This window comes from Anaerolineales bacterium (assembly GCA_037382465.1).
Lineage (GTDB): Bacteria > Chloroflexota > Anaerolineae > Anaerolineales > E44-bin32 > WVZH01.
On record JARRPX010000012.1, the window covers coordinates 3,382 to 44,512 of the forward strand.

The following is a 41,131-nucleotide window of genomic DNA, read 5'->3' on the forward strand; positions in this document are numbered from 1 at the left end:
TGCCCAAGACGCTGCTGGCGCTGATCGCCGGGACCGTCACGGGCACCGCATTTCTGGGCATCCTGTATATCTGGTTGGGAGTCTGGCCGGGAAGGTTTCTGTGGGCGGTATGGCTGCTCTTCGGCCTTGTGGCGTTGTTCTGGATCGCACTGGCCCTGGCAGTCGGATTGCGCGCCCGCAGCTACATGCCCGGGGCGATTGGAGCCGTGTTGGGCGCGCTGATCGTGTTTTTCGTCAGCGGGGGTCTGAATCTATGGCGCTGGAATGCCCACAACGTCAATTGGTTCTCGTGGCTCTTTCCCTACATCTACGCCGTCGATCCCCTGCGGGACATGATCCTTTTCAATGCCTGGCCTGTCGATTGGAACTCGGCGCTGTCGATCACGGGCGCATTTGCTGTAGTTTCATTGGCAGCAGGCTGGAGCTTCAGCGCGCACAGAATTCGACGATTGGGATGAATATAAATCCCCCGATTCCAGTTTCAATCTTTGTCAACAAGTCCAGCACGGATCAGGAATTCGAGGATTTCATTCGCCGCAAGCTCGTGACCAGCCACGTTCCAATGCCCATCGGCCGGGAAATAGAGCATTTCGCCCGCAAGCGCTCTTTCGCGAAACGCGGGCAATAAATCCACGAAGTAGATGCCCCGCACATCACAGAAATCCGCCAGTCTTTGTGCGACGTTATTGAGTTGCGTCACATCCACGTCCGGCATTACGTCTTCTAGATATGGCCAATAAACGTGTTCACGATTGGGGATAAAGACCACCACCAGACTGGCCTCGTGCCTGGAAGCAAGATCGGCAGCATCCTCGAGTGCAGCTTCGGTCAACTCCCAACCGCGCTGCACCTGCGGATCTTCCGGATCGGTCATTTGCCAAGCATAGGTGCCATAACGCAAATACATTCCGTCTTCGTCATACTCCCCGGAACCGGAATCTGGTAGCAGGAACAGCTCGGGATTGACCAAGGCAGCAAAGAATTGGAAGCTGCGTAAACTGAAGGGGAATGGCAGCTCAGCATTCTTGGACACACCTTCAGGCGTCCACTCGAGGTAATTGGATGCACCGGAGAGCCGAAAATCTTGTGCAGCGGTGCTTTCGGGCAGATCATTGCCGAAGAAAGTCCAGATCCAGACGTGTGTCTCCAGCGGAATGGCGTACCGGCGAATGGCGGAAGGATAGACGTATGAATTCCACCCCGCCCAACCGAGGTTTGCCACGCGCAGGCCGCTTTGCGTTTCCAAACGCTTGGGCCAGCTTTCCTCCATGGCAACCCCAAAACCGAAGGTGAAGGAATCTCCGATTGCAGCGATATCATAACTGCCCGTGAAAGCTTCATCTCGCAATCCGTCCGCATTGGTCTGCACACGAAAACTAAATTCGGGATGCCCCGTGATCAACGTATCCTGGTTGGGTTTCAGGTGCAGCAGCAGCTCGGAATCCGGCTCCCAAATAGATTCCAATTTTTCGATCAAGGAGAATCGGTTGGGCACCGGCAGAATACGCAGCGCGATTTCGAGGCATATCAACGCAAGTAGGATACCAAAGAGAATCAGCAGAAAACGGGATAGCACATATCGCAGGAGTTTACGGGTGGAGTTTCCGGACTTCATACTCTCAGCTTTTTACGCTCACTTCTTGCGGACGATGCAATCTTCAATGTAGAGACTGTCGATCCCAGACCGTTGGAAGGTGTTGAGGGCATCCTCTGGAGATGCCACGATCGGTTCTCCGCGCAGGTTGAAGGATGTGTTCAGCAGAACGGGTACTCCGGTCTCCTCGGCGAAGCGTTCGACCAAACGGTAGTAGCGCGGGTTCCATTCCATGCGAATCGTCTGCAGCCGGCCTGAGCCGCCTGCGTGAGTCACAGCGGGAATAGCCGCTCGTTTCTCTTCGATCACAGGAAAGACCATGAGCATGTAGCGCAAAGGATAGTGCCGTTTTGGCTCCGTCAGACCCTCATAGAATTCAGCGGCGCGTTCTTCGAGCACCACCGGCGCGAAGGGCCGGAATGGTTCCCGGAATTTGATCTTGGTATTAACGATCTCCTTCATATCCGCACGACGCGGATCGGCCAATATGGAACGGTTTCCCAATGCGCGCGGTCCCCACTCAAAGCGGCCCTGATAGATACTGATCACCTTTCCTGCCATCAAATCCTGTAACATCGCCGCGATCATCGCTTCCTCATCATTCACCCGTTCGAATCGAACAGAAGCGTTTTCCAGGCGATCATGTACATCATCCGGGGAGTAGCCCTTGCCCCAATAACTGTGCTCCTGCACAAATTTCCGCCTCTTTCCCAATAAAACATGGTAGACGTATAAGGCTGCGCCCAGCGCGCCACCCGAATCGCCGGCCGCAGGTTGTATCCAAACCTCCTCGAAAGGCGTCTCTCGGAGCAGACGGCCGTTCGCCACGCTGTTCAATGCCACACCTCCGGCCATGCACAGTCGTTTTGATCCGGTACGCTCGTGAAGGTTTCGGGCAATACTGAGCAGTGTTTCCTCGGTCACGTGCTGAATGCTGGCGGCGATGTCCGCATAATACTGGTTTTTTCGCGCGACCTCCTCGTCCCAATCCGGATGATCGCGTTTCGGATGCGTTGTCGGTGTGAAGAAGACGGAATCGTGCACCCGTGGCGTGCCAAACAGCCGTTCGAAGCGGTTGTTGAAAGTGCGCGAAGAGGAATGATGGTAGCTGAAATAATCCATGTTGAGACGAAAACCACCATCAACTGAGACCTCGAGCAGCTTGTAGATGTCCTCCACCCGGTTTGCGCGCCCGTAGGGCGCCATGCCCATTACTTTATATTCTCCGTTATTAACCCGAAAACCGAGGAATGCGGTGAAAGCCGAATATAAGAGGCCGAGTGAATGTGGAAAGCGAGTTTCAGAAAACAGTGTGATTTCATTGCAGCCTTTGCCATCCCAGCAAGCGCGGCCTTTGCCTACGCTTGTCGTGGTCCATTCACCAACGCCATCGACGGTAAGGATGGCTGCCTCTTCGTAAGGAGAAGCAAAGAAGGCACTTGCGGCATGGGAAAGATGGTGCTCGACGAAAAGCACCTTCTCTTCGGGAATACCGAGGAATTTCGCCAGCGCCCCCTTGATCCACAGTTTTTCATCGAACCAGGCGATCATCGCTTCGCCAAAAGTCTTCCAAGAATTGGGGAATGTGCCCAGGCAGGACATCAGAATACGTTCGAATTTAAGCAGCGGTTTCTCGTAGAAAACTACGTAGTCCAGGTCGCGGCCGCTGATCCCCGCCTGCCGCAAACAAAATTCGATCGCAGAAACGGGAAACCCATAATCATGCTTGCGGCGGCTGAAACGCTCCTCCTCGGCCGCAGCGACGAGGTTACCTTCTTTCAACAAGGCAGCGGCAGAATCATGATAGAAGCAGGATACGCCGAGAATGATCATCAAAATTGCCGTTGGGCTTCTTCCATGTCTGCCTGGAGTGATTCACGCTGGATCCAATAAGATGCGGGAGATGATTCGCGTATATGCAGTGGATCGCTGAAAAGACGCAGGATGAAACCCCAGGGAGTTATCACGAAGAAGTAGAAAAGAATCAGAAGCATGCGTCCCTGATAATTTCCCATTCTGGCCGAAAAGGACTTCCAGCCTTGCCAGGCCAAACGCCACCATACGCCAGTATGATCCGTCATGGATCGCGTTTTCTCCATCGGCTGCGATCCAAGGCGAATGCGCGTCATACAGCCAGCCAGTATCACGACAGCAGGAAGCCAGACGAGCAGCGCCAGACTTTTTCCCAAAGCTGGATACGTTATGAGTCCGAAGAAACAGAGCAGGACCAGGGTGCCGAAATCTACCAGGCCCGGCGCGGCGACTCGCCCCGATCCGGCGAAGATTGCCGCTCCGCTGGAATAGGCCATCATGATCAGAATCAAGAACAAGACGATACTCAAAATGTCCATTTAGCGTCTCAAAAGAACAGCGGCGGTTAGGTTAGAAAAGAGTGTAGATGAAGGGCGCAATCGCCGATCCCTGGGCGAACACCAGCATCACCACCACCAGAATCAAGATGACCACCATGGGGATCAACCACCAGCGTTTTCGCTTCCATAGAAAGGTAAGCAATTCTCCGATGATTCCCATGCGGGAAAGTAGACTGCTGCGAGGTTGTTCACTCATTCGCCCCTCCAAACATTGATGCCCACTATAGCACAGTGCGGATTTCGCAGCGAACTCGACCCGTCATGAAAAAAAGAGCCGCCCAGGAGGGCGGCTCCATAGTGCCGGACCACGTAGACAGCATCGAAAGTCATTCCGCAGCGGTCACGAACACCACATCTGCCGGCATGCCGGGTTTGAGCGAATTGCTCGAATCTTCTACCGACAAATCAACCGCGTAAACCGTTGTCTGGCGGTCTTCCTGGGTTTGCACGTTGCGCGGGGTGTACTCCGCCTGGTTTGCGATGCGTATCACGACCGCCTGGAAAGTCTGGTCGGGGAACGAATCCACGCTCACTTCGGCCTCGTCACCGATGTCGATCTGCCCGTAGCGATCCTCCGGCAGATAAACGGTGATGGTCAGACGGTCCAGCTGCCCGATGGTCATAAGCGTCATTCCCGGTACGGCCACCTCTCCGGGCTCGACGCTGCGCGTCATCACCACGCCCGACACCGCGGACTCGACGGTCAGTTTCTCGAGCTGCACTTCGAGCAAATCCAGGGCCGCCTGGGTTTGCGCCTCGGCCGTTCCGGCTTGTTCCACCGCAGCTTGCGCCTGGTTTACGGCGGCCTGCGCCACGGTCAAATTCGCTTCGGCCTGTTTGACTCCGGCCTGCGCAGCCTGCACGCGCAGCGATTCACGTCCCACCAGAAGCTGATCGCGTTGGTCCAATGCGGTCTCGTAGCGTTCGATCGCCACAGCCAGATGGGCGCGTGCTTCGAGCACGTCCTTGGCCTCTTCCTCACTCAGCAGCGAATCGTAATCGTCCTGCGCCGCCTCCAGCTCGTCCTTCGCTTTGTCGTAGATATCGTCGATGAAATCGTCCATGTAGCTTCGATCCAACGAGGCAACCCGCCGTTCCCAGAGTTCCCGGGCCACTTCAAACGCAGCCTGCGCATCCAACAATCGCTCTTGCGCGGCGGTCAACTTATCGGACCCCGTTGCCTTAATAACGGCCTCGTAATTGGTCCGTTCCTCCTCCAGCATTTTACTCGCCGCATCGATCTCGGCTTCAGCGCCGGCGAGGTACTCCGATTGCTCGAAATACCAGGCGGGCAGATCGAAGCTGTAGGGAAAGACCTCCGCCCAGGCCTGCGTGCGAGTGGGGGAATCCTGGGCTCGAGCGGCCGCCAGTTCCATTTCATACTGCAAGTTGGCCAATTCCACGCCCGCTTGCGCGGCTGATAACCCGGCTTTGGCCGAATCGAGCATGCTTTGCGCCGCACTCCGGCTGGCCAGTGCGGATTTGTGGGCCGCCTCGGCCTGTGCGATCTGTTGGGTCAAAGCTTCACCGTCCATGCGGAAGAGCGCCTCGCCCGCCTGGACGGAATCGCCTTCCTCCACGAACACTTCGACCACTCGCCCCGCCAGTTCCGGCGCCACGACCACCTCGACGGCTTCGACCACTCCGGAAGCACGAAGCTGATTCGATCCGCCGCCGGAACATGCACTCAGCACTCCGCCCAACAGGATGATACCGATCATTAGCCAATGGATTCGTTTTTCACGCATGTAAACCTCCTGCTTTCAAACTCGACGGAGATGGATCTCCGATCGAGCCAACTTTTCCATCAACGCATACTGGCGATAAATACGTCTTCCAGCGAGGGCTCGACGACCGTGATCGTGCCCGGGTCGATGCTTGCCCCGCGCAGTTCCTTCCGGATGGCCTTCTCACTCGCCTGCACGTCGGCTACCGTCACGTGGAGCAGTGATCCGTATAATTCCACACTTTCCAGCGCCAACTTGCCGGATTCCTGTGCCGCACGCAGTACCTTGACCGCTCGTTCGGCGTCCGCAGGCGCGATCTCCAGAACCTGGCCGCGCATCATGCTTTCCTTGATCGATCTCGGCGAGCCGCGTGCGATGATCTTGCCGCGCTGGAGGAAAGCCAGACGGTGGCAGTGTTCCGCCTCATCCATGTAATGGGTGGTGACGAAGACCGTCACGCCCTGGACGATCAAATCGTAGAGCAAATCCCAAAACGCCCGCCGCGATACCGGATCGACGCCGGCCGTCGGTTCATCCAGGAAGACCAGTTCGGGACGGTGAAGGATCGCCGCGCTCAGCGCCAAACGCTGGCGCCAGCCGCCGGAAAGTTCGCGCGTTTTCGAGTGCTCGTGCTCCTCCAGCCCGGCCATCTTCAGGGCTGTCTGGATGCGCTCTTCCAATTCCGCATTGGAAAGCCCGTAGACCTTGCCGTAGAAAGTGAGATTGTGGCGCACGGTGAGATCGTTGTACAGGCTGAAACGCTGGGACATGTAACCCACCCGGCTCCGAATGCGTTCCGGGTGCTCGAGCACCGGCACCCCCAGCACCTGCACCGTGCCCTGGGTGGGCTTCAACAAACCGAGCATCATACGAATCGTGGTCGTTTTTCCCGAGCCATTGGGGCCTAGGAATCCGAAGATTTCCCCACGATGCACCTCGAAATCGATCCCATCGACTGCGGTGAAATCACCGAACTGTTTGGTCAAGTCCCGGGCGATGATCGCCCTGTTGTTGTCCTTCGTATTCATCTCGATCAACTCAATGCACGCCGTACGTAGCGCAGCGAAACGGTTCCAATGACCACGCCTAACAATAGAAGCGCAATCAGGTTGGGCCACAATACTTGCAGATTGGCACCCTTGAGCATGATGCCGCGCACAATCGCCAACCAGTGTTGGGCAGGAATGAATTGAGCGACGCCCTGCAGGAACTTGGGCATCGACTCGACCGGTGCGGCGTAGCCCGTAAACATGAAGTCGACCATTCCTATGATCATCACCAGCAGGAAAGCCTGATGTTGGCTGCGCGAAAATACTGAAATCGCCAAGCCCTTGGCCAATTCGACGAACAAGTAACCCAGGGCAAGGAATAACAATAACGGCAGCGAGCCGCGGATCGGCACCTTGAAGACAAAATGCACCATGTTGAGCATCAAGACGAAATCGAAAAAGCCGATCAGAATGACCGGAATGGATTTGCCGATGATGATCTCCAACGAAGTGAACGGCATCACCAGCAGTTGTTCAAGCGTGCCCAGTTCTCGTTCGCGCGAGAAGGACAGGGCAGCGAAGAGCAGCACCGTAAACTCCAGCATCAAAGCCAACTCTGCCGGCGTGGTGTAATAGGCTTCGTTGAACGATTCGTTGTACCAGGTGCGCACGCTGAAATCGAATCCGGCGAATTCCTCCGCATCGATCCCCAGGCGCTTGACGGCAATCTCCTGCCCCATCTCGCGTGCAAGCCCTTCCACAGCGCGCAACGCCGCCGTGGCCGGCGTGCTTTCGGCGCCGTTGAGCAGCACCGCCAGGATGGGAATCTGGTTGGCGGAAGCCATCTTCTCCGAGAAATCGGGTGGGATGATCACGGCGGCGTAAATATTGCCTTGCACCATGGCTTCACGGATGGGCGCCTCATCATAGACCAGCGCATCCAGGGTGAACGTACCGGTGTTCTCCAGGGCCGTAATCACCCGACGGCTTGCCGCTGACTGGTCTTCGTCTAAAACCATCAAAGGCAAATTGGTCATCGGGCGCGATGTCGCCCATCCCACGAGGGTCAATTCCATTACGCCGCCAATCAACATAAACGCCGGCATCCACCAATCGTAGCGCAGGTGATAGAACTCTTTGACCGCCAATGCCCAAATTCGACGAAACATGCTTACCTCGTTAACCCAGTTTCTTGCGGAAAAACAACGCTGCGACGGCCGAGAAGGCTACGCCCAATCCGAACAACATGACCGCATACGGCCAGAGGACATCGAGTCCCACGCCTGGCAAGAAGATGCCGCGGGTAATGATGGCGAAGTGCGTTCCCGGCAACACCAGAGATTCCATGCGCATCACCTCCGGCAGGGCGGCGATGGGAAAGAAAATGCCGGTCAGGAAAAACGCCGGGAAGAAAATCACCAGGAAGGAAAGCGCCAACGCCGCTGCCTGGGTGCGGATAAAAACGCCGATAATTGTGCCCATACTCAGAATGGCGAAAAGGAAGATCGCCGACAACAGGAAAAAGAGCAGGTAATTGCCGTGAAAGGGGATTCGAAAGACGAGGAAGGCAATGGCTGGAATGAGAATCACGTTCACCAACCCCACGAGAACGTAGGGCAGCATCTTCCCCAGGATCAATTCGGATCTACCGACGGGCGTGGCGATGAGTTGCTCCAACGTACCGTGTTCGCGCTCGCGCGCCAAAGTCAACGCCACCGACATCGCGGGAAGCCCCAAAACGAGGGAGATCAAACCGGGAACCACGTCGTTTTTCGATTTCAACCCCGGGTTGAACCAGGTGCGCACACGCAAATCCAGCATCTGCAGCGAGCCGCTCGGCGCGCCCAAGGCCTCGAGATTCCGGGTCAATTCCTGGCTGATGAACTCCTCCGTACGCCAGGCGATTTGATCGAGGGCGTGTGTACCGCTATGCGGTTCGGTGCCGTCGATGATCACCAGCAGCGGCATGCTGCGCATGGCAAGCAATTCCTCGGCGAAACGCGGATTAACCACGATGGCGGCCTTGATTTTGCCACGCAGCAACAGCGCATCGATTTCCTCGAACTCGTTTACCTGCGCGATCAAATCGAGATCGTCTCCCGCCGTCATGCGCTGGATAAAGGCACGCGAAGTCGGGCTGTGATCGTAGTCCAACACCGCGATGGGCACGTGCTGAATGTTCACCGTCATGGCAAAGCCCATCAGGAACAGCACCAGCGTCGGTGCCAGGAGGACCAGACCCAGCGTGATCGGATCACGCATGATGTGGTTGTACTCTTTGACCGCCACGGCCCACAATCGACGCAACGACACCTCAGACCTCCTGTTCGCTTTCGACAGTAGCTTCCCGCTCGCGGATGAGCGAAATGAACGCTTCTTCCATGCGGGCCGGTGCCTGGCGAATCTCTGCTCCTTGCAAACCTTCCTTGCGCAGAAACTCCCCGATTTGGGGAATGCGTTTAGCAGCAGAGTCCACCACCAGGTGGAGTTCTTCTCCGTAAGTCTGCACCTGGCGGATACCCGGGATCTTCTCAATCAAATGCCGCACGCTGCGCCAATCTTCGTGGCGGATCACGACGACGTCGCCGTGAATTTCGGCACGCAAGCGACGCGGCGTATCACAGCGAATCATGTGCCCGTTGTACATCAGGCCGACCCGCAAACAGCGGTCGGCTTCATCCATGTAAGGCGTGCTGACCACGATCGTCGTACCACCCAGATGCAGTTCGGTCAGGATGCCCCAAAACTCACGCCGAGAAATCGGATCCACACCGGTGGTCGGTTCGTCGAGCAAGAGGATCTCCGGTTCGTGAATCAAGGTGCAGGCCAAGGCAAGTTTCTTCTGCATGCCGCCGGACAACTGCGCACCGCGACGGTCTTTGAACTCGGTCAGACCGGCGAACGCCAGCAAGCGTTCCATGCGCGGCCCGATTTCGACGTCCGTCACGTCGTACATCTTGGCGAAGAAGCGCAGATTCTCCACGACGCTCAATTCCCCGTACAGACTGAAGATCTGCGCCATGTACCCGACGTGATGCTTGATCGCCTCAGGTTGGCGTTTGAGATCGAATCCAGCGACGGTTGCCGACCCATCGGAGATATCCAGCAAGCCGGCCAATAGCCGCAGCGTGGTCGTCTTGCCGGCGCCGTCCGGGCCCACCAAACCGAACAATTCGCCTGAGGCTATCGCCAGGTCGAGGGATGCGAGCGCACGCACTTCTTTGAAGTCGCGCGTCAGTCCACGCGTCTCGATGATCGGCGCGTTGTCTTTCATGGTGAACGACTACTGCCTCGCTCTGCGGATCGCCCAAAGAACGATTAAGGCCCCGAGCGCCGGCTCCAATGCCACCCCGAGGTATTTCATCGTTTCGCTGAACCCCATGGCCGGGATGACGTACCAGTCGAGCAGCCCAATGATGATGCAGGTAACGACCGCCACGATGTAATCCCCCTGGACGCCCATGGGACGATTTTCCTTCCAGATTGCGCCGGCGACGGCGCCGACAATCAAACCAACGACGATCATGACTGCGAGCAAGATGAGGATTTCCATTTTATTTTCTCCTTTGATACATCCTGGCAAAGTTCGGAGAACGTAATGAACGTTGCTGTCGATCCCAGTCAACCATGCGGCGATAACGACTCGATGATTAAATTCGCCCCTGCACGTAAATGCCGCTCCAGAACGACCACGTCTGGAATGGCGGCCCACAAGACAAACATACCTTCGATGAATGCACCGATGGTTATCGCGACGTCTTCAGCATTCACCTTTCGGAATTCACCGTTGTCGACGCCTTTTTGGATGATGGGTATAGCGATGTCAAAAAAATTTTTATAGTAGCTGCCAAGAACTTCTTTGACACGCTTCTTTCGCAATAGCATCGCCCAGAATTCATACATGATGGGCACCAAATACTCATCGTTTGTGATGTCATCCAGCGTCAATTCAAGATAACGTACCAATTTTTCCTTGGCCGGGATGTCGGCATCGATGAAGGCGCCCATTTGCTCGAATTCACGGGCAAACATGCGGTCCATGATGCCCTGGATGATGGCGTCCTTGCCATCGAAGTACCAATACAAAGCGCCCTTGCTCAGCCCCGCCTGCTTGGCGATGTCATCCATACGCGCGCCATGGAAACCGGAACGAGCGAAAACTTCCATCGCAGCTTCCAGGATCTGCTCTTTTCGTTCTTCACTCACGTCAGGACGTGGCGCCATATCAACCTCAAAATAATAAACTGACCGGTCAGTCAATATTGACAATACAAAGTTTTACGTTCATTGTCAAGCGCAACGCGCATCTACTCCTGGTCGATCAGGGGTGAAACACGATCCTGTTTTACGATCCTGCTGGCAAACCAACTTCGCAAGCGCACCCAGGGAGTGTATGAAAAACGCAGCGGCTCCGCCTCAAGCTGTTGTGTGGCATACGTTCGCCCCATATCCATCAATCGTTCGGCCTGGGTGTAATCCCAGAAGGCGATGTCCGTCGGAGCCGGCAGACGAATCACGCGCAGCGAGGCGCCGGACGCCTTCGCCGCGGCGACCTCCCGGGTCCCCTGTGCCTCCACCATTAAGGACACAGCGTATGAGGTCATGCCCAGAATACCCTTGGCAGTTTCTTTCGAGCCCATGGCGTGGGTCACATCGAGGGCAAGGATCTGGGTGGCGCCTCGATCGATCGCCACCCGGATGGGAAGCTTCGTATATACTCCACCATCCAGATAGCGCTGATCACCTACCAGCCAGGGAGGAAAATACGGCGGTACGGCCGTACTCGCCATGGCGCCATCGATAACGCGGTCCGCATCTCGATCACCGAAAACGTGCAGTTCAGCCGTGTCCATATTGACTGCCGCGGCAAACGCCGGAACACCTGCACAGGCACGAAGTTGTCCGAAGGTATCCACATCCTGCGGCAAGTGGCGAAGCAGAAACGCTTCCAGGGCGTCCCCGGGCACCAGGCTGTCCTGCTGTCGAACCAACCTGCGAACCACACCGATCGCCGAGGGAATGCCCACTTCCTTGGGCCCTGCCGCGCGCCAGAGATCCTGCAAGCGGGCAACGCCGTCCAGGCTGGGATCGTAGGCGATGTAAATGGCGTTCAACGCACCCGCAGAAGTCCCCACCACCAGTTCGGGCTTAAAGCCCGAGAGGAAGATCGGATCCAATGCACCGGCTTGCATGGTGCCGTAATTTGCGGCCCCGCTCATCACTAGTGCCTTCATCGTAATATCCCCTCAAAGTAATGTATAAGGAACCCAATGGCTTCCATCAATCCAATTCGGGACGGACGGCAACGATCGGCATGACGCCGGCCAATGCACGATATCCCTGCGGCGTATGCTCCAATTGGTATCCGATCAAACGTCCCAATTGCCGGATGGCCGTTGGATGCCGCCGTGCATAATCCTGTATCTCTTCATACGCCTCGTCGAGTGGCAGTCGCTGCGCTATTGCGGCGAAACTTTTGCGTCCGACGTTCACCTCGACCCGCGGGGTCTTGCTGATATTCTGGAACCAATCCGACTTCTCCCCCCATCCCGAAGCGACGATGTAGGCGTCCGTTTCCTCGTCGTGGCGCATGACTTCAAGAACGACGCGGCGCGGCAGGCCGCTGACGCGGCCCGTATGAACCATCATCAAGGCACGCTGGTCCAGCAGCCAACCCAATCCGGCTCGATAGAGCAGGATGGGAAAACGGTAGACAATTCGCATCAGACCGCGCGGTGGCTGTACATCACGCAGCGTTTCAGTCATCGGGCACCTTCATTTCGATCGCATCCTGCGGGCACTGCAGCACGCAAGCGCCGCATGCGATGCAGAGTTCTCCATGCTCGAACGACACTTTTCGCTTTTCATAATCCGGCCGCCAACAACCGACCGGACATACTTCATAACACTGCCACGTACCGTTGCAGCGCTCGGGGTATAAATGAATCTGCATGGCGCGCAGGTTTAGCGCTAAATCGAGGTGTTCTTTGAGCAGTCCGACCATCGAAGGCGATTCCGGCATGCCTTCACCTCCAACCCAGCAGAATGGGAACCAGCCAATACGCCAATCCCAGAACGACGGCGACGATCGCTTCCCAGCCCCAGTTGGCCTGTTCTCCGCGCATAAGCGGCGACATTCCCTGTAATTCGGCGCCCACGAAAACCGAGAGGCCGGTCAAGCTGACAACGCGATTGAAAATATCCGGCAAGGCCGTGGAATCCACTCGCCACGAATAGAACAGCATCCCAGCCAACGCGATCAAGGTCAACGGCAGGCTCTTCGCCAAACCATCGTGTCCGGGCAGCCAGGGAAGCGAGATGGCGTAGAACAGCGACAATCCGAACATGGCCGCGAGCAGGGGCCAAAAACTGGAAGGCCAGATCAAGGCCACCGGAATGAGGATCATCAATCCATAGAAACCCAACGTGGCCGCCAACATCTCCAATCGATCCCGCAGTGGAAAGCGTACGTGGCGCATGTCGTCGGTTTTCTTCCTTCCGGCCTGGATGTACGCCGGCAGATCGACCGCACGCACGGGGCCCCAATGAACGCCCCACTTCGTCTGTTCGCGGATTGCCCATCCATCCACGCCGTTGGCACAGAGTTGAGGAAGGATCAGCGCATGATGCTTGACCACTTCATCCAGCCGGCTGGTACGCAAAGCGCCGATTATCCGCTCGGCGGTCAAAAAGCCGCCGCCCGCGGCACACCAGACGTTGATCCCACTGGAGTCGACCACAAGCAGCCAGACGTCCAGCCGGGTATCGATGGCCTTCACCAGGCGCCGGACGGTGAGATCGAAATTGCCGGTCACCAAAACCGGCGAATCGGGATTCGGGTCGCCTACGGAATACAAACCGGGTTCAACCTTTGGATACGGTGGAATGATGCGGAAAAAAATCGCCCAAAGATCGATCAACACGGTGCGCAGATTAACCCGATGGCGGAGGCGGCCTTTGAAGGAATCGGGCAATGACTGCGCCGATTCCGCGGGCTTGGGTTTCGCCAGATATAGACACAATGAGCCCAGCAGGTGAGAATCTACGACCTGCGCGCGATAGCCCGCACGATCGAGTTTCGTCTGAAAATCCCGCAGGGGATGCGTGGTCGCACGCGTCAGCAGCCAGGTAATGATCCGCAGGGGAAGATGCACCGCAGCTACTGCGAAGCGAGCAGCCCATCCCGACGGTGATATTTCATCCAAGATGGCCAATTGGCCACCGGGCGCCAGCAGGGTGAGGCAGGCCGTCAGCACGTACGCTTGCGCGTCCCGTGCCATCTCACTGACGGCCAGGCTGCTGACGATGAGATCGAAACTTGCCGGTTCAAAACGGTCGGCGATTAAAGCGGCGTCCATGTGTTTCAACTCGACGCTTTCATCCAACCCGGACGCAGCGAGCCGGTTCTCGGCTTGTGCCAGCATCCCGGCATCCAGATCGATCCCGACGACCTTAGCGCCCCTGGCCGCCATGGCGACGGTCAGCGCGCCGGTGCCGCAGCCGATTTCGAGTATGCGCATTCCCGGGCGAACGAGAAGCTCGACGAGCTGGTCCTGGAGCTTCTGAAGTTTTCCCAGGGTAAGCAGGCGGATACCGCGATCGTATTGTTCTGGCTGAGTCTCTAACCATTTCATGAAAACGGTGGCCATACGCATCCCTATGCACGGCTAAATCATAATAGACTGACCGGTCGGTTTATTATAGTATAAACCCGATCCATGCTCAGTCAAGCAAGATATAAACGATCCGTTATGCTATAATCCCAGCATGACCAATCAAGCAAAATCTCCCGCAACAGATGCATCCACCGAACCATCTGCAGAATCCAATGCGATCCTCTTGAAACGCAACGAGCTCTACGCCGCTTTGTTGCCACTTGCATTCGTTACCGGCATCGCCGTCGGATTCCTGTTCTGGGGCCGGCAACGACCCAACAACGTCGTGACGGAGGAGGCAAAAGCTCCGACCGCTCAACCCACCAGCGCTGCAGCCCAGGAGCCGACGCGTTTCGACATCGACGTCGACGATGACCCTGCCATCGGCCCGGAAAACGCTCCCATCACGATCGTGGAATTCAGCGACTTCGCATGTGGTTATTGCCGGCGCTTCCACGAACAAACCTTCGAAGCGCTGCTTGAAGAATATCCCGACCAGATTCGTTTCGTTTACCGGGATCTCCCCGTCGTCGGTGGATATGAAGCCGCACAAGCGGCCGAATGCGCCTACGAACAAGGGGAGTTTTGGGAATTCCACGATCTGCTCTTCTCGGGCGGGCTTGGACTGGACGAAAGCGCCTACCGCGAGTATGCCGAAGCCGTGGGCATCGATCCCGACTCGCTGATGGAATGCGTCAACGAGGAACGATATGCCGACGAAGTGGAAGAAGACGCACAGTATGCATTCAATCTGGGCGCAAACGGCACACCGACCTTTTTCATCAACGGGATCCCGCTCGTCGGCGCACGTCCGCTTTCGGATTTCGAAGCGATCATTGACAGAGAACTGGCGAACGAATCGCAGCAATAACCCGTCAGCGACATACAGCATAAGAAAAGCGCCGAAATCCTGTTCGACGCTTTTTTGATTCGACGAGCATGGGCCATCGAGGTCGTATCAAGCGATTTCTCGCCAGGCTTCTTCCTTCCTCGTTCGCTTCAATCCCGGCTGGGTAACGTCTTCCGGAGGTTCTGAACTCTCCATCAGCGTGCCTTTCGCCAGCAGAGCAGGCACTTCCGCTTCGTCGATCGGCTTTCCCAGATAAAAACCCTGCGCAGCATCGCAGCCCTGCGCGTAGAGTATCGAGAGCTGATTCATCGTCTCCACCCCTTCGGCGATGACTTCCAGGCGCAAACTGTGAGCCATGGCGATGATCGCCTTCGATATGGCAGCATCGTTGGAGTTGTTGGTCAAATCCTTGACGAAAGTCTGGGCAATCTTCAGGGTGTCGATGGGGAACTTGCGCAGATAGCTCAAGGATGAATATCCGGTGCCGAAATCATCGATCGAGATGCGCACGCCCAGGTCCTTCAAGCGCATCAAGGTCGAACTGCTGGTTTCGGTTTGCTCCATGAGGGTGCCTTCCGTGAGTTCCAATTCCAGGCGGCTTGGCGGCAACTCGCTTTCCATCAAGATGCGTCGGATGGAATCGAACAAATCGCCCTGCCGGAACTGGCGCGCCGACAAATTGACCGAAATCCGGAAAGGCCGGGGTTTTGCGTCCAGCCACTGCTGCGTGTGCTTACACGCTTTACGCATGACCCATTCGCCGATCGGGATGATCAACTCGGTCTCCTCCGCCAGGTCGATAAAGCGTTGGGGATAGAGCAGTCCATAATTGGGAAGATTCCAGCGAAGCAGCGCCTCCAGGCCGACGATTTTCCCGCTGCGAAGATTCACGATCGGTTGGTAGTGGAGCACGAGTTCATCCCGATCCAACGCGTGGTAAAGCCCACTGCGAAACGTCAGCCGTTCCGTGGCGCGCAAATTCATCTCAGCGGCGTAAAACTGGTAATTGCTGCAGCCTTTCTCCTTTGCCCGATACATCGACCGGTCTGCAAATTTCAACAGATCTTTTGCGTTTTTCGCATCCATCGGGTAGAGCGAAATGCCGATGCTCGTGGTGATAAAGACTTCACGGTCATTAACATGAAACGGCGGCGCCAACACGTTGATGATTTTTTGCGCCACGATGACAGGCACATCACTTTTCGGAAGCCCATCGAGAATGATGATGAATTCATCACCCCCCAAACGGGCGACGGTATCCGTAGCCCGCACGCATTTCTTGAGCCGCTCGGCAACGGCTTGAAGGATGATGTCTCCCGCGTCATGACCCAGCGTGTCGTTAACTACCTTGAAATTATCCAAATCGAGAAACATCAAGGCGACCTGTTCGTTGTTACGATCGGCACGCGCCAGCGCCTGCGCCAGACGATCCCTGAAAAGCGTGCGATTCGCAAGTCCCGTCAGATGATCGTATTGCGCGAGATACGCCAGACGCTCTTCGGCTTGCTTGCGTTCGATCGCATAGCGCAGAGAACGTGTGAGAAGATTGCTGTCCCCTTGCCCCTTCACCAGGCAATCCTGCGCGCCCGCCTTAATCGCCTGCACGACGACCCTCTCATCGGAGACGCTGCTCAAGGCCACAATGGTGAGATTTGGAAATTCCGAATTGACAACCCGGATCGAATCCACGCCTTGTGCGTCCGGCAAAGAAAGATCGAGCAGCACAATGTCGAAGGAATCTTTCCGGAGTCGATCGATCGCACGTTGAAGAATATTCTCGTGGAAAAACGAGAAGCCCTTCAGATTCGCATCATCGAGGATGCCCTGGATAATCCCCACCTCACCGGGCTTTTCCTCGACGAGCAGCACCTTGATCTCGTGCGAGTCCCTCATTTCATCCATCTTTCAGACTCTACCAACCTGTGACCTGCGTAATCAATACACACGCTCTCGAACGAAATTTGTCCATGAAGATCCGGGCCTGGTTGCTGGGCTGCTTCCAAGATAGTTGCGATGCGTAGAGGACGCTTCACGATACCGCCGAATGTACTTCGTAATCACACCTTATTAATATCGAATCAGGATGTCGATTGTTCCGCATCACTTTAATTACTACCGCCGAAACACACACTCACCTTTGCAATGCCATGAGTCCCTGGCGCAAAAGACACAAACCCAACAAATACTCACGTATGATGAATCTACGTGCGTATTGGGTTCCTCCATCCTACAGGAAAGCCGCCGAGTTGCGACTTACGGAAACCCTACATTTCCTAGTCTACATAATACAACAAATGTAAGACAATTTACACAAGAATTCGCCTGAATTTCCGGTATAAACGCGTTCTTCGAGGTTCGGCTACGGCACTTCGATTTCCACGACAACCATACGATGATCGGAAGCCAGTGAACTTGAAACCCACGCGGCGTGTGGTTTCAAATCGCGCAGCCAGACGAAGTCGATGCGCGACTGCGGCTCGACCGCCGGACTGGTTAACGGAGGCGGGTCGATCCCCAGGGCAATAAAAGGATCCTCGAAACCGGCCGCAACTACCGCTTGTGGAACAGGCTCCTGGTATTCGGCATTGAAATCGCCCCCGAAGGCAACGTTGGGACTATCCCCAATAAACGCCAATGCCTCCTCGATCTGCTGCAGTGTGTCCTCATTGGACAGCCCCATCCAGGTCCCGTATACATTCAAGGGGCTTCCCTCTGACGCAAGACTCACGTGGATAATGCCGGTTTGTTCCTGCAGGCTTGTAAGCAGCTGCTGTTCGGAGGGCATCAGCGGTCCGCGATATAGAACAGCGATTCCCGTGAGATATTCCACAGTCGGCAAATAGACATAATTCATGTCAAGCCGGTGCGCCAAAAAAAGGGCGTCATCAACACCGTAACTGGTGATCCGACCCGTGTCGACCTCCTGCATTACCACCACACTTACGCCATCTTTGGCGATCGCCCTCGCCATGTCCTCAAGCGTAAAATGCCATACATCATCGTAGCCGTAATGGATGTTATACGTTGCGATTCGCATTGCTGTTGAACTGCGCGGCAACTGCGACGTTCTTGGCCATGCAGCAACAAGAGTCACGGCAAAGGCGCAAAGCGCCAACAATCCTCCGGGAACGAAACGGGTGTTCTCCGGAATCTCGATATTCAACGGCAGTAGATGGACGATCGCACCCACGCCCAACATCGCACCTGCAATGAGAAATACAAGCCAGCCCATACCTCGCAGAGAAGGCAGGACGTATGGATATGTGAAAGTAAATGCATTAAAGAAATTCAGGAACAGGAACAAGATCAAGCCCAATGCCACGCTGCTGCCCGAATGTCGTGATTTCTGCGGCGTACCGATAAAAGTCGAATCGAAAGCCGATAGCGAGGTAAAAAGTGCTACCAGCAAACCGAGAAGACTCAATACGCCCTCAGAAAAATATCCCAGCACCAATCCCAAAAGAAGCAGCATTAACAGACCGGCTCCGGCCAATGAAGTATGGAACAACCGAACGAATGAGTCTCTTACGCCCGTAAAGCAGAAAAGCAGCATCAGCCCCATTAGCGCGATCGCGGAGACAAAATACGGCACTTCGTCCCAGCGCGCGCCCGTCGTGGTGAGATACGTTATTTCACTCCAGTGCGTCACGGCATTGGGCAGGGCAAGGAGTGAAATCTGCAAAAATAAAAAGCCGCTCAATGCAATGCCGTCCACGAAGCGTATACCAATCGGCTCAATATGTTCCTCATCTGACCGTCGGAAGATCAATGTGGCGAAAGCGATGACGGCGAAACTCCACAGGATCTGCACGTACAGCCAGGAACTGCGCAGGCTGACATCATACGTGTCTCCGATGACGCGCAGGAGCTGATCCAGCACCAACGCGCCGAGCATCGTTTGCACGAACCATCGCCGCCTGGTTTGCAAGTAGGTCGTCAGATAGAGACTCCCAAAAGCAACGCTGAACAGCGATCCCCAAAAGCGCACAGCGGCCAGATTGACCGACAGGCTGATACGTGCGAGCGCCGTGATGCATGCAAACACCAATGCCCACCGGCTTCGATTCTTTCGCGGAGTCCAGAGCGGCGCGGCGAAGGCCAGCAGCACGAAAAGATTGCTGATCACGAGCCAGGCATCGACAGGTCCTTCGAATACCTGATCGTAGATGATCCCAAACAGCACGGAGAAAATCACCCGTAAAGCTTGCAGGAAAAAGAGAAAGACGGATACAGAAACGATCGTCTCCATTTCTCGCGGCTTCATCATCCTCTCCCTTCGCGGCGATCGACCCGTTGGAAGCACAAGGACCGCCGTTCGATTCCGGTTATCGCTGCAATACGGACACGCCCCGAAACGCAACTCGAGAATTAGAACCGGATCAACTCAAACAACAGACTCAGGGATAAAAATCCTTCAATTCACCCACCGGGAGCGTGATCAAACCCTCAACCGCCTCACCTACCTGAGTCACCTGATTCGGCTCCTCTCCCACCAGGAAGGCGGTATATGCAGCCGCCAAAGCATCCAACGGATCCGCCTCGTATAAACCATCTAACGGCAAATTACCCGTCAGCAAATGGTGGCGAGTGATCTCTTCGAGCACGCGCAGGGGGTTGGATACATCCAGGCCTTCCTGATACAGCACCAGCTGGCGCTGCATGCGTCCCTCGAGCGTTCGCTTCAACAGCGGGCGATGCTCCAGGAGCACGGAAAAACATGCGTGCGGGCTGACTTCGATGATCGCGTGATCTGCCGGCTCGTCTCCTACGATGTAGGGCCGGAAAGATAATTCTTCCAGCCGGCGAAATAGATGAAATCCATTCCGAACCCATCCGGGCGCCTTCTGCTCGTCGGCCGGCGTGTTGTAAAGACGGATGTTGCAGCGGCGCAGCATGAATTCACACACGCGCCACTTTGTCCACGTATTTCCGTCCGCTTTTAGATTGTTGCGCCGGCGGATCTCGGATCGCCGCATCAGACCCTTGTTGGGGGCCTGTGGTGACGCGATGGCGACGACGACCCTTTCCAACCCCGCCACAAAAGCCAGCACCGATTCGATATCACCTTGATCCAGCGCCAAAATCTGTTTCCGTTTATCGAGGACGGCGTAATCCAGGGGACGTCTTCCTGCCGTCGGATCGATTCCCATGTATGCGACGTCTGAAAAAAGCATCATCTCCTCCCACAACTGGCGCGTTGAACGTGTGCCTCAGCCACAGACGGATCCATTCCGACAGGCAGCAGCGAATTCCTCCCAGGCGGTCTGATCGGTGTGATAAGGCGCAAGCCATGGCGGTTTCGCCACCGTTCGTAATGCCGACTTCACCGAACGGCCTGCGCAGATCGAATAAGCCACGTAGGCCCATCGGGTTCGATGAAGACCCAGGCTGCTGTGCAGTAGAATACGCATTTTACGGGTAATACATGTATGAAGGAAAAGGGCAGCCAACAGCCGCTCTTGAATTCCAGCGTGCAGTTCATCAGCTACGTCCATCCAGAGGAATTGTGCCGGCACAGGACCTGCGAATCGCTGCGGAGAATCCGGCTTAAAATGAAGTATTGCGGATATTCCCGTTTGATCCATGAAAGCATCCCACGTTGAAGGGATGTATTCTCCACCCGCAGCGTAGATCTGATCGTGAATCCAGGTCATTTTATCGTTTCAAATTCGTCCCCTCAGTATACATCGGCCTTTTGACGACGGCGAGGCTTGCGGCTATACTTTGCAATCAAATGCAGATATTCCGCCAGGAGGAGATCATGGCCAAGAAAGAGAAAGACGGAAAGAAAGCGGGCGGTTTCAAACTTACCTACGCCACAATGTTCGATCCACCCGAAGAACTCCACGAAAGTTACGAAAGTGCACTTGCCCAGGTTAAGCGTGACATGGGCGCCGAACATCCCATGTTGATCGACGGCAAGGAAGTCAAATCTTCGGAAAAATTCGAAGACCGCTCGCCCATCAACAAAGATTGGTTGTTGGGGATATTCCAGCAAGGAACGGACAACGATGCCAAAAAAGCCCTTGCAGCCGCACGAAAGGCTTTCCCGGCCTGGTCTCGTGTACCCTGGAAAGAGCGCGTAAAGATCCTGCGCAAGGCAGCCAAACAGATCGACAAGCGCATTTTCGAATTTGCCGCCGTCATCTCCCTCGAAGTCGGCAAGAACCGCATGGAAGCCCTGGGAGACATCGCAGAAGCGGCCGATCTCATCCGCTACGCCTGCGATCAGATGGAAAAGAACGACGGCTATATCGTGCGTATGGGCAAGGATCCCCTAAAGGGCTACAAAGCGAAAAACACCTCCGTTTTACGGCCGTACGGTGTATGGCTCGTCATCAGCCCCTTCAATTTTCCGGGCGCGTTAACCGGCGGGCCGGTCGGCGCAGCGCTGCTCGCCGGCAACACCGTGGTCATGAAGCCGGCTTCGAACACGCCGTGGACGGTCCGTCTTCTGGCCGAATGTTTCCAGGATGCGGGAATCCCCGCCGGCGTGTGCAACTACGTCACCGGCCCCGGCAGCACGACCGGGGAGGCGCTGATCTCGAGCGACGAAGTGGACGGAATCACGTTCACCGGCTCGTACGACGTGGGCATGAAGATCTACAAAACGTTCGCCGAAGGCAAATACCCGCGCCCGATCATTCTCGAGATGGGCGGGAAAAACGCCTCGATCGTCTCCGAAAACGCGGACATCGAGCACGCGGCAGCCGGCATCGTGCGCTCCGCCTTCGGGCTGCAGGGCCAGAAATGCTCGGCAAATTCACGCATCTACGCCGCCAAACCCATCTATGAGAAGCTGCTGAAAAGATTGATAGAACTCACCGAAAAATTGTCCGTCGGCGACCCCACGGATCGCGCCGTTTTCATGGGACCCGTGATCAACAAAAAGTCTTACCAGGATTTCAAGCGCTTCACGAAACAACTGGCGGACGCCGGCGCCATCACCACCGGCGGCAGTGTCATCACCGACGGCGAGTACAAGAAAGGCTTCTTCTGTCAGCCGACGATCGTCGCCAACGTGCCGGTCGATAACCGCTTGTGGAAACACGAGATGTTCCTGCCGATCACCATGATCCATCCCGTGGCCGACCTTCAAGAGGCGATGACTCTAGCCAACGACAGCCAATACGGTCTGACGGGCGGATTTTACGGATCGAAGAAAGAGGCCAAGTGGTTCTTCGACCAGATCAACGTTGGCGTCGCTTATGCCAATCGTCCTCAAGGTTCGACGACGGGTGCCTGGCCGGGCTTTCAACCTTTCGGCGGCTGGAAGGGTTCCGGATCTTCGGGCAAGAACGCCGGCGGTCATTACTATCTCACGCTCTATATGCACGAACAAAGCCGCACTTTGATCCGCCCAGTTTGACGGAGTGATCCTACGCCCGGGGTGTAGATCACCTCGGGCGTTACTCGATGGTCATGATTGACGTATGAAGTTCCACGAACGGATTGACCGAAACCGTTCATCACAGGACGCCAGCCTTCATATCACGGGTGAAGCGTCCAAGGGATTGCGATGACGCATCGCCTCAGCCTGGCGCTGATCTTGATTGGGGCAATCAGCTTGCTCGTCTACGTCATCAGTGCCTCGAATCAACAAGGAAACCCTGAGCTCCTGTTGATTGGCGCATGCATCAGTCTGCTGGGGATATTGCTGCGCCGCCGGGCCATTCGCAGCAGGGAGAGCCAATCCCAACGGTTTCGACTGCTGCGCCGCAATCAACCGGACGAGATGGATGAATGAAGCCGCTCGGAATTCGTTCGGCGCGTTATTTCCAACAACCCCTTCGAAGTCTGGTAGACTACGGAGGGCTTTCAACAACTTCAATGGAGGATCGCTATGGCTGATTTAGTCGACTATCGCATTTTCGGGGATGATCTCCAGCTCGTCGAGATCGAACTCGATCCCGGCGAAGGGGTGCGCGCCGAAACAGGCACGATGACCTACATGGAAAATGCCATCGAAATGCAGACTTCGACGGGGGGAGGTCTCTTAAAAGGTCTGAAGCGCGCCGTTACGGGGGAGAGCTTTTTCATCACCACCTTTTTAAACAGCGGCAATGGTAAAGCGCACGCGGCATTTGCAGCTCCCTTTCCGGGCAAAATCATCCCCATCTCCATGGAGGATTTCGGCGGCAGCATCCTGTGCCAGAAGGATTCCTTTTTATGCGCCGCGCAAGGCATCGAGATCGAAGTCGCATTCACGAAGAAAATTGGCGCCGGCATCTTCGGCGGTGAAGGGTTTATACTGCAGCGCCTCGACGGTAGCGGGTTGGCGTTCGTCCACGCTGGCGGCACGGTGATCGAAAAAGACCTTGCGGCGGGCGATACGTTACGCGTCGACACAGGCTGCCTGGTCGCCTTCTCGACCAGCATCGATTATGACATCCAATTCGTTGGCGGCTTCACGAACGCCCTCTTCGGCGGTGAAGGCCTGTTCCTGGCGAAAATCACCGGACCGGGAAGAGTCTACCTGCAGAGTCTGCCCTTCTCGAGAATTGCGGACCGCGTCATGGCGGCTGCGCGCCATCAGACCGGCGAACGCAAGGGATTTGCGGGACTCGGTGGCCAGTTCTTGGGAGATCTGATCAGCGGCCGATAACGCTTCAAATGGATCCCGACTTGAGGCGCGAGTACGATCGAATTGCGGCTCCCGCCATATCGTAATCATTCGTGTCAAGCGACGCTCTCTCAACAACGCTCGTAGCCTCTCACAGCCGGTTGATGCATCGTAGATCAGTGGCGGCAGCCAGGGACATTACCCCATGCCAGGACTGACGGATCAAGCGGGGAGCCAGCAGGCTTCCGGAGAAGAACTCGTCGATCAGGCGCGGCAGGCCTGGCAGGAGAGTATGCTGCGCCGCCTGGCGGAGCTGCGTTCCGATCTGCACGCCCGCCAACCGCAAATCGTCGCCGCCCGATGCGGCGGGACGTTTCGAGGGGGCAGCATTCACCTCCAATACTGGGGGCAAGCCATCTCCATTCCCTGGGACAGTTTGGCGCCGCTGTTCGTTGAAGAGAACAAACCCTGCTCCGTGTTCGACAGTGCGATGTTGATTTACTACCTGCACACCGCCAGGGGAACCGATCTTGCCGACTGCTGGATTGCATTCCGCGAAATACCGGGCGGCGCGTTTTACCATCAGGCATTTCAAGGGTACAGCGGAGACCGGGTCGCCCGCCGCTTCGGCGAACATACGCACGACTTCGAGCGGGCTGCGCAGAAATTGAATGGTTGGCGTCTGCCCGCACTCTCGCCCTACGCCTACGCCTTTCAGCCTCTACCGCGTATTCGTCTGGCTGCCGCACTATGGCCAGGAGACGAAGATTTCGCTGCCCGCGCTTCCATCCTGTTCGATGCGTCCGCCGACAGCTACCTCACAATCGACGGTCTGGCGCTGATCGGAGCCGGATTGGCCGGCCGCTTGCTTCGCGCCGGCAAATAACGCATCCGAACCGGCAAGGCGGGCCGGCATTTTTACAAAGTGATGACACGATCGGCCGTGGTCATGGCGGTGATGATGTCCGGCATTCCCCCCACGATTCCGACGCGTACGGCGTCGTTCAATCCCATTCGATTGAGGCAGGTACTGCATAGTACCAGATGTACGCCTCGCGCTTCTAATTTCTCGAGTTCCTCGAGAATGGGCGAACCCTCACATGCCAGCCGTACTCCATCCGTGTAGAAGCAAATCGCATTAGGCAGCGAATCCGCCTCCGCAAGAATTTGCAGGAACTTACCCGCCAGCAGCTCGCGCAATCCCTGGTCTTGCGTCCGCCCCATACCGTCGCTGCTGAATATAAACACGATTGCCCGATCCGTAGACACGAAAGCCTCCAGTGATAAGATTGTGTTTCGAGTAAATTAAGCAATCGATTTCCGTTAAAGCTGTCCGACAAGTATAATCGAATTGGATTCGATCGCTCCAACAGGAACATTGGTCAATCGAAAGGTGCGGTGCCCGGCGACCGCTTGACAGAATCCCGGGTGCTCTACTACCATGGAAGAGCCCTCCGCATTGAATGGGGAATACGTCGACGGACGGGTGTTTGCCAGAGAACTTGCTGCGATCAAGAAGACATCGCGTTTTTCCTCGTGCGAAGGTCTCACCGGAAAAGACGCCCATTCTGCGCATTGGACACGGCCAACATACGGTCTGACGTGGTCTTGGCGAAACATCAACCGAGCAGCGCTTTCGAGACACATCCGGATAACAGGCCGAATCGTGCTCGATCATCGAAATGAGGTCATTTTTGACATCGAGAGACCTGACACAGGCGCAACGAGATCGCTTCAAAACGCACCTCTTGCAGCTCTACCCAGAGCAGCAGAGTTCATTCGTTTTGGCGCAGCTCGAGGCCATCATCGACGAACACCTCGCTGCGGTCGGAGACAAACCACCGACGGCTCCACCTCTTTCTGAACGCGACGCCATCCTGATCACGTACGGCGACATGGTCAGCCGACCCGGTGAAAAGCCGTTGACCACGCTTTCCAATTTACTCTCGAAGCAGCTTGAAGGAACGATCAGCGGGGTTCACATCCTGCCCTTCTTCCCCTACTCATCGGACGATGGATTTGCAGTGATCGATTATCGCGCCGTGAACGATGAACTGGGTGGCTGGTCTGAAATCGAGCGCATATCCGACGGGTTTCGCCTGATGATTGACCTCGTCATCAATCACGTCTCTGCGGAGAGCGACTGGTTCCAACAATTTCTTTCGGGGAATCCCGCTTACCGGGATTACTTCATCAGCCTCGACCCGCAGACCGATCTCGATGCGGTCGTTCGCGCGCGCGATCTGCCACTGCTTACCCCCTTTGAAACGCCCCAAGGCCGGCGGTACGTCTGGACGACGTTCAGCGCCGACCAGGTTGACCTTAATTTCGCCGATCCCGAGGTTCTCCTGGAGATTCTGGATCTGCTGCTCTTCTACGTCCGTCACGGAGCTCAGATCATCCGTCTGGATGCAATCGCATTCCTCTGGAAAGAGGTGGGCACTTCCTGCATTCATCTGCCCCAAACCCATAATGTGGTTAAGCTGATCCGGGCCGTGTTGGACAGCATCGCGCCGTGGGTGCTGATCGTCACAGAGACCAACGTGCCCTACGAAGAAAACGCGGCCTACTTTGGGAACGGCAGCGATGAAGCGCACTTGGTCTATCAGTTTGCGCTGCCGCCGTTGGTGCTGCACACCCTGCTCACCGGCGACGCCACCCGTCTAACGCAATGGGCGCGCCAAATCCGTCTCCCTTCCGAGCAGGTTACCTTCTTCAACTTCCTCGCCTCGCACGACGGCGTCGGCCTTCGTCCGGTTCAAGGCATCCTCGAGACGGACGAGATCGAGGCGCTGATCCGGCACACAAAGGCGAACGGCGGCGGGATTTCCTATCGGCAGGTTGATGATAACGAGCGCCGACCCTACGAACTCAACATCAATTATTACGATGCGCTTGTCGAAGGGGTGGCGGAGAATCCCGAATCGGATCGACAGGTCGCTCGATTTATCGTCTCACAGGCGATCATGCTTTCCCTGATCGGTGTGCCGGGAATATACTTCCACAGTATGTTCGGATCACGCAACTACGCCCAGGGTGTGGAAAAAACCGGAAAACTGCGCAGTATCAACCGGGAGAAACTCAGTCTGACGGATCTCGAAGCACAACTTGCCGATCGGACATCCGTTCGTGCGCGGGTTCTGCACCAATACAAGCGATTGCTGCACACCCGGCGAAGATTTACCGCCTTCCATCCACACGGCAGACAGCTTGTTATCGATCAGGGTCCATCGATTTTCGCACTCATCCGCTTCGCGCCGCATGATTCGAGCGCCGTGCTCTGCCTGCACGAAATCTCGGGGAAAGCCGTCCGCACCACGATCGAGCTGCCCGAACGTACACAAAAGGAGGCAGAGGACGTTCTTTCGGGCCAGACGATAACCCTCGAAGACTGCCCACTGGAACCCTATCAAGTGCGCTGGATTCACCTGGACGGGGGAGGTGAAGCATGAGAATCGGGTTACTGCATTACAGCGGCCCTCCCACCGTCGGCGGAGTCGAGCAAACGCTTTACCATCACAGCCGGGCACTGACGAGATTGGGACATTACACCCGGTTGATCGTGGGACAAGGTCAGCCATACGATCAACGCATTCCCGTGGAGGTGATTTCCGAACTATATTCCAAGCACCCAGCCGTGCTGGCCGTTAAGGCAGAACTGGATCGCGGCCGGTGCCGCGATCGCTTCAATGCGCTGCGTACGGTCATCGAAACACAATTACAGGCGGCGATCGAAGGTCTCGACGTCTTGATCGTTCACAACGCGATGACGCTGCATAAGAATCTCGCCCTTACGGCAGCCTTGTGGAATCTACACACATCGAAAAAGGCTCCACCGCTCGTCGGCTGGCATCACGATTTCGCCTGGGACCGCGAGGAGTATCAAGAAGAATTGAAGGATGAATTTCCCTGGGATCTGCTGCGTAAACCATGGCCGGGAGCGACCAACGTCGTCGTATCCAGGGCCCAGCGCGCTCGCCTGGCAAAGCTGTATGCGCTCGATCCGGCGGACATCCGGGTCATCCCACCCGGGATCGATCCCAGCGTGATCGGCAGTTGGACCGACATGACGCGCCGCATCGTGGCAGAATACGATCTGCTGCAAGCGGATGCCGTGCTCCTGCTGCCCGCCAGAATCACCCACCGAAAGAACATCGAACTTGCGCTGCAGGTGCTCGCCGAGCTTCGCTCGATCTCATCTCAGGACGTGCGTCTCATCGTCACGGGACCGCCCGGGCCGCATAATCCCGCCAACGCGACGTATCTCGATCAGCTGCTCTCGCAAAGGCGCACATTGGAACTCACCGCATGCGCTCACTTTCTCTACGAGCGCCACTCCCGGAGCGAACCCCGGGTGGACCGAGCCACGATGGCCAATCTTTACGCCTTGAGTGACGCGCTCCTCTTCCCAAGCCTCCAGGAAGGATTCGGCATCCCGCTCTTGCAGGCCGGATTTACACGATTGCCGATCTACTGCAGCGACATCGAGCCGTTCCACGAGAGCGTTGAGGACGGTGCGCATTTCTTTTCGCTGCAGGATTCCCCAAAATCTGTGGCGAAACTCATCGCCGACACACTACTCACGAGCGCGACCTTTCTCCTGCGACGTGATGTGAGACGAAAATATCCCTGGGAGATCATCGTGTCCAGTTCGATGATCCCTATGCTTGAAAGTGTACGTGATGGAAGATAGACAGGTGGACACAGCTAGAACGCCCAGAGGTCGGCGCAAGCGGCGCCGCATTCTCGTACCCATTTTCAACAATGTCCTTCGCGAACCCCTGATCACCCTGGCTCAACAGTTGAGCGATGGTAGGTTGGTCCAGGTTTTGGGCGTCGTCTGTGTGGAAAGCGATGAGTCATTGAGTCAGGCATCGTCTCTCGCGCAGGAACTGCGCACAAGGCTCCGTAAAGCGGTGCGAGCTTACGGGGGAAAACAATGGCCCAGAATCATCGCCTCCACAAACCCTGTGTTCGACGTCATCTCGTTCATTACCGAGCAAAACGTCAGCCTGCTCTTGCTGCCCTGGGTGGCCCAAAATGAAGCGTACTGCGAAATCGTGGAATCCCTGCTGGAACACGCGCCGTGCCCGATTGCCCTACTTCAGGGCAGCGTACCCTCGAAAGGAGATCGTATTCTCGTTGTGCTGCGGCCAGGTCCCGACAGCGAAATGGCTTTGAGGCTCGGGCTCAACCTTGCCCGCAGCGGCGGTTATACCCTCTCCACACTGCGCCCGGAGGGTCCGATCGATGACGAGCGAATAAACGACGATATTCCCGGCATCGACCAGGTGCTCGAACATCTGCCACAAATCGAGGACGCCATACTGGTCTCCGACGATCCGGTTCAAGCCATTTTGAAGCAGGCCGACAACTTCGATCTGCTCATCGTCGGCGCTTGCGAAACCGAGGAAGCGGGAGACGGCCTTAAGGATCCACTCAGTTCCCGCCTATTCAGGGAGTCTCCTATTCCCGTCCTGTACACATGCTCGCGGAGGTCCATCGAACCTCAGCCGCAGCCCGATTTCGCAGGTATCGAGGCCATTTCGATCCTCGTCGATAAGTGGTTCGCGGAAAATACCTTCTCCGCCAAAGAGTTCGAGAACATCGAACGCCTGCACGAGCGCAAACTGGCGCAAGGCCTGACCATCAGCCTTGCCTTGCCCACGCTCAACGAGGAGAAAACCGTGGGAAACGTCATCCGCACGATCAAAGAAGCGTTGATGGATGATGTCCCTTTACTCGACGAAATGGTCTTGATCGATTCGAACTCGACCGACAGCACCCGAGAAATCGCCCGCAGCTGCGGCATTCCGGTTTACATCCACCAGGAAATCCTGCCGCAATACGGTGAACGCCACGGCAAGGGTGAGGCCTTGTGGAAGAGCCTCTACGTCACGCACGGAGACATCGTGGTTTGGATCGACACGGATATCACCAACATCCGACCACATTTTGTCTACGGATTGATCGGCCCGCTCCTCCACCGGCCGAATTTGAAATACATCAAAGGTTTCTATCTTCGCCCCATTCGAGTGGGAGACACGACCCACGCGCGGGGCGGAGGCCGTGTCACGGAGCTGACCGCTCGTCCGCTGTTGAATCTGTTTTACCCGGCGCTTTCCGGATTCATCCAGCCGCTCTCCGGCGAGTACGGCGGCCGCCGGGAGGTGCTGGAGAAGCTGCCATTCTCATGCGGTTACGGTGTGGAAATTGGCCTGCTGATCGACATTCTCGAACGCTACGGCCTCGGCGCTCTGGGGCAGGTCAATCTGATCAAACGCCTGCATCGTAACCAGCCCCTGACCTCGCTCAGCAAGATGTCCTTCGCCATCATCCAAACGGTGATCCGAAAAATCGACCGGCGGGATGGGTTACAATTATTACATGACGTCAACCGGGCCATGAAACTCATCCGTCATGAGGAAAGCCGCTTCTTCCTCGAAGTCGAAAGGATCGCCGAATTACAACGGCCGCCGATGACCGAAATTCCCGAATATCTTTCGCGCCGGGGGGAAAACGATGCCGCCGCATTGAAACGATGACGACGTTGATCCTCATCCGACACGGTGAAACCGATTGGAACTTCGAAGGCCGTTACACGGGCCAATCGGATATCCCCCTCAACGCGCGCGGTCTCCAACAAGCCGAAGCACTGGGCTCAAAATTGAGTGGAAAGAAAATCGACGCGATTTACAGCAGCGACCTGCTGCGCGCCAGCCAAACGGCGCTGCGTTTGAAGGCCGACGGCGAAACGCCGCTGCATCTCGATCCACGCCTGCGCGAGATCAATCAGGGCGAATGGGAAGGATTACATCTTGATGAAATCCAGGCTCGATACCGGCGGGCATGGGAGAAGCGAAAGAATGCGCCGCTGGAAGTCGCACCACCGGGCGGTGAAACGGTCGGAGAGGTTCGCCAGCGCGTTCTCGAAGCGGTGCGGGAAATCATCGAGCGGCATTCCCAGGAAACGGTTGCCATTGTTTCGCACGGCCTGGCGTTGGCCATCATTCAAGTTGAAGCGCAGGGTCGGCCGATCGAACGCGTTTGGGAGGACATCCCCTCGAATGCCAACCCAATATTTCTCAACGTGGAGCATTTATGAGTAAATACAGCAGGAATATCGGATTCGTGTCTACGCGTTTCGCAGGTACGGACGGCGTTTCGCTGGAAACGAACAAATGGGCGCAGACCCTCGAAAACCTAGGGCATGAACCGTTCTTCTTCGCCGGAGAATCGGACCACCCGGAAGAGAGAACGCATCTCGTCCCCGAGGCACATTTCAATCATCCGGAAATTCTCTCCATCACTTGCGACCTGTTCGATGACTACGTTCGCTCCTCAGAATGCAGCGGGAAGATCCAGCGCCTGCGCTTTCACTTGAAGAAAGAGGTCTACCAATTTGTAAATAGATTCGACATCGACATCCTCATCGTTGAGAACGCACTCTCGCTTCCCATGAACGTCCCATTGGGGCTTGCACTGAGCGAATACATCGCCGAGACGAACATCCCCACCATCGCCCACCATCACGATTTCACCTGGGAACGCAGACGATATTCGATGAACGCCGCCCAGGACTACCTCAGCGCGGCCTTCCCTCCGATGCTCCCCTCCATTCGCCATGTGGTGATCAATTCCTTTGCCGGCCGTCAATTGGCGCTGCGCACGGGCGCAAGTTCGACTCTCGTGCCCAACGTTATGGATTTCGAAAATCCACCTTCCCCGCCGGATGAATACTCCGCCGATCTCCGTGAGGCGTTGGGTATTTTTCCGGAGCAGAATTTCCTGCTTCAACCTACCCGCATCGTTCCCCGCAAGCGGATCGAGCTCGCCATCGAGCTTACGAGAAGATTGGATCCCGACTGCGTCTTGGTCATCACGCATATGGCGGGAGATGAAGGTTCGGCGTACTTACGCTATTTACGGGATTACGCCGAAATACTGCGTGTGCGGGTCATCTTCGGCTCGCAATATGTCAACCACAAACGAGCTGCACATGCGAATGGCCATAAAGTCTATTCATTAAAGGATGCCTACCAACGGGCCAACTTGATCACCTATCCTTCGACCATCGAAGGCTTTGGCAACGCCTTCTTAGAGACGATCTACTACAAACGGCCGATCGTCATGAGCCGCTACGAGATCTTCAAGACCGACATCAAGCCCAAGGGATTCAAGGTCATCGGCTTCGATGATTTCATTGAAGACGAAACCGTCCAACAAGCGCGCGAAGTGCTGGATGATTCGACCCTGGCCGAAGAAATAACCGAACACAATTACAACATCGGCAAGCGGCACTACTCGTTCCGGAATCTCGAGACCCAACTGGCGACATTGATTTTACAAAGTGGTGTGTATAAGTAATCGCCAATTTCAACGCCGACGATCATCCAATCCTGTCTCGATGGCGCAGATTTCATACTGCCGGGAAAGCGTTCCTATGCCTGAAAAGCGTTCAATCCTGCAGTCCATTTTCATCTCCGAAGACGAACCTCGTTTGAGAGCCGGCTGGCGGCTCATCCTGCATGCCTTGCTCGTGCTGGTGACCTCGATCGTCATCGGCATCGTGTGGAGCAGCCTGGTGATAGCCATCGACGTCTCCCTGCCGAGCCTGAACCTCGCCCAGGGCCTGGGAGTCAACGAAGTGGCAGTAAGTGCCCTCGAGGTGATAGCGATCACGATTGCCACCTGGATCGCCCGTCGATATCTCGATCATCGGTCGTTTCGCAGCCTGGGATTAGGCATCGATCGCTCGACGTGGTCCGATCTCGTCGCCGGTTTCCTCCTGTCCGCCTTCCTCTTTCTCATCCTCTATCTCACGACGACGATTCTGGGTTGGTCGCAGTTTATTTCCTGGGCCTGGGAAAACGAGAATCTCGGCCAAGTTCTCCTCAGGGTGACGGCATCGTTTTTGGTGTTTGTCGGAGCTGCCTTTCAAGAGGAACTCTTGAGCAGAGGTTATCAACTTCAAAACCTGGCCCAGGGAACCAATCTTCCACTGGCCGTATTCCTTTCCTCACTCATCTTCAGCTTGTTACACCTGGGGAATCCCAACGTCAGTTGGATGGCCGTTGTCGGATTACTGGCAGCCGGATTTTTCCTCGCTTACGCATACCTGCGCACGAAATCCCTCTGGCTGCCCATTGGCATTCATCTGGGATGGAATTTTTTTGAAGGCACGGTCTTCGGATTTCCAGTAAGCGGCACGAGCCCGTTCAGTCTGATCCAGCAGCAGTCCGGCGGCCCGGAATTGCTTTCGGGCGGCATGTTCGGTCCTGAAGCCGGATTGATTGTCTTGCCTGTCTTACTTCTCGGTGCCTGGCTGGTCAAGCTCTACACAAAACGAAATGATTCTCTCGCCGCTTCCGCATAAATCCATACCAATCGCATAAATATCGACCGATACGAACCGGAATTTCGGAACGTATGCGGGGCAGGCCAGCATTTCCTCATTCACGTGCCCATAAAAAACGACTTGACAATGAAGAACGTTTGTTCTATACTGCTGCATACCAGCACACTTGTTCTATATGGAGGTGTTCCATGTCAACCTATGCAAAATACACCCACGTTGAGGACGCAGACAGCGCATTCGGCGCATTCGTCCAAAAAATCTCACCATACTTACATCTGAGCCGCAAACAATCCTTCGGGATCATGATCTTCGGCGCACTTGTCGCATTCGAGGTTTTCAATTACAGCACCACCGAGTTCGCCCTTTCGGATTTACTGGGTCCCCTTCGCTTTGCCGGGCTGCGCTGGTCGACCATCCTCGCACTGGCGTTCTGCGGTATGGATTTCGCCGGAATTGCCCGTCTCTTCACCCAGGAGGATGCGGAACGCGAATCGACCTCAACCTGGTATCTATTGGGAGCCTGGCTGATTGCAGGCTCGATGAACGCCATACTATCCTGGTGGGCCGTGTCGCTGGCGCTTATCGGACACCAAGGTCTCGGAAACGAAGTGATCGGCCGCGATGCACTGCTCACCGTCGTTCCCATCTTCGTCGCCATTCTCGTCTGGCTGATCCGCATACTCATCATCGGCAACTTCACCGTCACAGGCGGGAACATCTTCACTTTCGCATTAACGCGCAAAGCACCCAAAGAGACTCAGTCCCTATGCGCTCCGCAATTTGCCGCTCCACCACGACGAGAAACGCAAAACAGCATCCCGAATCGGCCCGTTCGCCCGGCCCCAAAACCCACTCCCGTTCCCCAACGCAGTGTCCCCAACATGGCGCAGCGCCCAATGGCTGCACGTCCGGCGCGGCGCAGATAATCGATGCGCAGATCGCATCTGCAACCTGCGCTCGCGGGAAACGGTCGTCCGTCCCCCTCTCGGAGATCTGCCCGGAGACGGACGACCGTGTACTCCCTGCCCATTTCCTCGATACCGATCGCTTTGGCGATCTTCCTGGCCATCCTGACAGTATGGTCGTTCACTTTAATCGAGCCCCGACTGCGCGCGGCGCTGCAGACTGTTGGCGCCTTCAGCGTGAATTCCGATGGCACTACGCCCGACACAACATTTCCACCATCTTCCGCTGGAGTGGTATCAATTCCCCTTTCCGATCACTTTACTCCCCAGGTCCTTTTCTGGTCGAATGAAATTATCCAATGGGCTCACGATTATAAAATGGATCCCAATCTCATTGCCCTGGTAATGCAAATCGAATCTTGTGGTTATTCGCAGGCTCAATCTCGGGCCGGTGCAAGTGGATTGTTCCAGGTTATGCCGTTTCATTTCGGCTACGACGAAAATCCGTACGACCCATCTACCAACGCCGCGCGCGGTCTCACCTATCTGGCTCGATCACTGGAACTTGCGAATGGGGAGTTGGATCTGGCGTTAGCGGGTTACAACGGTGGCCATCAGATGATTCAGACAAATCCATCACTCTGGCCGGAAGAAACTCAGCGGTACGTGTACTGGGGTGTACGAATCTATAACGAACTCGGAACCACCGATGTTTCCCTTCCTCCTACGCTCCGGAAATGGCTCGATGCTGGCGGATCGCGTCTCTGCGAACAAGCTGCGGCATCCCAGGCGGAGTGAACTTCTCCTCGGACGGTTTTTCAGGAATTGCCACCACAATCTTCTTCGATTCTCGGCAGCCAAACGGAAAATTTCGAACCAACCCCTGGTTCAGACTCCACCTCGATACGACCCCCATGGTTGATCACGATCCAGTTGGCGATGGATAGTCCCAATCCTACGCCGCCGCTGGCCTTGCGTTGACGCGAACGATCCACCCGATAAAATCTTTCAAAAATATGCGGCAATTCATCCTCCGCAATCCCCGCTCCCGTGTCCTCGATGCTTAAACAAGCCCAATCCTCAGCACAGCGCAGGCTCAAGGTTACTTTTCCTCCATTTGGAGTGTGATCTACTGCATTCGACACAAGATTGAGCAGGACCTGTTTTAAACGATCCCGGTCACCCCTCACTCTCGCCTGATCCTCTTGACCGATACGGATTTCCACCTGCTCGCGGGCAAGAATCTTCGCTTGCCGGTAGACTTCGAGCATTAAAGTATCGAGCTCGACGATGTCCTCTGCCAACGAAATCTTGCCTGACTCCGCTTTTGCCAGTAAAAGCAAATCTCCAACCAATCGCGTCATGCGGTCCACCTCATCGGTTATCGCATTCAGCGATTCAATATCCGCCTCGCCGGTGTGACGGATGAGATCGACGTTGCCTCTGATTGCGGTCAGGGGCGTTCTTAATTCGTGAGACACATCCGCCAGAAATCGGCGCTGCGTATGAAACAAATCTTCCAGCCGTTCGAGCGTCTCGTTGATCGCCATGATGAGACGACCATCTTCACTCGTAGGCGGTGCCGATACCGGAATCCTACGGGAGAGATCATCCGCACGAGAGATTTTCAACGCCGTTTCTGTCACCTGATCGATAGGCCGCAGCGCCACACTGGCAGCGAGATAACCGATGACAGCCGCCATTATCGCTGCAATCAATCCAGCAGCGATCAGAACATTCAGCAGCATCCCCCGTATGAGATCGATGGTCTCCAGCGAGCTGGCGAGCTGCAGCCGGGCAACGATACTGCCATCCGCCTGCAGTATTACCGGCACTGTTAGTACACGTAGATGTGTACCTGCCACCTCTCGCGTGGCATACACATTTTCATCCAAGAGCAATGAATCCGGATCGAAGGCAGCTCCGACGCTCGGCGAATTTGTGGTCTGCCACACGAGCTGCCCCTCATCGTCCCAGACTTGAACGAATACGTTCGAAGTGATGTTCAAAGCTCGAAGTGTAATGGGTAAGGAATCCGGACTTCGATACGCGCTGATTACCTCGTTGGCCACTCGACTGAGTGTATGATCGATTTGCGCGGTGAGACTATAGGTGAGTGCGATGTAGACCACCCCACCAAAGGCCAGCAGGACGAAAACGAGCACCAGTGTATACCAAAGTGTCAACCGTAATCGGAGAGTCACGCAGGTTCTCTCAGGACATATCCTACGCCACGAACCGTATATAACAACCGAGGCAATCCCCCTTCTTCCATCTTCTGACGTAAGTAGCGTACGTATACCTCGATGATGTTACTTTCGCCCCCAAAATCGTAGCCCCAAACCCGGTCATAAATAACGTCACGTGTAAGCACCTGCCTTGGATTACGCAGGAAGAGTTCCAGCAACTCGTATTCCTTCGCAGTCAATTCGATCGGCTTACCTGCCCGGAACGCTTGATGAGTACCCGTATCCAGACGAAGACCTTCGAATTTCAGCACTTCAGGAACGGTAGTTTTTGCACGGCGTAACAGCGCCCGTACCCTCGCCAGCAGTTCATTCAATGCAAACGGCTTGACCAAATAATCATCTGCACCGGCGTCCAACCCCATTACCCGGTCTTCGACTGAGTCTCGTGCAGTCAGCATGATAATGGGTAAATCTCCCGCATCCCGCAATCTACGACAGACCGCCAAACCATCCAATCCCGGTTCGATTTCAGGCAGCATCCAGTCGATAATCACCAGGTCCGGTGAATTTTCGTGAGCCAGGGCAAGGCCTTCCGTTCCATCTTTGGCGCTATCTACCAAATAGCCTTCGAATTTCAGGCCTCGTTCCAAAAACTGAAGGATGCGATCCTCGTCCTCAATTAATAGAATTCGCTTTCTCATAATTCCCCGCATCGAATATACCACAGCCCATCCATTAAATATTAGAGCCGCCCAGGTTTTAGGCGGCTCTTCGAACGCAGTTCGCGAAGTTATGTAAGTTCGACAGTTGCGCCGGCAGCTTCGAGTTTACTTTTCGCATCATTTGCTGCTTCTTTGCCAATTAGTTCCAATACTTTGGCATCAGCCGTTTCGGCCATGATCTTCGCATCTTTGAGGCCCAGAGTGGTGATCTGACGGATCGCCTTGATAACATCGATCTTCTTGGGACCAACGTCCTTGATGATGACGTCAAACTCGGTCTTCTCATCATCCTGTGCCGCATCTGCAGGAGCCGCCGCAGCCGCGACGGTTACCGGTGCAGCAGCAGAAACACCCCACTCTTCCTCGAGCATTTTCGTCAATTCCGCCGCCTCGAGAACCGTGAGAGCGCTCAAATCCTTAGCCAATTTATTCAAATCTGCCATTTCAATTATTCTCCTTGGAACGCTTGTATCGCGTTATCGTTTTTAGATTAATTTCGTTTGTAACCCATATTTCATACGAGCCCAGCCTATGCAGGTGCTTCCGAATCCGAATATGCCTTCATCACATTCACGACTTGACGTACCGAGCTCGCAAGTGCCCGAGCGATATTCGATGCAGGGGTTTGGATCAGGCTCAACAACTGAGCTTGAACAACAGGCAAAGGCGGCAATTCTGCCAGGCGAAGTACTTGCTGGCCACTGAATACCACTCCATCTATGACTGCCCCTTTTACCGAAAGAATGTCCGTTTCCTTGGACAACTCAACGATCGCCTTGGAGATGTCTACTGCATCCTCCGGAGCAAATCCAATCGCTGTAGGTCCATCGAGAGCGCCTTCCGGCAAAGTCAATTCGATTTCCCTGAAGGCGATTTCTGCCAGTTTGTTCTTGATGATGTGAAATTCCCCACCTGTTTCACGGATTTGTGATCGCAGTGTTTCTATCTGTTTCACACTCAACCCAGAGTAATTCGTGAGAATCATTGTCGAATTTGACTCGACGAGAGACTTGTATTGCGATACCAAATCGCGCTTTCTTTCCTTTGAGATTGCCAAGCGATATCACCTCCTTCAAAATCAAAAATCTTTGCTTCGCGCAGTTCGCCTCAGCAAAGACTCTTACCGCCATAATGGCGTTGCGATAATCGCTATCGCTAGTCCTCACCTAGGCAGGAAATTAAGTCTCAGAGCGAGACACCTGCTTTCTCGGGCGAAGCCTGGATCAGTTGTTGGCCGCAAAGTATCAGTTCGATACGATTATACCCTCAATTGTCATGCGATCAAGGAACTCGATTCGACACGAATTCCCGGCCCCATCGTGCTTGTGACCGTGATCTTGCGGATATAGGCGCCTTTTGCCGAAGCAGGACGGACCCGTTTCACCGCGTCCATCAATGCCATAAAGTTCTCGTATAGTTTCTCGGCCTCGAAAGATGCTTTTCCGATGGGGACGTGAAGATTCGCCGTTCGATCGAGTCGGAACTCGACGCGACCTGCTTTCAGTTCATCGATGACCCGTCCGACATCATCTTCCTGGACGACGGTGCCCGCCTTAGGGTTTGGCATCAGGCCGCGTGGTCCCAAGATCTTGCCCAGTCGGCCAACTTTTCCCATCATATTCGGCGTCGCGACGGTGGCATCGAATTCCATCCAACCGTCCTGTATGCGCTCGATTGTTTCATCGTCGGCGATGAAGTCCGCACCGGCTTGCTGTGCATTTCGAGCCGCATCTCCCTCTGCGAATACCAACACACGCACCGTCTTGCCAAGCCCGTTGGGCAACATCACGGTGTCGCGTACTTGTTGATCCGCATGCCGGGGATCAACCCCAAGCCGGATATGAACCTCTATCGTGCTGTCGAAGCGAGTGACCGCGGTTTCCTTTGCCAGTTCGACCGCTTCTCGGGGTGGATAGAGCTTGCTGCGATCCACTTTCTCACTTGCTGCTCGATATTTCTTTCCGTGTTTTGCCATGTCATCTCCTTGTGGTCCGAACGGACCGGAACCAGCCGGCCCTCCCACGTTGTGCTGATTTACTTCTCAACGACGATACCCATGTTCCGTGCCGTTCCTTCAATCTGTCGCATGGCACCTTCGATATCGATCGCGTTCAGGTCTTTCATCTTGATCTCTGCGATCTCGCGGATTTGATCGCTGGTTACTTTGCCCACTTTGTCCCGATTCGGTTCCGCAGATCCTTTCTCCACGCCGGCAGCTTTTCGCAACAGGACTGCGGTTGGGGGCGTTTTCAGGATGAAATTGAACGAACCATCGGTGTAAATGGTAATTTCTGCGGGGATGATTTCACCCGCCTTACTGGATGTCCTGGCGTTGTATTCCTTGCAAAAGCCCATCAGGTTAATCCCATGGGGCGCCAATGCAGGACCGATCGGTGGTGCAGGGTTTGCCTTACCGGCCTCGATTTGAAGTCTTACTACTGCTTTCACTCTCTTTGCCACTTCAAAGCTCCTCTTGTGGTCATAACGGGCGACGAATGCACCCTCCCACTATTCCACGATAACGTATCTTGAACTCAAGCCTTTTCTACTTGCAAGAAATCAAGCTCCACGGGTGTCTCCCTTCCGAAGAACGACACCATTACGCGGACCTTTGCTCGATCCATATCAATTTCGGAGACCGTGCCGATGAAATCATTAAACGGGCCGTCGATAATTCGAACCTTCTGGCCTGTCTTATAGGTTACCTTTATTCTCGGCGCCTCGGCTTCCATGCGTTTCACGATCTGACTCACTTCTTCAGGACGCAGCGGCGTAGGCTCGTTTCCCATGCCGACGAAACCGGTCACACCAGGCGTATTGCGCACGACGTACCAGGAATCCTCGTCCATGATCATCTGAACGAGAATGTATCCGGGAAATACGCGTCGTTCGACCGTTCTGCGCTTACCGTCCTTGATCTCGATCTCTTCTTCCGTCGGAACGACGACGTCGAATATTTTCGACTTCATGCCCATCGTTTCGATTCGCTGTTCGAGATTATGGCGGACCTTATTTTCGTACCCCGAATAGCAATGCACCACGAACCAGTAGCGATCGCTCTCTTCTTCCTGATCTGTTTCCGCATCCTCCGATTCGGAAACAGCTTCTTCTTCCGGCTCGTCTTGCGGTTCAACAGTCGAATCTGCGTCGGCTTCAGTTTCCGCCTCAGCCACAGGTTCTGTTTCGGCCTCTAGCGAAACAGGAACATCATCCGACGCGGCCGATTCCGCTGCATCTTGCGTATCGACTTCGTCATCTTGCAGCTGCGCAGCTGTTTCTTCCATCTCCACTTCTTCAACGGAAGCCGAACTCTCCGTCTCGCTTTCTCCAGAGACGGGTTCCTCCATCTCGGATGGAGTCATTTCTTCAAGGCGATCACTATCATTCTCAGCCATGCTATCCGTTCCAACTATGCAAAAACAACAAGGTTCAATCTCGCTTTTCCGGGATTGCAGCCGGCAAATTCCATTGGATTGTTTTCTAACCGAGTCCGACGATAAATGCAAACAGCCGGGAGAAGAGCAGATCCAGTGCGCCCAGCAAAAGACTCATTAGAAAAACGACAACGAGAACGATGATCGTCAGCTGCGTGGCTTCCTGGCGTGTTGGCCAATTAACCTTGCGCAGTTCAGCGACCGTTTCCCGAAGGTAACGCACAATCCCCAATTGACGCTTGCGTGCCGCCGCTTTCGTTTTTGCCAATCAAGTACTCCTTCATCTAGTCAGTCAAGCGACGCCGACTGCAACCGGCGTCGCGATCCAATCAGGCAGGCCAGGTAGGAATCGAACCCACAACCCCCGGTTTTGGAGACCGGTGCTCTGCCAAATTGAGCTACTGGCCTTAGCGGGCATCGTCAAGAATGCCCTTCGATTCACTTCGTTTCACGATGCAGCGTGTGCTTTCTGCATCGCGAACAGTATTTATTAAACTCCATCCTGCCAGGATCGTTTCGGCGGTTTTTTTCCGTCGTATAATTCCGCTCCTGGCATTCCGTACATTCCATCGTAATTACCGGACGAACATCTTTCTTAGCCATCTGTCACCAACAACGTGATCCAAAAGTTATGGGCCGCGTTTTCCTTTCGTTTATTCCAATATCTCGGTGATCACACCCGCGCCGACCGTGAGGCCCCCTTCACGGATGGCGAAATTCGAGCCCTTCTCCAACGCCACCGGGGTGATCAACTCCACCTTCAGATTCACGTT

General features: G+C 55.4%; 44 protein-coding genes and 1 tRNA gene. 14 read left to right on the top strand and 31 right to left on the bottom strand.

The features are described 5' to 3' along the window. Positions 1 to 458: hypothetical protein (locus P8Z34_04870; protein MEJ2549995.1), on the top strand; the 458-nt coding region annotated here is incomplete at its 5' end. A 23-nt stretch (positions 459 to 481) separates the two neighbouring features. On the opposite strand, the gene P8Z34_04875 is transcribed toward P8Z34_04870, so the two are convergent. The 15 genes from P8Z34_04875 to P8Z34_04945 all read right to left on the bottom strand — a co-directional run bounded on the left by P8Z34_04875 (position 482) and on the right by P8Z34_04945 (position 14,331). After that, on the bottom strand, positions 482 to 1,615 hold the full coding sequence (locus P8Z34_04875) for a GDSL-type esterase/lipase family protein (protein MEJ2549996.1): 1,134 nt from the start codon (positions 1,613 to 1,615) through the stop codon (positions 482 to 484). Between the two features lie 18 nt (positions 1,616 to 1,633). Then, the gene (locus P8Z34_04880; GenBank protein MEJ2549997.1) at positions 1,634 to 3,427 is read right to left on the bottom strand and encodes a carbamoyltransferase; all 1,794 of its coding nucleotides are present in this window, start codon (positions 3,425 to 3,427) and stop codon (positions 1,634 to 1,636) included. After that, positions 3,427 to 3,945, bottom strand: coding sequence for a hypothetical protein (locus P8Z34_04885; GenBank protein MEJ2549998.1), 519 nt, complete (start codon positions 3,943 to 3,945; stop codon positions 3,427 to 3,429). The genes P8Z34_04880 and P8Z34_04885 overlap by 1 nt, the downstream gene beginning before the upstream one ends. Positions 3,946 to 3,976: 31 nt before the next feature. Then, the gene (locus tag P8Z34_04890; GenBank protein ID MEJ2549999.1) at positions 3,977 to 4,162 is read right to left on the bottom strand and encodes a DUF5989 family protein; all 186 of its coding nucleotides are present in this window, start codon (positions 4,160 to 4,162) and stop codon (positions 3,977 to 3,979) included. Between the two features lie 130 nt (positions 4,163 to 4,292). Continuing rightward, positions 4,293 to 5,714 (bottom strand): efflux RND transporter periplasmic adaptor subunit, encoded by a 1,422-nt coding sequence (locus P8Z34_04895; GenBank protein ID MEJ2550000.1) that lies wholly within the window; start codon positions 5,712 to 5,714, stop codon positions 4,293 to 4,295. Between the two features lie 59 nt (positions 5,715 to 5,773). Beyond that, the gene (locus P8Z34_04900; GenBank protein ID MEJ2550001.1) at positions 5,774 to 6,721 is read right to left on the bottom strand and encodes an ABC transporter ATP-binding protein; all 948 of its coding nucleotides are present in this window, start codon (positions 6,719 to 6,721) and stop codon (positions 5,774 to 5,776) included. Positions 6,722 to 6,726: 5 nt separating this feature from the next. After that, positions 6,727 to 7,851 (bottom strand): ABC transporter permease, encoded by a 1,125-nt coding sequence (locus P8Z34_04905; protein ID MEJ2550002.1) that lies wholly within the window; start codon positions 7,849 to 7,851, stop codon positions 6,727 to 6,729. A gap of 10 nt (positions 7,852 to 7,861) precedes the next feature. Continuing rightward, positions 7,862 to 8,995 (bottom strand): ABC transporter permease, encoded by a 1,134-nt coding sequence (locus tag P8Z34_04910; GenBank protein MEJ2550003.1) that lies wholly within the window; start codon positions 8,993 to 8,995, stop codon positions 7,862 to 7,864. 1 nt (position 8,996) lies between these two features. Next, positions 8,997 to 9,956, bottom strand: coding sequence for an ABC transporter ATP-binding protein (locus tag P8Z34_04915; protein ID MEJ2550004.1), 960 nt, complete (start codon positions 9,954 to 9,956; stop codon positions 8,997 to 8,999). Between the two features lie 9 nt (positions 9,957 to 9,965). Continuing rightward, positions 9,966 to 10,235: a hypothetical protein gene (locus tag P8Z34_04920; protein MEJ2550005.1), complete on the bottom strand. Its 270-nt coding sequence runs from the start codon at positions 10,233 to 10,235 to the stop codon at positions 9,966 to 9,968. Between the two features lie 68 nt (positions 10,236 to 10,303). Then, positions 10,304 to 10,906, bottom strand: coding sequence for a TetR/AcrR family transcriptional regulator (locus tag P8Z34_04925; GenBank protein ID MEJ2550006.1), 603 nt, complete (start codon positions 10,904 to 10,906; stop codon positions 10,304 to 10,306). A gap of 83 nt (positions 10,907 to 10,989) precedes the next feature. Then, on the bottom strand, positions 10,990 to 11,916 hold the full coding sequence (locus P8Z34_04930; protein MEJ2550007.1) for a patatin-like phospholipase family protein: 927 nt from the start codon (positions 11,914 to 11,916) through the stop codon (positions 10,990 to 10,992). A gap of 46 nt (positions 11,917 to 11,962) precedes the next feature. Next, positions 11,963 to 12,448, bottom strand: a complete 486-nt coding sequence (locus P8Z34_04935) for a nitroreductase family deazaflavin-dependent oxidoreductase (GenBank protein ID MEJ2550008.1) — start codon at positions 12,446 to 12,448, stop codon at positions 11,963 to 11,965. Next, positions 12,441 to 12,704, bottom strand: a complete 264-nt coding sequence (locus P8Z34_04940) for a ferredoxin family protein (protein MEJ2550009.1) — start codon at positions 12,702 to 12,704, stop codon at positions 12,441 to 12,443. The genes P8Z34_04935 and P8Z34_04940 overlap by 8 nt, the downstream gene beginning before the upstream one ends. Before the next feature lie 4 nt (positions 12,705 to 12,708). After that, positions 12,709 to 14,331, bottom strand: coding sequence for a methyltransferase domain-containing protein (locus tag P8Z34_04945; protein MEJ2550010.1), 1,623 nt, complete (start codon positions 14,329 to 14,331; stop codon positions 12,709 to 12,711). A 118-nt stretch (positions 14,332 to 14,449) separates the two neighbouring features. Between P8Z34_04945 and P8Z34_04950 the strand changes: the two genes are divergently transcribed. Next, positions 14,450 to 15,208 (top strand): DsbA family protein, encoded by a 759-nt coding sequence (locus P8Z34_04950; protein ID MEJ2550011.1) that lies wholly within the window; start codon positions 14,450 to 14,452, stop codon positions 15,206 to 15,208. 87 nt (positions 15,209 to 15,295) lie between these two features. On the opposite strand, the gene P8Z34_04955 is transcribed toward P8Z34_04950, so the two are convergent. From P8Z34_04955 to P8Z34_04970, 4 genes are all read right to left on the bottom strand, one after another. Next, complete coding sequence (locus P8Z34_04955; GenBank protein ID MEJ2550012.1) at positions 15,296 to 17,089, bottom strand: EAL domain-containing protein; 1,794 nt, start codon at positions 17,087 to 17,089, stop codon at positions 15,296 to 15,298. Between the two features lie 457 nt (positions 17,090 to 17,546). Further along, positions 17,547 to 19,451 carry a hypothetical protein gene (locus P8Z34_04960; GenBank protein ID MEJ2550013.1) on the bottom strand — a complete coding sequence of 635 codons (1,905 nt, stop codon included), beginning with the start codon at positions 19,449 to 19,451 and terminating at the stop codon, positions 17,547 to 17,549. A gap of 133 nt (positions 19,452 to 19,584) precedes the next feature. Continuing rightward, positions 19,585 to 20,361: a DUF429 domain-containing protein gene (locus tag P8Z34_04965; GenBank protein ID MEJ2550014.1), complete on the bottom strand. Its 777-nt coding sequence runs from the start codon at positions 20,359 to 20,361 to the stop codon at positions 19,585 to 19,587. A 36-nt stretch (positions 20,362 to 20,397) separates the two neighbouring features. After that, positions 20,398 to 20,841, bottom strand: a complete 444-nt coding sequence (locus P8Z34_04970; GenBank protein ID MEJ2550015.1) for a hypothetical protein — start codon at positions 20,839 to 20,841, stop codon at positions 20,398 to 20,400. A 107-nt stretch (positions 20,842 to 20,948) separates the two neighbouring features. Here P8Z34_04970 and P8Z34_04975 point away from each other — a divergent pair, with 107 nt between their 5' ends. From P8Z34_04975 to P8Z34_04990, 4 genes are all read left to right on the top strand, one after another. Then, the gene (locus P8Z34_04975) at positions 20,949 to 22,556 is read left to right on the top strand and encodes an aldehyde dehydrogenase family protein (protein MEJ2550016.1); all 1,608 of its coding nucleotides are present in this window, start codon (positions 20,949 to 20,951) and stop codon (positions 22,554 to 22,556) included. Positions 22,557 to 22,706: 150 nt separating this feature from the next. Beyond that, the gene (locus tag P8Z34_04980; protein MEJ2550017.1) at positions 22,707 to 22,934 is read left to right on the top strand and encodes a hypothetical protein; all 228 of its coding nucleotides are present in this window, start codon (positions 22,707 to 22,709) and stop codon (positions 22,932 to 22,934) included. Positions 22,935 to 23,030: 96 nt separating this feature from the next. After that, positions 23,031 to 23,792, top strand: coding sequence for a TIGR00266 family protein (locus P8Z34_04985; GenBank protein ID MEJ2550018.1), 762 nt, complete (start codon positions 23,031 to 23,033; stop codon positions 23,790 to 23,792). Positions 23,793 to 23,955: 163 nt separating this feature from the next. Further along, positions 23,956 to 24,636 (top strand): DUF3786 domain-containing protein, encoded by a 681-nt coding sequence (locus tag P8Z34_04990; GenBank protein MEJ2550019.1) that lies wholly within the window; start codon positions 23,956 to 23,958, stop codon positions 24,634 to 24,636. A 32-nt stretch (positions 24,637 to 24,668) separates the two neighbouring features. On the opposite strand, the gene P8Z34_04995 is transcribed toward P8Z34_04990, so the two are convergent. Continuing rightward, positions 24,669 to 25,019 carry a DsrE family protein gene (locus P8Z34_04995; GenBank protein MEJ2550020.1) on the bottom strand — a complete coding sequence of 117 codons (351 nt, stop codon included), beginning with the start codon at positions 25,017 to 25,019 and terminating at the stop codon, positions 24,669 to 24,671. A gap of 425 nt (positions 25,020 to 25,444) precedes the next feature. Between P8Z34_04995 and P8Z34_05000 the strand changes: the two genes are divergently transcribed. The 8 genes from P8Z34_05000 (at position 25,445) to P8Z34_05035 (ending at position 34,811) form a co-directional block, all read left to right on the top strand. Then, positions 25,445 to 27,202: a sugar phosphorylase gene (locus P8Z34_05000; GenBank protein ID MEJ2550021.1), complete on the top strand. Its 1,758-nt coding sequence runs from the start codon at positions 25,445 to 25,447 to the stop codon at positions 27,200 to 27,202. Further along, positions 27,199 to 28,443: a glycosyltransferase family 4 protein gene (locus P8Z34_05005; protein ID MEJ2550022.1), complete on the top strand. Its 1,245-nt coding sequence runs from the start codon at positions 27,199 to 27,201 to the stop codon at positions 28,441 to 28,443. Before P8Z34_05000 ends, P8Z34_05005 begins: the two co-directional genes overlap by 4 nt. Next, the gene (locus tag P8Z34_05010; GenBank protein MEJ2550023.1) at positions 28,433 to 30,295 is read left to right on the top strand and encodes a glucosyl-3-phosphoglycerate synthase; all 1,863 of its coding nucleotides are present in this window, start codon (positions 28,433 to 28,435) and stop codon (positions 30,293 to 30,295) included. Before P8Z34_05005 ends, P8Z34_05010 begins: the two co-directional genes overlap by 11 nt. Beyond that, positions 30,292 to 30,855 carry a histidine phosphatase family protein gene (locus P8Z34_05015; GenBank protein MEJ2550024.1) on the top strand — a complete coding sequence of 188 codons (564 nt, stop codon included), beginning with the start codon at positions 30,292 to 30,294 and terminating at the stop codon, positions 30,853 to 30,855. Before P8Z34_05010 ends, P8Z34_05015 begins: the two co-directional genes overlap by 4 nt. A gap of 26 nt (positions 30,856 to 30,881) precedes the next feature. Continuing rightward, positions 30,882 to 32,117 carry a glycosyltransferase family 4 protein gene (locus tag P8Z34_05020; GenBank protein ID MEJ2550025.1) on the top strand — a complete coding sequence of 412 codons (1,236 nt, stop codon included), beginning with the start codon at positions 30,882 to 30,884 and terminating at the stop codon, positions 32,115 to 32,117. Positions 32,118 to 32,193: 76 nt separating this feature from the next. Next, a complete protein-coding gene (locus P8Z34_05025; protein ID MEJ2550026.1) occupies positions 32,194 to 33,126 on the top strand; it encodes a type II CAAX endopeptidase family protein in 933 nt (310 codons plus the stop codon). Positions 33,127 to 33,296: 170 nt separating this feature from the next. Beyond that, positions 33,297 to 34,034 (top strand): hypothetical protein, encoded by a 738-nt coding sequence (locus P8Z34_05030; GenBank protein ID MEJ2550027.1) that lies wholly within the window; start codon positions 33,297 to 33,299, stop codon positions 34,032 to 34,034. Between the two features lie 87 nt (positions 34,035 to 34,121). Next, positions 34,122 to 34,811, top strand: a complete 690-nt coding sequence (locus P8Z34_05035; protein ID MEJ2550028.1) for a transglycosylase SLT domain-containing protein — start codon at positions 34,122 to 34,124, stop codon at positions 34,809 to 34,811. Between the two features lie 20 nt (positions 34,812 to 34,831). Here the strand turns inward: P8Z34_05035 and P8Z34_05040 are convergent, their stop codons facing one another. From P8Z34_05040 to P8Z34_05090, 11 genes are all read right to left on the bottom strand, one after another. Then, the gene (locus tag P8Z34_05040; GenBank protein ID MEJ2550029.1) at positions 34,832 to 36,217 is read right to left on the bottom strand and encodes an ATP-binding protein; all 1,386 of its coding nucleotides are present in this window, start codon (positions 36,215 to 36,217) and stop codon (positions 34,832 to 34,834) included. After that, on the bottom strand, positions 36,214 to 36,903 hold the full coding sequence (locus tag P8Z34_05045; protein MEJ2550030.1) for a response regulator transcription factor: 690 nt from the start codon (positions 36,901 to 36,903) through the stop codon (positions 36,214 to 36,216). The genes P8Z34_05040 and P8Z34_05045 overlap by 4 nt, the downstream gene beginning before the upstream one ends. 89 nt (positions 36,904 to 36,992) lie before the next feature. Beyond that, positions 36,993 to 37,367 (bottom strand): 50S ribosomal protein L7/L12, encoded by a 375-nt coding sequence (rplL, locus tag P8Z34_05050; GenBank protein MEJ2550031.1) that lies wholly within the window; start codon positions 37,365 to 37,367, stop codon positions 36,993 to 36,995. Positions 37,368 to 37,453: 86 nt separating this feature from the next. After that, complete coding sequence (gene rplJ / locus P8Z34_05055) at positions 37,454 to 37,981, bottom strand: 50S ribosomal protein L10 (GenBank protein ID MEJ2550032.1); 528 nt, start codon at positions 37,979 to 37,981, stop codon at positions 37,454 to 37,456. A 216-nt stretch (positions 37,982 to 38,197) separates the two neighbouring features. After that, positions 38,198 to 38,899 carry a 50S ribosomal protein L1 gene (gene rplA, locus P8Z34_05060; protein ID MEJ2550033.1) on the bottom strand — a complete coding sequence of 234 codons (702 nt, stop codon included), beginning with the start codon at positions 38,897 to 38,899 and terminating at the stop codon, positions 38,198 to 38,200. Positions 38,900 to 38,958: 59 nt separating this feature from the next. Continuing rightward, on the bottom strand, positions 38,959 to 39,384 hold the full coding sequence (gene rplK, locus P8Z34_05065) for a 50S ribosomal protein L11 (GenBank protein MEJ2550034.1): 426 nt from the start codon (positions 39,382 to 39,384) through the stop codon (positions 38,959 to 38,961). A gap of 74 nt (positions 39,385 to 39,458) precedes the next feature. Then, a complete protein-coding gene (nusG, locus tag P8Z34_05070) occupies positions 39,459 to 40,319 on the bottom strand; it encodes a transcription termination/antitermination protein NusG (protein MEJ2550035.1) in 861 nt (286 codons plus the stop codon). Between the two features lie 85 nt (positions 40,320 to 40,404). Continuing rightward, complete coding sequence (gene secE / locus P8Z34_05075) at positions 40,405 to 40,626, bottom strand: preprotein translocase subunit SecE (protein ID MEJ2550036.1); 222 nt, start codon at positions 40,624 to 40,626, stop codon at positions 40,405 to 40,407. A gap of 66 nt (positions 40,627 to 40,692) precedes the next feature. Beyond that, positions 40,693 to 40,766, bottom strand: a tRNA-Trp gene (locus tag P8Z34_05080). A 30-nt stretch (positions 40,767 to 40,796) separates the two neighbouring features. After that, positions 40,797 to 40,961, bottom strand: a complete 165-nt coding sequence (gene rpmG, locus P8Z34_05085; protein MEJ2550037.1) for a 50S ribosomal protein L33 — start codon at positions 40,959 to 40,961, stop codon at positions 40,797 to 40,799. Between the two features lie 50 nt (positions 40,962 to 41,011). Then, positions 41,012 to 41,131, bottom strand: a 120-nt coding sequence (locus P8Z34_05090; GenBank protein MEJ2550038.1) for a hypothetical protein, incomplete at its 5' end; no start/stop codon positions are given.

Coding starts and splice junctions, on each gene's coding strand:
- P8Z34_05025 (MEJ2550026.1), top strand. CDS start 32,194: ATGCCTGAAAAGCGTTCAATCCTGCAGTCCATTTTCATCTCCGAAGAC.
- P8Z34_04940 (MEJ2550009.1), bottom strand. CDS start 12,704: ATGCCGGAATCGCCTTCGATGGTCGGACTGCTCAAAGAACACCTCGAT.
- P8Z34_04970 (MEJ2550015.1), bottom strand. CDS start 20,841: ATGACCTGGATTCACGATCAGATCTACGCTGCGGGTGGAGAATACATC.
- P8Z34_04945 (MEJ2550010.1), bottom strand. CDS start 14,331: ATGGCCACCGTTTTCATGAAATGGTTAGAGACTCAGCCAGAACAATAC.
- P8Z34_04975 (MEJ2550016.1), top strand. CDS start 20,949: ATGGCCAAGAAAGAGAAAGACGGAAAGAAAGCGGGCGGTTTCAAACTT.
- P8Z34_04980 (MEJ2550017.1), top strand. CDS start 22,707: ATGACGCATCGCCTCAGCCTGGCGCTGATCTTGATTGGGGCAATCAGC.
- rplL (MEJ2550031.1), bottom strand. CDS start 37,367: ATGGCAGATTTGAATAAATTGGCTAAGGATTTGAGCGCTCTCACGGTT.
- P8Z34_05045 (MEJ2550030.1), bottom strand. CDS start 36,903: ATGAGAAAGCGAATTCTATTAATTGAGGACGAGGATCGCATCCTTCAG.
- P8Z34_04915 (MEJ2550004.1), bottom strand. CDS start 9,956: ATGAAAGACAACGCGCCGATCATCGAGACGCGTGGACTGACGCGCGAC.
- P8Z34_04875 (MEJ2549996.1), bottom strand. CDS start 1,615: ATGAAGTCCGGAAACTCCACCCGTAAACTCCTGCGATATGTGCTATCC.
- P8Z34_04885 (MEJ2549998.1), bottom strand. CDS start 3,945: ATGGACATTTTGAGTATCGTCTTGTTCTTGATTCTGATCATGATGGCC.
- nusG (MEJ2550035.1), bottom strand. CDS start 40,319: ATGGCTGAGAATGATAGTGATCGCCTTGAAGAAATGACTCCATCCGAG.
- P8Z34_04900 (MEJ2550001.1), bottom strand. CDS start 6,721: ATGAATACGAAGGACAACAACAGGGCGATCATCGCCCGGGACTTGACC.
- P8Z34_04950 (MEJ2550011.1), top strand. CDS start 14,450: ATGACCAATCAAGCAAAATCTCCCGCAACAGATGCATCCACCGAACCA.
- P8Z34_04990 (MEJ2550019.1), top strand. CDS start 23,956: ATGCCAGGACTGACGGATCAAGCGGGGAGCCAGCAGGCTTCCGGAGAA.
- P8Z34_05015 (MEJ2550024.1), top strand. CDS start 30,292: ATGACGACGTTGATCCTCATCCGACACGGTGAAACCGATTGGAACTTC.
- P8Z34_04920 (MEJ2550005.1), bottom strand. CDS start 10,235: ATGGAAATCCTCATCTTGCTCGCAGTCATGATCGTCGTTGGTTTGATT.
- P8Z34_04985 (MEJ2550018.1), top strand. CDS start 23,031: ATGGCTGATTTAGTCGACTATCGCATTTTCGGGGATGATCTCCAGCTC.
- P8Z34_04905 (MEJ2550002.1), bottom strand. CDS start 7,851: ATGTTTCGTCGAATTTGGGCATTGGCGGTCAAAGAGTTCTATCACCTG.
- P8Z34_05005 (MEJ2550022.1), top strand. CDS start 27,199: ATGAGAATCGGGTTACTGCATTACAGCGGCCCTCCCACCGTCGGCGGA.
- P8Z34_05030 (MEJ2550027.1), top strand. CDS start 33,297: ATGTCAACCTATGCAAAATACACCCACGTTGAGGACGCAGACAGCGCA.
- P8Z34_04955 (MEJ2550012.1), bottom strand. CDS start 17,089: ATGGATGAAATGAGGGACTCGCACGAGATCAAGGTGCTGCTCGTCGAG.
- rplA (MEJ2550033.1), bottom strand. CDS start 38,899: ATGGCAAAACACGGAAAGAAATATCGAGCAGCAAGTGAGAAAGTGGAT.
- P8Z34_04960 (MEJ2550013.1), bottom strand. CDS start 19,451: ATGAAGCCGCGAGAAATGGAGACGATCGTTTCTGTATCCGTCTTTCTC.
- P8Z34_04930 (MEJ2550007.1), bottom strand. CDS start 11,916: ATGAAGGCACTAGTGATGAGCGGGGCCGCAAATTACGGCACCATGCAA.
- P8Z34_05010 (MEJ2550023.1), top strand. CDS start 28,433: ATGGAAGATAGACAGGTGGACACAGCTAGAACGCCCAGAGGTCGGCGC.
- P8Z34_04925 (MEJ2550006.1), bottom strand. CDS start 10,906: ATGGCGCCACGTCCTGACGTGAGTGAAGAACGAAAAGAGCAGATCCTG.
- P8Z34_04895 (MEJ2550000.1), bottom strand. CDS start 5,714: ATGCGTGAAAAACGAATCCATTGGCTAATGATCGGTATCATCCTGTTG.
- P8Z34_04890 (MEJ2549999.1), bottom strand. CDS start 4,162: ATGAGTGAACAACCTCGCAGCAGTCTACTTTCCCGCATGGGAATCATC.
- P8Z34_04935 (MEJ2550008.1), bottom strand. CDS start 12,448: ATGACTGAAACGCTGCGTGATGTACAGCCACCGCGCGGTCTGATGCGA.
- P8Z34_04880 (MEJ2549997.1), bottom strand. CDS start 3,427: ATGATCATTCTCGGCGTATCCTGCTTCTATCATGATTCTGCCGCTGCC.
- P8Z34_04965 (MEJ2550014.1), bottom strand. CDS start 20,361: ATGCTTTTTTCAGACGTCGCATACATGGGAATCGATCCGACGGCAGGA.
- rpmG (MEJ2550037.1), bottom strand. CDS start 40,961: ATGGCTAAGAAAGATGTTCGTCCGGTAATTACGATGGAATGTACGGAA.